38 protein-coding genes and 1 pseudogene (1 of these 39 running past the window's edge) are annotated in these 41,437 nt (G+C 65.5%); 13 read left to right on the top strand and 26 right to left on the bottom strand.

Features of this window, described 5'->3' with window-relative positions; genetic code table 11:
- A partial coding sequence (locus tag AB4Y73_RS14720; RefSeq protein ID WP_441872617.1) for a DUF222 domain-containing protein occupies positions 1–672 on the top strand: 672 nt, incomplete at its 5' end.
- Positions 673–806: 134 nt separating this feature from the next.
- On the opposite strand, the gene AB4Y73_RS14715 is transcribed toward AB4Y73_RS14720, so the two are convergent.
- The 4 genes from AB4Y73_RS14715 to AB4Y73_RS14700 form a co-directional block, all read right to left on the bottom strand.
- Positions 807–1,394 carry a hypothetical protein gene (locus AB4Y73_RS14715; RefSeq protein ID WP_441872616.1) on the bottom strand — a complete coding sequence of 196 codons (588 nt, stop codon included), beginning with the start codon at positions 1,392–1,394 and terminating at the stop codon, positions 807–809.
- Positions 1,395–1,819: 425 nt separating this feature from the next.
- Positions 1,820–3,178, bottom strand: a complete 1,359-nt coding sequence (locus AB4Y73_RS14710) for an ABC transporter substrate-binding protein (RefSeq protein WP_441872615.1) — start codon at positions 3,176–3,178, stop codon at positions 1,820–1,822.
- 99 nt (positions 3,179–3,277) lie between these two features.
- Positions 3,278–4,228 (bottom strand): carbohydrate ABC transporter permease, encoded by a 951-nt coding sequence (locus AB4Y73_RS14705; protein WP_441872614.1) that lies wholly within the window; start codon positions 4,226–4,228, stop codon positions 3,278–3,280.
- Positions 4,218–5,162, bottom strand: a complete 945-nt coding sequence (locus AB4Y73_RS14700; RefSeq protein ID WP_190990713.1) for a carbohydrate ABC transporter permease — start codon at positions 5,160–5,162, stop codon at positions 4,218–4,220. The genes AB4Y73_RS14705 and AB4Y73_RS14700 overlap by 11 nt, the downstream gene beginning before the upstream one ends.
- A gap of 610 nt (positions 5,163–5,772) precedes the next feature.
- Between AB4Y73_RS14700 and AB4Y73_RS14695 the strand changes: the two genes are divergently transcribed.
- Positions 5,773–7,827 (top strand): DUF6807 family protein, encoded by a 2,055-nt coding sequence (locus AB4Y73_RS14695; RefSeq protein WP_441872613.1) that lies wholly within the window; start codon positions 5,773–5,775, stop codon positions 7,825–7,827.
- A 22-nt stretch (positions 7,828–7,849) separates the two neighbouring features.
- Complete coding sequence (locus AB4Y73_RS14690) at positions 7,850–9,013, top strand: M24 family metallopeptidase (RefSeq protein ID WP_441872612.1); 1,164 nt, start codon at positions 7,850–7,852, stop codon at positions 9,011–9,013.
- A 233-nt stretch (positions 9,014–9,246) separates the two neighbouring features.
- On the opposite strand, the gene AB4Y73_RS14685 is transcribed toward AB4Y73_RS14690, so the two are convergent.
- The 4 genes from AB4Y73_RS14685 to AB4Y73_RS14670 are packed head-to-tail and all read right to left on the bottom strand — an operon-like array spanning position 9,247 to position 13,794.
- Positions 9,247–10,356 carry a mandelate racemase/muconate lactonizing enzyme family protein gene (locus AB4Y73_RS14685; protein WP_441872611.1) on the bottom strand — a complete coding sequence of 370 codons (1,110 nt, stop codon included), beginning with the start codon at positions 10,354–10,356 and terminating at the stop codon, positions 9,247–9,249.
- Positions 10,356–11,261 (bottom strand): 5-dehydro-4-deoxyglucarate dehydratase, encoded by a 906-nt coding sequence (locus AB4Y73_RS14680; RefSeq protein ID WP_441872610.1) that lies wholly within the window; start codon positions 11,259–11,261, stop codon positions 10,356–10,358. The genes AB4Y73_RS14685 and AB4Y73_RS14680 overlap by 1 nt, the downstream gene beginning before the upstream one ends.
- On the bottom strand, positions 11,258–12,226 hold the full coding sequence (locus AB4Y73_RS14675; RefSeq protein WP_441872609.1) for an NAD-dependent epimerase/dehydratase family protein: 969 nt from the start codon (positions 12,224–12,226) through the stop codon (positions 11,258–11,260). Before AB4Y73_RS14675 ends, AB4Y73_RS14680 begins: the two co-directional genes overlap by 4 nt.
- An 11-nt stretch (positions 12,227–12,237) precedes the next feature.
- The gene (locus AB4Y73_RS14670; RefSeq protein ID WP_441872608.1) at positions 12,238–13,794 is read right to left on the bottom strand and encodes a Gfo/Idh/MocA family protein; all 1,557 of its coding nucleotides are present in this window, start codon (positions 13,792–13,794) and stop codon (positions 12,238–12,240) included.
- A gap of 349 nt (positions 13,795–14,143) precedes the next feature.
- Between AB4Y73_RS14670 and AB4Y73_RS14665 the strand changes: the two genes are divergently transcribed.
- The gene (locus AB4Y73_RS14665; protein WP_441872607.1) at positions 14,144–15,220 is read left to right on the top strand and encodes a LacI family DNA-binding transcriptional regulator; all 1,077 of its coding nucleotides are present in this window, start codon (positions 14,144–14,146) and stop codon (positions 15,218–15,220) included.
- Between the two features lie 57 nt (positions 15,221–15,277).
- Here AB4Y73_RS14665 and AB4Y73_RS14660 read toward each other — a convergent pair.
- Positions 15,278–15,499, bottom strand: a pseudogene (locus AB4Y73_RS14660) (FCD domain-containing protein); the annotation flags it as partial.
- Between the two features lie 102 nt (positions 15,500–15,601).
- Between AB4Y73_RS14660 and AB4Y73_RS14655 the strand changes: the two are divergent.
- Positions 15,602–16,939, top strand: a complete 1,338-nt coding sequence (locus tag AB4Y73_RS14655) for an alpha-hydroxy acid oxidase (RefSeq protein WP_441872606.1) — start codon at positions 15,602–15,604, stop codon at positions 16,937–16,939.
- A 15-nt stretch (positions 16,940–16,954) separates the two neighbouring features.
- On the opposite strand, the gene AB4Y73_RS14650 is transcribed toward AB4Y73_RS14655, so the two are convergent.
- On the bottom strand, positions 16,955–17,500 hold the full coding sequence (locus AB4Y73_RS14650) for an ArsR/SmtB family transcription factor (RefSeq protein WP_441872605.1): 546 nt from the start codon (positions 17,498–17,500) through the stop codon (positions 16,955–16,957).
- Positions 17,501–17,592: 92 nt separating this feature from the next.
- Between AB4Y73_RS14650 and AB4Y73_RS14645 the strand changes: the two genes are divergently transcribed.
- The gene (locus AB4Y73_RS14645) at positions 17,593–18,834 is read left to right on the top strand and encodes an NAD(P)/FAD-dependent oxidoreductase (RefSeq protein WP_441872604.1); all 1,242 of its coding nucleotides are present in this window, start codon (positions 17,593–17,595) and stop codon (positions 18,832–18,834) included.
- Between the two features lie 56 nt (positions 18,835–18,890).
- Here AB4Y73_RS14645 and AB4Y73_RS14640 read toward each other — a convergent pair whose 3' ends face one another.
- Positions 18,891–20,102, bottom strand: a complete 1,212-nt coding sequence (locus AB4Y73_RS14640; RefSeq protein WP_441872603.1) for an acetoin utilization protein AcuC — start codon at positions 20,100–20,102, stop codon at positions 18,891–18,893.
- 104 nt (positions 20,103–20,206) lie between these two features.
- Between AB4Y73_RS14640 and AB4Y73_RS14635 the strand changes: the two genes are divergently transcribed.
- Together AB4Y73_RS14635 and AB4Y73_RS14630 are read left to right on the top strand one after the other, a co-directional pair.
- Complete coding sequence (locus tag AB4Y73_RS14635; protein ID WP_441872602.1) at positions 20,207–21,640, top strand: TrkH family potassium uptake protein; 1,434 nt, start codon at positions 20,207–20,209, stop codon at positions 21,638–21,640.
- Positions 21,633–22,319 (top strand): potassium channel family protein, encoded by a 687-nt coding sequence (locus AB4Y73_RS14630; protein ID WP_441872601.1) that lies wholly within the window; start codon positions 21,633–21,635, stop codon positions 22,317–22,319. Before AB4Y73_RS14635 ends, AB4Y73_RS14630 begins: the two co-directional genes overlap by 8 nt.
- A gap of 34 nt (positions 22,320–22,353) precedes the next feature.
- Here AB4Y73_RS14630 and proC read toward each other — a convergent pair whose 3' ends face one another.
- The 7 genes from proC to AB4Y73_RS14595 all read right to left on the bottom strand — a co-directional run bounded on the left by proC (position 22,354) and on the right by AB4Y73_RS14595 (position 31,572).
- A complete protein-coding gene (gene proC / locus AB4Y73_RS14625; protein WP_441872600.1) occupies positions 22,354–23,187 on the bottom strand; it encodes a pyrroline-5-carboxylate reductase in 834 nt (277 codons plus the stop codon).
- Between the two features lie 262 nt (positions 23,188–23,449).
- Positions 23,450–24,505, bottom strand: a complete 1,056-nt coding sequence (locus tag AB4Y73_RS14620; RefSeq protein ID WP_441872625.1) for a sodium:calcium antiporter — start codon at positions 24,503–24,505, stop codon at positions 23,450–23,452.
- A gap of 31 nt (positions 24,506–24,536) precedes the next feature.
- Complete coding sequence (locus tag AB4Y73_RS14615; RefSeq protein ID WP_441872599.1) at positions 24,537–25,541, bottom strand: Ppx/GppA phosphatase family protein; 1,005 nt, start codon at positions 25,539–25,541, stop codon at positions 24,537–24,539.
- A 51-nt stretch (positions 25,542–25,592) separates the two neighbouring features.
- Positions 25,593–26,045 (bottom strand): SseB family protein, encoded by a 453-nt coding sequence (locus AB4Y73_RS14610; protein WP_441872598.1) that lies wholly within the window; start codon positions 26,043–26,045, stop codon positions 25,593–25,595.
- A 138-nt stretch (positions 26,046–26,183) separates the two neighbouring features.
- Complete coding sequence (gene topA, locus AB4Y73_RS14605) at positions 26,184–28,913, bottom strand: type I DNA topoisomerase (RefSeq protein WP_441872597.1); 2,730 nt, start codon at positions 28,911–28,913, stop codon at positions 26,184–26,186.
- A gap of 161 nt (positions 28,914–29,074) precedes the next feature.
- Complete coding sequence (locus tag AB4Y73_RS14600) at positions 29,075–30,751, bottom strand: DUF7059 domain-containing protein (RefSeq protein WP_441872596.1); 1,677 nt, start codon at positions 30,749–30,751, stop codon at positions 29,075–29,077.
- 38 nt (positions 30,752–30,789) lie between these two features.
- A complete protein-coding gene (locus AB4Y73_RS14595; protein ID WP_441872595.1) occupies positions 30,790–31,572 on the bottom strand; it encodes a MerR family transcriptional regulator in 783 nt (260 codons plus the stop codon).
- 114 nt (positions 31,573–31,686) lie between these two features.
- Here AB4Y73_RS14595 and AB4Y73_RS14590 point away from each other — a divergent pair, with 114 nt between their 5' ends.
- Positions 31,687–32,124 (top strand): hypothetical protein, encoded by a 438-nt coding sequence (locus tag AB4Y73_RS14590; protein WP_441872594.1) that lies wholly within the window; start codon positions 31,687–31,689, stop codon positions 32,122–32,124.
- A 74-nt stretch (positions 32,125–32,198) separates the two neighbouring features.
- Entirely contained in the window at positions 32,199–32,798 is a 600-nt protein-coding gene (locus AB4Y73_RS14585; protein WP_441872593.1) for a hypothetical protein, read from the top strand.
- Between the two features lie 6 nt (positions 32,799–32,804).
- Here the strand turns inward: AB4Y73_RS14585 and trhO are convergent, their stop codons facing one another.
- Positions 32,805–33,698 (bottom strand): oxygen-dependent tRNA uridine(34) hydroxylase TrhO, encoded by an 894-nt coding sequence (gene trhO / locus AB4Y73_RS14580; RefSeq protein ID WP_441872592.1) that lies wholly within the window; start codon positions 33,696–33,698, stop codon positions 32,805–32,807.
- A gap of 194 nt (positions 33,699–33,892) precedes the next feature.
- Here trhO and AB4Y73_RS14575 point away from each other — a divergent pair, with 194 nt between their 5' ends.
- Together AB4Y73_RS14575 and AB4Y73_RS14570 are read left to right on the top strand one after the other, a co-directional pair.
- Positions 33,893–34,585 (top strand): GNAT family N-acetyltransferase, encoded by a 693-nt coding sequence (locus tag AB4Y73_RS14575; protein ID WP_441872591.1) that lies wholly within the window; start codon positions 33,893–33,895, stop codon positions 34,583–34,585.
- Positions 34,586–34,612: 27 nt separating this feature from the next.
- Complete coding sequence (locus tag AB4Y73_RS14570) at positions 34,613–37,045, top strand: DEAD/DEAH box helicase (RefSeq protein ID WP_441872590.1); 2,433 nt, start codon at positions 34,613–34,615, stop codon at positions 37,043–37,045.
- Here AB4Y73_RS14570 and AB4Y73_RS14565 read toward each other — a convergent pair.
- The 3 genes from AB4Y73_RS14565 to AB4Y73_RS14555 form a co-directional block, all read right to left on the bottom strand.
- Entirely contained in the window at positions 37,018–37,380 is a 363-nt protein-coding gene (locus AB4Y73_RS14565) for an Rv3654c family TadE-like protein (protein ID WP_441872589.1), read from the bottom strand. The genes AB4Y73_RS14570 and AB4Y73_RS14565 overlap by 28 nt on opposite strands.
- A complete protein-coding gene (locus AB4Y73_RS14560) occupies positions 37,374–37,754 on the bottom strand; it encodes a TadE family type IV pilus minor pilin (protein ID WP_441872588.1) in 381 nt (126 codons plus the stop codon). Before AB4Y73_RS14560 ends, AB4Y73_RS14565 begins: the two co-directional genes overlap by 7 nt.
- A 125-nt stretch (positions 37,755–37,879) precedes the next feature.
- The gene (locus AB4Y73_RS14555) at positions 37,880–38,242 is read right to left on the bottom strand and encodes a DUF4244 domain-containing protein (protein WP_441872587.1); all 363 of its coding nucleotides are present in this window, start codon (positions 38,240–38,242) and stop codon (positions 37,880–37,882) included.
- A gap of 148 nt (positions 38,243–38,390) precedes the next feature.
- Here AB4Y73_RS14555 and AB4Y73_RS14550 point away from each other — a divergent pair, with 148 nt between their 5' ends.
- Positions 38,391–38,519 carry a hypothetical protein gene (locus AB4Y73_RS14550; RefSeq protein ID WP_441872586.1) on the top strand — a complete coding sequence of 43 codons (129 nt, stop codon included), beginning with the start codon at positions 38,391–38,393 and terminating at the stop codon, positions 38,517–38,519.
- Between the two features lie 33 nt (positions 38,520–38,552).
- On the opposite strand, the gene AB4Y73_RS14545 is transcribed toward AB4Y73_RS14550, so the two are convergent.
- The 4 genes in view from AB4Y73_RS14545 to ssd are tightly spaced (at most 53 nt apart) and all read right to left on the bottom strand, a layout consistent with a single transcriptional unit that may run on beyond the window.
- Positions 38,553–39,188 (bottom strand): type II secretion system F family protein, encoded by a 636-nt coding sequence (locus AB4Y73_RS14545; RefSeq protein WP_441872585.1) that lies wholly within the window; start codon positions 39,186–39,188, stop codon positions 38,553–38,555.
- On the bottom strand, positions 39,185–40,072 hold the full coding sequence (locus AB4Y73_RS14540; RefSeq protein WP_441872584.1) for a type II secretion system F family protein: 888 nt from the start codon (positions 40,070–40,072) through the stop codon (positions 39,185–39,187). Before AB4Y73_RS14540 ends, AB4Y73_RS14545 begins: the two co-directional genes overlap by 4 nt.
- Positions 40,069–41,289: a TadA family conjugal transfer-associated ATPase gene (locus tag AB4Y73_RS14535; protein ID WP_441872624.1), complete on the bottom strand. Its 1,221-nt coding sequence runs from the start codon at positions 41,287–41,289 to the stop codon at positions 40,069–40,071. Before AB4Y73_RS14535 ends, AB4Y73_RS14540 begins: the two co-directional genes overlap by 4 nt.
- A 53-nt stretch (positions 41,290–41,342) precedes the next feature.
- Positions 41,343–41,437, bottom strand: partial view of a septum site-determining protein Ssd gene (ssd, locus tag AB4Y73_RS14530; RefSeq protein ID WP_441872583.1) — the 3' portion only. Its footprint extends 1,117 nt past the window's final position; the window shows 95 of its 1,212 coding nt (coding positions 1,118–1,212); the start codon falls outside the window, past its right edge; its stop codon occupies positions 41,343–41,345.

Raw genomic sequence — 41,437 nt, 5'->3', positions numbered from 1 at the left:
CAACTCGACGCGATCATCACCGCCTTCAAAGCAGCCCTCACCACCAACAAACTGCCCACCGCCGGCGGAAACCGACCCCAAATCCTCGCCACCATCAACTACCAAGACCTCCTCCCCCACCTCCCAACCGCCGGCACGGGCGCAGCCAAGGAGACAGACACCGGCACCAGCCCGGAACCATGCACACCGGTCAGGACAGGGACGGAAGCACAGACAGGAAGCAGCAGCACCGGCACCGCGAACTACACCTTCACCGGGCCCGTCCCAGCCACCACCATCCGCAAACTCGCCTGCGACGCCGACATCATCCCCGCACTCCTGGGAACCCACGGCGAAATCCTCGACCTCGGCCGTAAAACCCGGCTCTTCACCCCAGCCCAACGCCTCGCCCTCACCGCCCGCGACCAAGGCTGCACCTTCCCCAACTGCACCATCCCCGCCCCCTGGTGCGAAGCCCACCACATCACCTACTGGTCACACCACGGACCCACCAACACCAACAACGGCGCACTCCTGTGCTCCCACCACCACCACCTCATCCACAAAGAACAATGGACCATCCACACCCGCCACGGCACCCCCTGGTTCACACCCCCACGCCACATCGACCCCACCCAAAACCCCCAACAAAACCACTACTTCAAACCACCACCCCCACCACAACGCGAATAAGTCAGCGGCCACCAACGCCACATGGAGCCATCCGCGCGGTAGCGGACAGTTCGCAGCTTCCACCGCTGATGTGGGGACTGCCGTGCTGGCGCGCGGGAACCGGACGCCAGCAGCAATTTGGAGACGCAGAGCTACTACTTGACAGCGGCCAGGACCGGGCCCGCCCGATCCCCCATGGCCCCTTCGGCCGTAAAGCCCAAGACCTGAATGAAGACATCCTTTTCGCGGTGAACCTCTGTGACGTTGACGGAGCGGGCCGATCCTTCAACCACGCCTGCCGGGAATCCGTCAATGGTCACTCCCCACCGGTAGACGGCCGGATCAGCAGACTCCCAGCTAACTTTGACTTCGCTGATCCGCCCTACCGTCGAGAGAACCTCGATACGAACGTTCGAAGGCGCCGCCAACCGCGGATGCGACGGTGTGGTGCTGATGCGAACTGGAGTCTCCAACGTGTCGGTGCCACCGGCGATCCCGGTGACCCGCAGAGCCATCACTCCCTCAAACTCCGCGGTGTAAGTGTGCTTGAGTACCGGATCGCTGGTGGTCCGGTCGTAGCGTCCGTCCCCATCCACGTCCCACTCGTACTTCACAACAACGCCCAGGGACCCTGATGCATCGAAGGTAATTTCCATACCCGGCCGTGCGAAATATCCGTTGATCGGCAGTCTCGCTTCAACATCGTCAGTCTGCTTGCCCAGCGGAACAGTGATCACCTGCACCGGCGCACCCGAAGCCTGCCCCGTCGGCGAAGTACTGTCCGACGAGGCCGGTGAGCGGGTCTCGGCAGGAGCTGAAAGGACCCAAGTCTGGGGCGTCGCGCTGCCTCCCGGTACGCCCTCTGCGCATCCCGTGGCCAAGAGCGCTAACGCTAAGAATATTGTCGGCGCCGCGGCGCGCCTGCCCGGCCGGTTGAGTGCTTTCACGTTTCCCCCAATGATGTGACGTGCTCCAAGTGGACCATGTGAGCGGTTGCCGGTCTACAGCCAGCTCGGACTGGAAACCCCCGAACGAGGCACTGACCTTTAACGCCAGAGCCCCGGCCGGAACCAGAGGTTCCAACCGGGACTGTGGTGACCACGCGCCGTCGTACGCTTCCTGCGAGAGCGCCGTCAAGGGCGGCAGGACGTAGTCATCGGTGTACTGCTTAGCTGATGGCGGACTTCATCTCGGCCACGGCCTTTTTGCCCGCGTCGTCAGTTGACAAGCGGTTGAACAGGACCTCGGAGGTGTAGCGCTTGACGATTTCCTGGATGGCGCCGGCACCCTTCGGCGGCGGAGCCGGAGCCTCACCGAGCTCATCCTTGATCTGGTCGATGAACTTGACCACCTTGATGTCAGCGGGTGTCAGCTTGGACTCAATGGCTGCCCGGACGTCGGAGTTCGGGTACACGCCACGGTCGGCCAGCAGGGCTCCCCCCGCCTTTTCGCTATTGGCCAGGAAGTTGATGAACTTGGCGGTCTCCTCAGGGTGCTTTGTCCGCGACGAAGCCGACCAGAACTGGGATGCCTTGTACCAAAGCTTGGCATCCGCAGCCTTGCCTGTGGTGGACGGGAACCGGAGGATCTGCAGCTCCGAGCCGGAGGCCTTCTCTAGGGCCGGCAGCTGGTTGGACCACCAGAACGCGAGCCCGTTCTTACCCGTGGCCAGTCCACTCTGGTCAAGCGGTGCGGCCTCGGCTTCCACTACCTCGGAGGCTGTAGGCACGGCCTTCTTCTCGCTGAGGTTCTTCAGGTTGGCCCACCACTCGGCGATGTCGCCAGGCTCGAAGCCCAGCTTGCCGTCGCTTGTGTAGAGGGTTTTGCCGTTCTGCCGGAGCCACACTCCCAGCGACGCTTCGTCCGTGCCATACGCGGCGGCGCCGTACGTGCCCTTCGGCGATTTAGCGGTCACCTCAGCAGCGATGCGCCCGAAATCGTCCCAGGTCCAGGTCTTGTCATCGGGAAGGGCAACCCCTGCGGCCTTGAAGACAGCCGGGTTCGCCAGAATGGTGGCGGCGTTGATGCCGGCAGCGATACCCGTCAGGCCCTTCGCGCCCTTTCCGGCGTTGAGAGCTGCCTCGTCCAGTTTGGACGTGTCGATTTTGTACTTGGAAAGATCCAGCAGGGCACCACGCGTTGAGTACTCGGTGATGTATTTCTCGTCCATCTGGATGATGTCCGGGGCATCGTTGGCCGCGACCTGGGTGGCGAGCTTGTCCCAGTATCCGCTCCAGTCGCCGTACTCCGGCTTGATTTTGATGTTGGGGTTCTCGGCTTCGAAGGCGGCGATTGCAGCCTGCGTCACCTGCGCCCGCTTGTCGCTTCCCCACCAGGAGAAGCGCAGCTCAACGGGTCCGCCGTCGCTCTTGGCGGTGGCTCCACCGCCGCAGGCGCCGAGGGCCATTACGACGGCGGCTGCCGCGGCTATGACACCTGCCTTACGAATGCGGGGCCTTGCACGAGAGGGTGAATCAGCTGCCGAACCGTTCGTGCCAGCAGCATTCGGGCGAGGGAAAAGCGGCACTGGGTACTCCGATCTTCTTTGATCTATTGAGGGGGAATGAGGCGAGAAAGCGTTTTCTGAACTTCATACTACAAGTCACTTACTTGTATGACAAGAGGTTTATTTGATGCCCGTGGTGGCGATGCCCTTGATCAGGAACCGCTGCCCGAAGAGGAACACCAGGAACACCGGCAGCAGCGACACAATGGACATGGCAAACAGCGATCCCCAGCTGGTGGCGGACTGCGAATCCACAAAGGCGCGCAGTGCCACCGGGACAGTGAACATATCCGGGTCCGTCAGGTAAATGAGCGCGCCGAAGAAGTCGTTCCAGGTCCAGATGAAGGTGAAGATCGTGGTGGTCGCCAAAGCCGGCACCATGAGCGGCAGGATGACGCGCAGGAAGATGCGCGGGTGGCCGGCGCCGTCGATCCTTGCCGCCTCATCCAACTCCTTGGGGATGCCACGGATGAACTGGACCATCAGGAAGACGAAGAACGCGTCCGTCGCCAGGAGCTTGGGCACAATGAGCGGCCAGAACGTGTTGACCCAGCCGATCTGCGAAAACAGGATGTACTGCGGCACGATCACCACGTGGAACGGCAGCATGATAGTCAGCAGCATGATGCCGAAGAACAGCTTCTTGCCGGAGAACTGCAGCCGGGCAAACGCGTAGGCGGCCATGGAGCAGGAGATGAGGTTGCCCAGAATGGAGCCGATCACCACGATGGCGGAGTTCAGCATGTAGTGCCCGAACGGGTGCGTCAGCGCGGACCAGCCGCCGGTGTAGTTACTCATTTCCAGTGTGCTCAGCCAAAGCCCGGGATCCTTGAAAATGAGATCGTTGGGCCGCAGCGACGAAACCACCATCCACAACAAGGGGTAGATCATCAGGCCACCGGCCAGGATCAGGATGGCATGTTTGGTCAGCGCCTTGGTGCGGGCGGCGCGGCTAAATGCCAGGGTCCCGCGCGATTCCCGGATCTTTTTAGGCTTGCGGTGGTTCGTGGTCTTACCGGCGCCGGCATTCTTCTTGTCCGGGGCGGGCAGCGTCTCAAGTTTAGTCGTCATAGAAAACCCAATACTTTGCAGCGATGAAGTTGATGGCGGTGAACACACCGATGATGACCAACAGGAACCATGCCATAGCTGAGGCGTAGCCCATGTCGAACTGGCCGAAGCCCTTCTGGTACAGGTACAGCGTGAAGAACATCGTGGAGTCCGAGGGGCCGCCGTTGCCGCCGGACACGATGAACGCCTGGGTGAAGGACTGGAACGATCCGATGATCTGGAGCACCAGGTTAAAGAAAATGATGGGGCTGAGCATGGGAAGCGTGATCCGCCAGAACTGCTGGAGCGTGCTGGCCCCATCCACCTTGGCGGCCTCGTAGTACATCACCGGGATCTGCCGGAGACCTGCCAGGAAAATGATCATGGGGGCACCGAAGGTCCACACGTGCAGCAGGACGATGGAGCCCAGCGCGGTGCTCGGATCGGAAATCCAGCCCGGGCCTTCAATGCCAACAAGTGCCAGCGCCTGATTGACGAGGCCGGTGGTGCCGAAGATTTGCTTCCACAGGATGGCAACAGCCACCGAACCGCCCAGCAGGGACGGCAGGTAGAACACGGAGCGATAGAACGGCAGCCCGCGCAGGCCCTTGTCCAGCACGAGCGCGATCAGCAGCGCCACTCCGAGCTGCAGCGGCACACCGACAAAGACGTAGGTGAACGTCACACCCAGCGAGTTATGCAGACGGGCGTCGCTGAACATGCGGACAAAGTTGTCCAGCCCCGTCCATTCCGGTGGCTGCAGCAGGTTGTAGTCGGTGAAGGACAGGTACAGCGACATCAGCATCGGTCCGATGGTGATGGCTACCAGGCCTACCAGCCACGGGAGCAGGAAGATGTACGCGGCCTTATTGTCCCTGCCGTTCGCTTTCTTCTCCGCTGCGGACAGCGGACCCTTGCGCCGTTTGAGCGTGGTCAGTTCGCCGATGGCGCTCATTCCGGCACCCTGCCGTCGCCCCGGGAGTCTGCTGCGAACGTGCCCTCGGGACAAAGCCCCTCCGGACGGCGCCCTTCCGGAGGGAGTCCTTCCAGACGGAGTCCTTCGAAACAGAGCCTTTCTGGGGGCAGCGCCCTGGGGATGGGATTAGCAGCCATGTGGTCTCCTTTGGTCATCGTGGCCCTCCACGTTATGTGTGATCGCTCCGGCGAAGTACATCGGCCGGTAGGGGTGAGTACGCAGTCCAGGTGGGCTCGCACGTCGGTTGACCGCACGCTGGTCAATCACCCCATACGATCCAATGCCATACCGCTTCGATGGCAGGCTCAGCCCGGATGCGGCTAGTGCGCCGACTCCGGATCCGGCCACCGTCCCAAAGGTGCCGGGAAAGCGGTTCCCTACCAAAGTAAACGGTTTCTTGACTGCTGTACAGGCCTTTGCTAATTTTTGAGAAAGCGTTTTCCGAAAGGCTGTTTCACCTCGTGATTGGCAAAACCGGCGAGCGCGGTTTCGCCCCGCGGCATGCTTGATGCGATGGCACCAGGAAACAAGAGCACGACGCCGTCCCCTCCTCCCAGCCCCGCTCACCGCCCAGCCACCAAGGACTCTGATGACCCATCAAATTGCCAGTTCGGCCACGCCGGCCAGCCGCACGGCTACAGCTCCCCGCGTCCCGGCCGCAACGGCACTCCCCCGCGTCGCGCTGGTAGGCGTTCACGGCTTCGGTGAGCGGCACCTGGCCAACCTTGCGCGCCTCGCGGCGGACGGCGTCGTCGAACTCGTGGCGGTTGCGGATCCCAACCCACCGCAGTACGGTGCGCTTGGCAACTCCGTGGCGGTCTTTCGCACCCTGGACCAGCTGCTGGCCGCCGGACCGGCACCTGACGTGGTCATCCTGGCAACGCCTATCCAGACCCACGCGCCCCTGGCGCTGTCCGCACTGGCGGCCGGATCCGATGTTTACGTCGAAAAGCCCCCGGTGGCGTCCCTGGCGCAGTTCCGGGAGCTGCTGGCTGCGGCCGATGCCTCCGGGCGGCTGGTACAGGTGGGATTCCAGAGCCTCGGATCGCAGGCGCTGGCCGCGATCCGCGACGCCGTCGAGTCCGGTGCGATCGGCGAGGTCCTGGGCTTCAGCGCGCAAGGATTGTGGGTTCGGAGCAGGGGTTACTTCAAACGCTCGCGCTGGGCAGGGAAACGCAGCCTGGACGGCACCGACGTGGTGGACGGCGTGGCCACCAACGCGCTGGCCCACGCCGTTGCCACCGGACTGCATCTGGCCGGGGCGCACACCGTTGCGGATGTCACCTCGGTGGAAACCGACCTGTACCGCGCCCACGACACGCAGAGTGACGATACCTCGGTGATCCGCGTGCGCACCGCGGCCGGTCAAACCCTGCTTTGCGCCCTCACGTTGTGCGCCCCGGAGCAGCAGAACCCCTCCGTGACGGTCCACGGCACTCTGGGGGAGATCAGGTTCTTCTATACCGAGGACGAGGTCGTCACCACCACACGGGACGGCGAGCGCCGTGAAGTCTTCGGCCGGACTGACCTGTTGGAGAACCTGCTCGCGGCCCGGCGTTCCGGCGATCCGCTGCTGTCCTCACTGGCGGACACGGGTGCTTTCACCTCGGTGCTGGAAGCCATCCGAACCGCGCAGGATCCGCAGGAAATCAGTGCCGAGCACGTCACCTGGGACGGCGACGGCGATGATGCCCGCCCCGTCGTCCAACGCATCCCGGAACTGATCGAACGGGCTGCCAAGGCTCAGGCCACCTTTTCCGAACTGGGCGTCCCTTGGGCCCGCAGCTTGCCGCCCGCCCGGACATTCGCCTTGGAGGGCCATCCCCTGGCGGAGTACCAGGACGGCAGCCGCATTCGTGCGGCATCTTCGCCACGGCCCTACCTCCACCCGGTCCGTACGCTCGCGGGGACGGTCGTCACGGACCACCAACCCCTGGATCACGTGTGGCACCTCGGGGTTGGTGTGGCCCTGCAGGACGTGGACGGCGTCAACTTTTGGGGCGGCCGCACCTATACACGGGCAGCGGGCGACTACGTCTGGCGGGCCGATCACGGCAGCATCGTCCCCACGGGTGAACCGACCGAGCGGGCCGGTTACCTCGCTGAAGACCTCTCCTGGAACGGGCCCGACGGCGTCCCCGTCCTGACCGAGCAGCGCACCTGGACCTGGGCCGCAGCGGGCCCTTCCGCCTGGCGCCTCACGTTGGACTTTGTGCTCTCCCCCGCCGGCGACCACCCGGTCAGCCTGGGCAGCCCGGGTTCCAATGGCCGCGCTGGCGGCGGCTACGGTGGCTTCTTCTGGCGCCTGCCGGAATGGGCCGGCGCCACGGTCTGGGCACCAGCCGCCGGTGGGACCCTTCGGGGCGAGTCGGCCGCGCACGGGAAAGTGACGCCGTGGCTCGCCTGGTCGGGCAGGTTCAGTCCGAGTGAAAGTGCCGCAACGCTGGTGTTCGTCGCAGCTACGGACTCCACCGACCCGTGGTTCGTCCGCATGGACGGCTACCCCGGTGTTGGCCAGTCGCTGGCGTGGGAGACTCCGGTCATCACTGCGCCTGGCAGTCCGGTGCACCGCAACGTCACGGTGTATATCGCCGACGGTCTTTTGAACACCGACGACATCCAAACCTTGATAACCAAGCTTTAACCAGACCATTGGGGACCAGCTCATGAGCCAGACAATTACCGTAGCCACCACGCCGTCGTCGCAGTTGAACGCAGCCGCGGACCCGGCAGACAGCACGCACCGCACCGCGCCCGCCTCGGCAGATGAGCGTGCCATCAAGCGCCGCAGGGTCCTGGACATCCTTGACGCCAAGGGCCGGGACTCGTTGCTACTGACGACGCACACGGCGCTGACCTGGTACTTGGACGGCAGCCGGGTGCACATCAGCCTGGCCGGGGATCCCATCGCCGCGCTGCTGGTGGACCGGGAGGGCGACCACCTCGTGACCCTAAACAACGAAGCGGGCCGGGTGGCCGCCGAAGAGCTCCCACCCGGGGTCTCACTCCACACCGTGCCTTGGTACGGCAACCTGCACGAGGCCGCTGCCGCCGTCGGGCGTTCCTCGATTGCTGGTTCGGGAGGCCCGCTGGCCGAGGCGGCAGTGGCAACCGAACTGCGGGGCGCACGGCAACAGCTTCTCCCCGGCGAGTCCGCACGCTACACGCGCCTCAGCGCCGAGCTGGCCGGCATCATGACCGACGTCCTGGCCACCACCCGGCCGGACACCACCGAATTTGAGCTGGTGTCCGCGCTCGCGGGCCGGGTCGTCGCCGCCGGAGCGGAACCCCTTGTGCTGCTGTGCAACGGCACCTCGCGGAGCGACTTCCGCCACCCGCTGGCCACGCACTCACCGCTGGGCCGCCGCGCCATGGCGGTGGTATGCGCACGCCGCGACGGCCTGGTTGCCAACATCACCCGCTGGGTAAGGTTCGACGCCGGGACCTCCGGGGAGCGCGACGCGGAGGCCCGGATCGCTGCCGTAGAGGCGGACATCTTCGATGCGACGGTGCCGGGCGCCCGGCTGGATCACATCTTTGGCGAGATCAAGGCAGCGTACGTACGCCACGGATTCGGCGCGGAGCAGTGGGAGCAGCACCACCAGGGCGGACCGGCCGGCTATGCAGGGCGGGACCCGCGCGTCACCTCAACCACCACGGATACGGTGGTGCCGAACCAGCCGTTCACGTGGAACCCGTCAGGCCCCGGCGTCAAGATCGAGGATACGGTGCAGCTCACCGAGTCGGGTGTGAAAGTCCTGACTGTCGACGAGCGCTGGCCGGCGACCATGGTCAACGGCCTGCTGCGCCCGGCCACCCTACAGCTCTAAGCCCAACCCTCTCTCACTTAATGTGGGTTTTAAGGCAACCTTCTCTCACTGCCTGCGCGTCAGGACAAGTGGGCGGCTTCCAGCAGGACCCCAACGCAAAACGCTCCCTCCGGTCATTGACCTGAGGGAGCGTTTTCGTTGAATTACCGAACTGCGAGAGCGTTTGGCCCAAAGCGACATTAAGTGAGAGAGGGCCTGGATTTAATCCACATTAAATGAGAGAGCGTTTGGATTCAGTGGCGGAAGCGGAAGCCCAGGCCCGGCTGGTTGGTGAGGGTCAGCCGGCTGTCGGAAAACCGGACCGGCGCGGGCCCGGCAAGGATGCCCAGCTGTTCGAAGGAGGCATCCTCCACGTCCTCCACAAGGGTGGGCTCGGCCAGGGTGAGCGCCAGCTGACCCGAAAGCTCCGGCAGCAGGTGGGGCATCACCCGGATGCTGTTGGTCCGGGCCAGCTCCACGATGCGGCGGAACGGAGTAATGCCACCGACCCGGATGATGTTGGGCTGGATGATGTCCACAGCCTCAGCGTCAATGAAGTCGCGGAACCGGTAGACGGTGTGCAGGTTTTCGCCCAGCGCGATGGGCACGGGTGAATGCTTCCGCAGCCTGCGGTACGCCCAGAGGTCGTCCGCGCGGATGGGTTCTTCCAGCCACTCCAGGCCGAACCCGGCAAGCACATCCAGGGCCTTGAAAGTGGTGGGCAGGTCCCAGCGCTGGTTTGCGTCAATCATGAGCTTGCGGTCCGGGCCGAGCACGGACCGGACTGCCGCCACCCGCTCTGCGTCCTCGCGGATATCGGGCTTGCCCACCTTGATCTTGACGGCCCGGTGCCCCGCAGCGACCCAGCGTTCGGTCTGGGCCACCAGCTCCTCGAGCGTGTAGTGCAGGTTCACGCCGGAGCCGTACACCTCGGCGGACTCCTGCCGTTGGCCCAGCAGGCAGGTCACCGACGTATCGGCCCGGCGCGCCTGGAGGTCCCAGAGGGCAAGGTCGACGCCGGCCATCGCGATGGTGGTCAGTCCCCCACCGCCGGCCTCATGCAGCCACTTCCACAACTGGTCCCACACCATCTCCGGGTTGGCCGGCAGCCCCGTAACAAAAGGTGCGATGTCGTAGTCGAGGACGGCCTTAACAGCTTGCGGTCCGATGGTGGGCGTCCACGAAAATCCGTGCCCCGACCCGCCGTCGTCCGTCCTTATCTCGGTGACAATCACATGGTTTTCCGTTGCGTCCGCTCCCCAACTGCGTCGCAGCGGAACAGTCAGCAGCCGGGTGGACAGGCCGGTAATCAGCGGTGCTGTCCGGACCGGCTCGGAGACAGTGACGGCGACGGGCGCACTCATCAGTGGCCGGCCAGCTCGTAGCCCCTGGCCAGGATGGCCTTCAGCTGGACCAACTGATCCTCGGAGGGGTCCACCAGCGGCGGCCGGACCGAGCCAACAGGAAGTCCGCTGAGCCGGAGTCCGGCCTTGATCAGGGATACGCCGAAGCCCGGCGTCTGGTCGCGCAGCCGAACCAGCGGAGCGTAGAAACCTTCCAGCAAGGTGTTGCGGCGGTCCTCATCGCCGGCCATGTAGGCGTCGTAATACGCCTTGGCAATCTCCGGCGCCATCGCGAACGCGGCCGACGAGTAGAGCGGAATACCCAGTCCGCGATAGGCGCCCTGGGTCAACTCCGCGGTCAGCAGTCCGTTGAAGAAGGCGAAGTCCTCGCGGCCCGTAGCCCGCACAGCGGACACAATCTCCTGGGCCAGGCCTACATCGCCCAGGCCGTCCTTGAAGCCCACCACTTTGGGGTTCGCCGCGAGCATGGCCATGGCGGCCGCCGTGAACTTGGCGTTGCCGCGGTGGTACACAATTACCGGGAGGCTGCTGGCGTCCGCCACCGCCTCGATGTAGGCAACCAGGCCGTCGCTTGGCCCTGTGACCAGGTACGGAGGCAGGACCAGGAGGGCGTCAGCTCCGGCTTCCTCTGCCACCCGGGCGGCTGCAAGGGCGTGGCCCAGGGGTCCGCCGGCTCCGGCAACGACCGGCAGCGCGCCGGCCACAACCTCGACGGCGGCACTCACCACGGTGCGCACCTCGTCAATGCTGAGGGCATGGAACTCGCCGGTGCCGCAGGCGGGAAAGACTCCACCGGGTCCGAACGGGAGGCGCGAACGGATGTGTTCCTTGAGGAGCTCCACATCAACGGTGCCTGCCGGCGTGAACGGGGTGACGGGGAAGAACAGGACGCCGTCGAATTTCATGATGTCTCCTTGGTTCCGGCTCCGGCTGCAACCAGCCGGGCGGATGTCTCGTCGTTGAGAGTGGGGTCTGTTGTGAGCTCAGTCCGCCAGCTGTGCTTGGGTTCCCAACCCAGCAGCTCACGGGCCTTGTCAATGCAGAAGGCCGGACTGGTGCCGGTCAGGCCGGCGGCCAGATCCTCGCTTCCGGGCAGGAAATTGGGCATGAGTTCGGCCAAGGGCGCCGTGGCCAGGGCATCCGCGGCACCCACAAAGAAAGTTTCGCCGTTGGGGATGGAGTCCATCTTCTGCAGGAGCAGGTCCAGGAAGTCGGCGACATCGCGGGCGTCCACGTAGTTGAACAGTGCCGGCGCGGACAGGGCAGGGTCGGCAAGGCGTTCGGCGAGGGTGTGCCCCTGCTGGGTGGGGGCGCCGTCCCATTCCTCGGGCGAGATGACGTAGCAGGGCCGGAAGGCGGCGTACCGGATCTTCGTGCCCTGCGCCGCGGCGAACATCTGCACGGTCTGCTCGGCGATGAGCTTGGACAGCGCGTAGGCGTTCCAGGGCTTCGGCGTGGTGCGCTCATCCAGCGGGAAGCTGTCCGGCAGCCAGCCGGCCGGCGAACCGTAGCCCAGGACCGTGGGGCTGCTGGCCGTGATGATCTTCCCGATGCCCAGTTCCGTGGCCGCGCTGATCACGGCGAAGGCGAGACGCGTGTTCGTGGCGAAAATGACGTCCTCCGGCGCACTGAACGGTACCGCGATCGCGGCGAGGTGGATGACGGCGTCGGGCGTGGTTTTCCGGAGGAGGCGCAGCGCCTCACCCGGCGCCAGCAGGTCCCCCGTTTCCTGCACGACGCCGGCGGGCAGCTGGTCCGCGGGGATGGCGTCCCGGTCCACCGAAATCACTTCATGGCCCGCGTCCGCGAGGCCTGCCACAACGCTGCGGCCGAGGCGGCCGGAGCCGCCGGTGACGAAGATTTTGCTCATTCTGGCTTCCTTCAGGTTCTTGGGCGCGGGGTGTTTGCGCTCTGGGCGCGGCGGAGGTCGGCGCCAAGGTCCAGGTCCTCGATGCGGACGGGCAGGGTGGTCTCCAGCGAGAGGTTGCCGGCGATGCCCACGGACACGGAACGGAGTCCATCGAGGTAGCCGGACGGGCGGCCCAGCGGGTCGTCGCCGGGACCGTTGAAGAGGTCGGAAAGTAGCAGTGCGTCGCCGCCGCCGTGGCCGCCTTCACCGTTGACGATGGGCACCTCGTAGGCAGCTTCCCAGTGGCGCTGCACCACCAGGCGTTCGCCGTTGCGGCGGATGGCGTCGTCCTCCTCGATGGGAGTGGCGCTTGGGTCCACCACTGTTTTTTTGTCGGTGCTGCTGACCACGGCGGAGCGTTCCACCACGTCCAGTTCGGCCCGGCCTTCGGTGCCGTTGACCGCCACCCGATAGCCCTCCCAGGGGCTGTGGGCGTTCAGGGAGTAGCTCAGCCGCGGACCGCCCTGGTACTCCACCACGAGGGCCAGGTTGTCCTCGATAGTGATGCCGTCGGTGAAGACGTCCTGGTCGCGCCGGTAGCCGTCGTAGTGCTCGTTGTCCAGGAAGAGTGCCTTCAGTCGCTCATCGTCACGGAGGTCCAGCGCGAACGGGTCCTTCGGACCGGAGGGGGCGTCGACGTCGGGCGTTCCGCGCTCCGGGCGGGGACCGAGGCCGCGCTCGGCGGCGTTCTTGTCGCCATAGAACTTCAGGCCGCCGGAGGCGAAGACCCGCTCCGGGGCATCGTCGATCCACCAGTTGACCAGGTCGAAGTGGTGCGATGCTTTGTGGATCATCAGGCCGCCGGAGTTCTTCTTGTCGCGGTGCCAGCGGCGGAAATAGTCGGCGCCGTGGACGGTGTCCAGGACCCAACTGAAGTCGATGGAGGTGACCTTGCCAATCACACCGCTCTGGATGATCTCCTTGAGGGCACTGTTGCGCGGCGAGTAGCGGTAGTTGAAGGTGACCACCACGTTGCGGCCGGTCTCGGCCACGGCTTTGGTGATGCGGCGGCAGCCGTCGACGTCGATGGTCAGGGGCTTTTCGACCACGACGTCGGCGCCCGCGTTGAGTGCCTCGACGATGTAATCAGCATGGGTGTAGTCCGGTGTGGTCACCACCACGCGGTCGACGCTGTTCGCCTGGATGAACGCGGTGAGGTCCGCGGGATCGAAGGAAGCGACGGGACCCGGCGCCCCGAGCTCCTGGATGAGCTTCTGGTAGTACTCCACCCGGCCGGGATTCACGTCCGAGAAGGCCACGAGTTCCGCCGTGTCAGCGTGCTTCCCGTAAATGGCACGGATGTACATTTCGGAGCGTCCGCCGGTGCCGACGAGGGCAATGCGGGCTTTGGTGCGCGGGGCGGACCTCGGGGCTCCTGACACCCGGGCGGCTGCTTGTGTGGCGGCTGCTTGTGAGGCGGCCGGTGCGGTGTTGGCTGCAGAGCCTGCTACGGTGCTGGCTGCGTCGCCGCTCGGCGCAGCGGTATTGGAATCGGCCATGACGGTGCTCGACTCGGCGGTGTTGACCATGAGGGTCCCTTTCGAAAGCTCAATACTCGGCCGCGCAGTGGGCCGTTCGTGGCTCTAGGACTGCGGAATCTGCAGTCACAGCAATTTTTATGAGAAAGCGTTTTCTCGGAGCGTTACAAGATTTCTATCAATAGACGGACTGCCCCGTCAACCCTTATTGTTTATAGGAGAAAACGTTTTCTGATTTCAGCCCGATGGACGCGGTGCGAACATCGACCGAAAACCCGGCGCCGGACGGAAATCGGTTTCTGAGAGCGATATATGCTTTCACGATAAAGACCTAGGATCACCGGCCGCTGAGGCTCACAGGCGAGGACCCGCGGCACCCGGGACACACGAAAGGCAGGCAATGGTCAGGAGATCGGCAACTGGCAGGATCGGCATCGCGGACGTTGCCGTCAAGGCCGGCGTCTCACACGCCACGGTCTCGCGCGTGATGAACGGGAACTACACCGTGGATCCGGACATCGCTGCCCGCGTTCGGGCTGCCGCCGCGGAGCTCAAATACCAGCCCAACCCCGTGGGACGCAGCCTCGCCCTGGGCAAGACGGACACCATCGGCATTGTGGTGCCGGATCTGGCCAACCCCACGTTCCAGGCCATCCTGCGCGGCTTGAGCCGGGCCGCGGCGCAGGATGGCTACCGGGTCCTGATTGCCGATTCCTTCGAAGTCTCCAGCGAGGAAGCCATCCTCGCCGGTGAGGCTCGCCGGCGCTGCGACGGCCTCGTCCTGTGCGCGCCGCGCATGAGCGATGCCGAGCTCGAGGAGATCGCCCCGTCCCTGCACCCGCTGGTCCTGATCAACCGCACCACGACGACTCCCGGGATTCCCAGCCTGGTGGTGGACTATGGGCAGGGGGTCGAGGCCCTCGCCGAGCACCTTGCCGGGCTCGGCCATACCCGGCTGGCGTTCCTTGCCGGCCCGGCAGGCAGCGCCTCCAACGGCCTCCGGCTCGAGGGACTGGCAGCCTTCAAGGCCCACCACCCGCAGGTGGTGGTCACCATGCTCGACGGCGGTTCAGACTTTGACACGGGGCACGAGGCCGTGGACGCGGTCCTGGCCAGCGGCGCCACCGGCATCCTGGCGTTCAACGACCTCGTGGCCATGGGCCTGATGAGCGGACTGCACGAACGCGGCATCAACGTCCCCGGCGATATTTCCGTCACCGGCTTCGATGACATCCCCTTCGCCCGCTACACCACGCCCACCCTGACCACTGCGGCCGTCCCCATAGCCGAACTCGGCGCGAAAGCCTGGCAGCAACTGCGGGCCCTGATCCGCCACGAGGACCACGAAACTCCTGGCAGCCGGTATCAGCCGCGCCTCGAAATCCGGGCCAGCAGCGGACCCGCCCCTTCAAAGCCGGTCCCCGGGAAATCCGCGCCCGCGAACCCCGTCCCGGCGAACCCCGTCCCGGCGAGATGACACTTGGCGGCAGTGTTTTTCGCCGGCACTGCCGCGAACTGCCATCTCGACGCCGGATTAAACCTCAGTGGCGTGCCTGACACCGGCCTCCCGGTAGTAGCCCTCGATGTGGGCGGCGACGAGCGTGGCCGCGCGCGCGCCGTCGTCGTTCTTGATCGCGGCCAGGATGGCGCGGTGCTCAGCCTGCAGGCGAGACGCCGTGGCGTCCCAGTCCGGGAGGTCTGCCGTGAGCGTGGCGGCGTAGCCCTGGATGGATTCGCGCAGGGAGCCCATCATGGCCTCGTCCAGGAGTGCGGCCGTGGTTGGACCACATGGCTTACAGTGTGGTTAGACCACAGCGCTCTTGTGTCCGGCCCGGCCGGCCCATCGACGGAGGAAGCCATGACCCACACCATCCAGCCGAATAATCCCGAGACCACCCCGGCTCCGGATGCCACGGATGTTCCCGCCACAGAGGCAGCGGGCCGCCCCGCGGCGTCGTCGGTTGTGCCTGCGGCGCTGAAGCGCCGCGTTCCCAAGTATTCGGACCTCGCTCCGCTGATGCAGTTCAAGAAGCCGGAGTTCAGCCGCGCCGCCAAGCTCAAACGCGCCAGCACCATCTGGGAACTGCGCGACGTGGCCAAGCGACGGACCCCGCAGGCCCCGTTCGACTACACGGATGGCGCCGCCGAGGAAGAGATCACGCTGCGCCGTGCGCGCCAGGCCTTCCTGGACATCGAGTTCAGGCCCGGGATCCTGCGCAACGTGTCCAAGATTGACCTGACCACCGAGATCCTGGGCAGGCCCTCCAGGCTGCCCGTGGGCATCGCCCCCACCGGCTTCACCCGGATGATGCAGTCCGAAGGCGAATACGCCGGCTCACAGGCAGCCGAAGCCGCGGGCATCCCCTACACCCTCTCCACCATGGGCACCGCCTCCATCGAGGACGTGGCCGCCGCCGCACCCAACGGCCGCAACTGGTTCCAGCTCTACCTGTGGACGGACCGCGACCGCTCGCTGGAACTCATTGAGCGCGCCGCCAAGGCGGGGAATGACACCCTCATGGTCACCGTGGACACCGCCGTGGCGGGCGCCCGGCTCCGCGACGTCCGCAACGGCATGACCATCCCGCCGGCACTGACCATCAAGACCGTGCTGGATGCCTCCTACCGCCCGGCATGGTGGTTCAACTTCCTCACGCACGAACCGCTGACCTTCGCCTCACTCTCCCGCTACACCGGCACTGTGGCGGACCTCATCAACTCCATGTTCGACCCCACGCTGACGTTCGAGGACCTGGACTGGCTCCGCGAAACGTGGAAGGGCAAGCTCGTCGTCAAGGGCATCCAGACCGTCGAGGACGCCCGCAAAGTGGTGGACCACGGCGCCGACGGCATCGTGCTTTCCAACCACGGCGGCCGCCAGCTTGACCGTGCGCCCATCCCGTTCCACCTGCTGCCGGAAGTTTCCGCGGCGCTGAAGGCGGACAACTCCGACGCCGCCATCATCCTGGATACGGGCATCATGAGCGGCGCGGACATCGTGGCTGCGTTGGCACTGGGCGCCGACTTTACCCTGATCGGCCGCGCGTACCTTTACGGCCTGATGGCCGGCGGCCGCGCCGGCGTCGACCGGGCCATCCAGATCCTGGAAAAGGACATGGCGCGCACTATGGCCCTGCTCGGCGTCAGCAAAATCTCGGAGCTGACCCCGGACCACGTCCGCCTGCTACGCAAGTAGCGCCCGGCCCGGGGGTTACTTTTTGCGGCCGAACTTGGGGAGGTTCGGGAGGTTCGCCAGCAGGTCTGCGGCCTTCGTCGCGGCGCGGCCAACCGTGCGGCCGATCTGCTGCGGAACGGTGTCGTCACTGAGGGGGGCTGCGGTGCCGCCGGGAATGACGACGGCGGGGCTCAGCTCAGCATCTTCGCGTGCCAGTACGGCGGCCACATCCGCGTCATCAGGAACGTGAATGCCGACGGCACCGCCGCTGCCGGGTTCCTCGGAGGGCACCACAGGTGACTTGGCGGCGGAAGCTGCCGGGCCGACGTCGAACGGTTCCAGCCAGCTGACGATGCCCTCCAGCGGTTTGGGGTTCAGGGCGTAGTAACGCTTCTGGCCCTGGGCGCGCATGCTGACCAGCTGCGCCTCGCGGAGGACCTTCAGGTGCTTGGAGATGGTGGGCTGGCTGGCTGACAGCTCCTCTACGAGTTCCCCCACTGCCTTGTCCCCTGCGCGAAGGGATACCAAAATGTCGCGTCGGGTTGCTTCCGCAATGACGGCAAATACGTCGTCTGTCACCATGCCTCCCACCCTAGCGACATATACGCCGCAAGGCATCAACTATTTCCTCCGGGGCCCTGTCGCACCGACCCAAGGAGGAGTAGGTTGCACGGATGGAGGATACATATCAGGTGGTGGTGGTCGGTGCCGGGTTCGCGGGTCTAACAGCCGCCAAAGAACTGGGCCGCAAGGGCGTTCGTGTACTGCTGATTGATTCCAACAACTATCACCAGTTCCAACCCCTCTTGTACCAAGTGGCGACCTCACAGATCGGGGTCTCAGCCATCGCCCGCCCGTTGAGGTCCGTTTTCCGCCGGATCAGGGCGGTGAGGGTTCTCACTGCGAACGTGACGTCGGTCGATGCAGCCAACCGCACGGTCACCACGGCCGACGGCGACACGTACCGGGCGCAGGTGCTGGTGATCGCCGTGGGAGCCACGCCGAACTATTTCAACACGCCCGGCGCCGAGGAGCATGCCTTCCCCCTGTACTCGGTTGTCGATGCGACCCGGCTGGGGGCCCAGTTGACCAGCCTGCTGGATCAGACGGACCGGGAACCGGCGGGTTCGGTCGACGTGGTGGTGGTTGGCGGCGGCCCTACCGGAGTGGAGACGGCCGGTGCCATGGCAGAAAACGTCAAGTTCGTGGTGCCGAAGTACTTTTCGCCGGAACTCGCGGCCCGGTGCCGGGTCCATCTGGTGGATATGCTCCCGACAGTGCTGAACGCCTTTTCCGAAAAGTCCCAGAACTACACGAGGCGACGGCTGACGAAGATCGGCGTCCAGCTGCACCTGGGCGTGGGCGTCGCAGAGGTCCGCGAGGACGGCGTGACGCTGGTGGACGGAACCACCATCCCTGGCCGGGTGGTGGTCTGGGCCGGCGGCCTGAAGGCAGGCGACATTATTACCGCATCCGGACTGGCGCAGGGCCGGGGAGGACGGATCGACGTCCAGCCGGACCTCACAGCCAAGGATGCCGAGGGCGTATATGTCCTGGGTGACGCGGCCAACATCACCGATTCCACAGGCGCAAAGCTTCCCCAGTTGGGCTCAGTTGCGCAGCAGGCAGGAAAGTGGGCGGCCAAAAATATATACGCCGACCTCAATGGCGGCACGCGCCAACCCTTCAAATACGTTGACAAGGGCTACATGGCCATGATCGGCCGGGGCGCCGCGGTGGCCGAGATCGGCCGTAAACGGATCCAGCTGCAGGGATCACTGGCCTTCGTGTCCTGGCTCCTGGTGCACCTGGCCCTGCTCTCGGGATTCCAACAGAAGGTCCGCGCACTGTTCTCCTGGCTCAACGGATACATCATCCACAGCCCCGCACAGGTGGTGGTCGGCCGGCCGGAGTGACGGCGGCTGGAACAGTGGTGCATCCCCGCCGGCTGGCCGCACCGTAGAACGCAGGCCTAGTCGAACCAGGGGTCCAGGCCGTGAAACGGGAAGACAGCTTTGCGGGTAGCCATCACGGTGCGGTCGACGGCGTCGTTGGGGTCGAAGCCCACTTCCCAGGACCGCCACCAGAGATCAACGTCATCGCCCATCAGCGCCGGGGCATCCCGCCCGAATGTCGCGAGCACGTAGGCACGCCAGTCATTCGGTACTTCGGTTCGTAGCGGGACGGGACGGCCGGCGGCGATGGCGATGAGGTGGCTCCAGGAGCGCGGCACGACGTCAGTAACGCTGTAACCGCCACCGCCTGTGGCGATCCAGCGTCCGCCGCAGTACCGGGCGGCCATATTCCCGATGGCGGTGGCAGCCTCGCGCTGGCCGTCCACACTGATGTTCAGGTGGGCCAGCGGGTCGTGGCGGTGCGAATCGCAGCCGTGCTGGCTGACGATGACTTCGGGCTGGAACGCTCCCATGAGCTGCGGCACCACTGCATGGAAGGCGCGCAGCCAACCAGCGTCCCCCGTGCCGGACGGCAGGGCAACGTTGACGGCACTGCCCTCCGCCTGCGGGCCGCCGGTCTCGTTGGCAAAGCCTGTCCCCGGGAAAAGCGTCAGTCCGCTTTCGTGCAGCGAGATGGTGAGGACACGGGGGTCATCCCAGAAGATGCTCTCCGTCCCGTCACCGTGGTGGGCATCGACGTCGATATACGCCACGCGGCCGATGCCGCCGTCGAGCAGCCTCTGGATGGCAACCGCAGAATCGTTGTAGATGCAGAAGCCGCTGGCGCGTTCGCGGGCCGCGTGGTGCATGCCGCCCCCGAAGTTCACGGCGTGGAGCGCTGAGCCGTCCAGGATGGCGTTGGCTGCGAGCAGCGAGCCGCCCGCGATCCTGGCGGCGGCCTCGTGCATGCCGGCGAAGGCCGGGTCATCCTCGGTACCGAGGCCGCGGGCCTCATCGGGCGTCGCCGGGTCCTCGCTGACCCGGCGGACCGCCGCCACGAACTCGGGCGAGTGCACGGTCTCCAGTTCGGCGTCCGTGGCCACCTCCGGGGCGGCGACCGAAACGTGAGCCAGGTCCAGTAGGCCGAGGCTCCTGGCGAGCCGGGCCGTCAGGTCCATCCGTTCCGGAGCCATGGGGTGGCCGGGGCCAAAGTTGTAGGCAGTCATGGCAGAACTCCACACCACCATCGTTGGCGGAGCGGGCTGGCTGAGACCGGGCAGATAAGTCATCAATCACAGGCTACCGGAGGTCGCCACCGCTCCGGCCCGGTCATTACGCGGTCATTAGTGGTTTACTACTGAAGGAAACAGTTTCTACCGAGGAAAAGCCACCCATGACCGAACGCCAGTCGAGGCCCCGGAACCCGGCCAGCTGGCACCCAGCGGACCCGGAGCGCGAAGGCCTCTGGATTTTCACCCGCCTGCGCGACTTTATTGACGACATCGCCAATACTTCGCCGGCCCGTCTTGCGCTGAGCGCGTTCGCCGTGGTCTGCCTCGTGTTCACCTTCCTCCTCTCGCTGCCTGTCTCCTCCGCGACCGGGACGGCCACGCCGATCCACCAGGCGCTGTTTACCGCAGTTTCGGCCGTGTGCGTCACCGGCCTGACTGTCGTTTCGACGGCGGTGCACTGGTCCTTCTTTGGGCAACTGGTGATCCTGGTGGGCATCTTCGTGGGCGGCTTGGGAACGTTGACGCTCGCTTCGCTGCTGGCGCTGATGGTGAGCAAGAAACTCGGCGTCCGCGGCAAGCTCATCGCCCAGGAGGCCATGAACAACGCAGGCCGCCTCGGCGAGGTGGGTACCCTGTTGCGGATCGTCATCGCCACCTCGGTGGTGATTGAAGGTACCCTGGCACTGGCACTGATCCCCCGTTTTATGATCCTCGGGGAACCCTTCTGGCAGTCGGTGTGGCACGGGGCCTTCTACTCGATTTCGTCCTTCAACAACGCCGGGTTCACGCCCCATTCGGACGGTATCGTCCCGTACGAGACCGATCTGTGGATCCTGATCCCGCTGATGCTGGGCGTTTTCCTGGGCAGCCTGGGCTTCCCCGTGGTGATGGTGCTGCAGCAGAACGGGCTCAACTGGAAAAAGTGGAACCTGCACACCAAGCTGACCATCCAGGTGTCCTTCATCCTGCTGGCGGCCGGAGCCGTGCTGTGGGGCCTGATGGAATGGGACAACGTGCGGACCATCGGGCCTATGGACCTGGGCGACAAGATCACCCACTCCCTGTTTGCCTCCGTCATGACAAGGTCCGGGGGCTTCAACCTGGTGGAGCAAAACCACATGGAATCCACCACCATGCTGCTCTCGGATGCCCTCATGTTCGCCGGCGGCGGGTCAGCCTCCACGGCCGGCGGCATCAAGGTGACCACCATTGCGGTGATGTTCCTGGCCATCGTGGCCGAGGCCCGCGGCGACGCCGACGTCAAGGTGTACGGCCGCACCATCCCTCAAGGCGCCATGCGGGTGGCCATCTCCGTGATCGTAGCCGGGGCCACCCTGGTCTCGGTTTCCGCCTTCCTGCTCCTGCAGATCAGCGGCGCGTCATTGGACCGGGTTTTATTTGAAACCATCTCAGCCTTCGCCACCGTGGGACTGAGCACCAACCTCAGTGCCGAACTGCCGCCCTCGGGAGTTTATGTCCTGACCGTGCTGATGTTCGCGGGCCGTGTTGGCACTGTTACCCTTGCGGCCGGGCTGGCCCTGCGCCAGCGCAGCCAGCTTTACCACTACCCGGAAGAGAGGCCCATCATTGGCTAATTCCTCAGGCGTCCCCAACCGCCCCGCCCACAACGCACCGGTACTGGTGATCGGGTTGGGCCGCTTCGGCTCGTCCACGGCGGAGCAGCTCGTGAAACAGGGCCGGGAAGTGCTGGCGATCGAACGCGACCGGGTGCTGGTGCAGAAGTGGGCCCCGCTCCTGACCCATGTGGTGGAAGCGGACGCAACAAACATCGAGGCGCTGCGCCAGCTCGGCGCGCAGGAGTTCAGCTCGGCCGTGGTGGGCGTGGGAACATCCATCGAGTCCTCGGTGCTGATCACCGTCAACCTCGTGGACCTGGGCATCGAGCACCTCTGGGTCAAGGCCATCACGCCTTCGCACGGTAAGATCCTCACCCGCATCGGCGCCAACCACGTGATCTACCCCGAGGCCGACGCCGGCGTCCGGGCGGCGCACCTGGTCTCCGGCCGCATGCTGGATTTCATCGAGTTCGACGACGACTTCGCGATTGTCAAAATGTACCCGCCCCGCGAAACCGTAGGCTTCACCCTCGATGAATCCCAGGTCCGGTCCAAGTACGGTGTGACGATCGTGGGTGTGAAGTCCCCCGGCGAGGACTTCACCTACGCCCGCCCCGAAACCAAGGTTTCTGCCCGCGACATGCTGATCGTCTCCGGCCACGTGGACCTGCTGGAACGGTTCGCAGCCAGGCCGTAAGGCTCCAGCAGAAACCCCGCGGTCGTGGCCCCAGTTAGCCGAGCTGCTTGGAGATCTCCGCTGCGCGCTCGGCTGCGGCCCGGGCACCGGCAGCGATGATGGCCGGCAGCCCGCGTTCATTGAACGTCGCGATGGCGCGTTCTGTGGTGCCGTTGGGGCTGGTGACGCTGATGCGCAGGGCTGCGGGGTCCGCGCCCGGCTCGGCAAGCATGAACCCGGCCCCCGCCACGGTCTCCCTGGCCAGGAGCATCGACAAGTCGTGATCCAGGCCCAACTCGACGCCTGCGGCCGCCATGGCCTCGGCAAGGTAGAAAGCGTACGCCGGGCCCGAACCGCTGATGGCAGAGACAGCGTCCACCTGCTCCTCCGGGACCTCCACCACAGTGCCCGCTGCCTTGAAGATGTCTTTCGCCTGCTGCAGTTGCTCGGGCGAGCAGTGGGTACCCGGCGATACCGAGACGACGCCGCGTCCCAGCTTGGCGGGCGTGTTGGGCATGGTCCGGATCACCGGCTGGCCGGCCGGCAGTGCCGCCTCAAGCTGCGCCAGCGACACGGCGGCGGCCACACTAATAACGAGGGTCTTCGGCGATAGTGAGCCACTGATTTCACGCGCCAGATCCGCGATCCCGACGGGCTTCACGCCGAGAATCACGACGCCGGATCCCTTCGCTGCCTGCTTGTTGTTGTCCGGCTCCTCCTCACCGGCGATGGCCGTAATCCCGTGATGGCGCTCGGCCAGTTCCGCAGCGCGTTCGGCCCGCCTGACAGTGGCCACAACGTCGGCGGGATCGGTTCCAGCCCCGAGGAGACCGGCAAGGATGGCTTCGTTCATGGATCCACAGCCCAGGAAGGCGATTCGGTTGCTCATGGACCCATCATTGCAGTTCGGCTGGATGGGTGCAGAAATGAACTAATCAGTCCGGGCGGGAACTCGCTTTTTTGGACTCCCAGCCGACTCCCATGTTGGCTGCAGCTTGCTCACAAGTTGCCGCCCTATCGTAGTTATTACCTCATTGAGGGTGCGAGTGATGCGGCAAGCATGGGGATGTTTGCCCGAGGCGCCGGTGGTCTGCAGCAGGTTTCCCCCCATTTTCCTGCTGCGGACCCCGGCGCTTTCGCGTTAACCGCGGTTAGCCCGCGGAGGCGACGGCGAAAAGGCCCGCGACGCCGAGCAGGTACAGAATCAGGACCACCAGGGAGTCGACCCCCATGCCCAGCACTTTCCGCCGGGGCCGGAAGATCAGCCCCAGCATGTACACCAGCGTCAGCAGGATGGCCAGTGCTGTGAGATAGATGTCCGTTGACTGGGCCTGCGGAAGAACGGGTTTTCCGGAGATTAGTACGGCAACCAGGAAGAGGACGGGTAAAAACGCATTGCCGCCGAAAATGTCGCTGAACGCCAGCTTGTAATCCCCCTGCTTGACCGACGCCAGCCCGGTGGAGATCTCCGGCAAGGACGTTGCCAGCGCCAGGAACGTGGCGCCAAAAAGGACCCCCGAGAGACCCATATGGCCCGCGATCGCGTCGCCGCTGCGTTCCAGCGCCACGCCGGCAGCGAGTGTGACGACGGCGGCAATGGCAAAGATGGTGACCGAGCGCGCGGTGCTCTGGGCCTTTGCGTTCTTCGCGGACGTCGCCTTGCTGTGTCCGCGCGGCTTCGCCTGGCTATCTGGAGCATGTCCCTGCTCATGCCACGGCAGGGATTTCTGGGAGCGTTGGACCAGGAACAAGCCCAACAACCAGATCAGGACGATCAGCACTGCTGCTGGCGTGAGCCGGAATGCCACCAGCGACGCCGGCATTTGGCTGCCCGCGATCACGACACCGAGTACCCCGATGACCGTAACGGCCTCGATGACCAGCGACAAGGACGCCGCCCGGTAGCTCAACGGTTCGGGTCCCTTGGTACCGAAAAGGTCCAGGACAACAAGCACCACCGTCTGGATCGCAATGCCGCCCAGGATGTTACCCACCGCAACGCCGATATTTCCGGTGGCGGCCGCACTCACCGTAATGGCAATCTCCGGCAGGTTTGTGGCCACCGCCAGGAGGATCAGGCCACCAAGTGCCGATCCGAGGTGGAGCCTGTCATCAAGGACGTCGGTCTGCCGGGACAGCTGAACTCCGGCCAGCCAGATGGCGGCCGCGGCAGCAGCAAAAATGAGGACCAACATCGGCAGCGGCATCGACTCCACTGTGGCTCCTTGTCATGCAACCTTAGGCGGGTGTTACCTCGATGGTATTCCGGGCTGGGTCGAGGTTAGCGATGTGGGGCGCCGGGCTCAGCGGACCGGCAAAGACGAGCTGGTCGAGCCGGCGCAGGATAAGCCCCTCGCGCAGCGCCCAAGGGCAGATCCGCATTTTCTTGAACTTGAACATCTCCAGTGCAGCTTCAGCCACCAGCGCACCCGCGAGCAGTTGATGCGCCCGGGCATCGGACACCCCGGGAAGGAAAAGCCGGTCCTCGACCTTCATGGCCGAGATCCGTTGCGCCCAGACCCCCAGATCGGTGGCGTTCAACTCGCGCTTCACATAAGGACCGGCGGCGCTCGGGGCCGCCCCGGCAATCCGCGCGAGCGACCGGAAGGTCTTGGAGGTTCCCGCTACCAGATTGGCCCGGCCCAGGCCTTCGAACTTGCTCACGGCCGGGGCGAGTGTACTCCGGATGTAACGTCTTAGCTCCTTGACGCTCTTGGCCGACGGCGGGTCCTCCGCCAGCCAGTCCCTGGTCAGGCGGCTGGCACCGAGCGGCACGGACGTGGCGACCTCAGGCAACTCATCCTGGCCGAACGCCATTTCGAAGGAACCGCCGCCGATGTCCAGGTTGAGGACAGGGCCGGCTCCCCAGCCGTACCAGCGGCGGACCGCGAAGAAGGTCATGGAAGCTTCCTCGCTGCCTGTCAGCTCCTGCAGCGTCACCGTGGTCTCGTACTTGACGCGTGCAAGCACGGCAGGGCCGTTGGTGGCCTCACGGATGGCCGAAGTACAGAACGCCAGCAGGTCATCGGCTTTGTGCCGGGCGGCAAACTCCCAGGCTTCGAGGACGAATTCGGTCAGTTCGTGCTGCCCGGCGTCGGAGATGTTGCCGTCCCCGTCCAGGTACTGCACCAGGGACAGCGGCCGCTTGTGGGAGGCGAAGGGAACCGGGCGCGCGCCAAGGTGGGCATCCACCAGGAGGAGATGGACAGTATTGGACCCGATATCGAGGACGCCTAGCCGCATCCTGCCATTATTCCCCCGGCCGGGCGTTCGCTCACAACCGGTCCAAAAATGTCAGTTGGCGGACGGGTCCTCGGGTGAGCCGTCGGGAAGTTCATCGGCCCGCTTGAAATCGCGCTTGATGTTCGCGACGCCCTCGGGGTTGATCTCGAAGCCGTACGCGGCTCCGGGGTTGATCACCATGCCCAGTTCCTCGCCGATGTTGGCGATGATCGCTGCACCCTGCGTCCCCAGGACGTTGGGAGCCGCCTCCAGGTACTGCCCATCAACGCGGCTGGGGTGCGAGAACACAGCCAGGACCGGCTCGCCCTCGGCGTTGGCCAGGACCAGCGGCTCCACCTGGGAGTCTTCGCCTTCGATGCCGTCAGTGCTGATGACATAGACCTCGCTGTTGAGGAACGACAGGATGACGTCCCCCGGGCTGCCCTCAGGCTGTCCGCCCAGGGCGAGCTTCTCTTCGAGGTCGTTCAGCGGCGTGGGGTCGGCTGTGCCGGGCTGTTCAGTCATGTATCTACTCGACCACGTTGGAGACGACAGCGCAATTCCGAGGATGACGCACGGACCGGGATGGGAGGAATCCGGCAGCGTGCGTCTAAGCGAGGAACGAGCGAGCACGCCGAGGATTTCTGCCATCCCGGTCCAGAGTTACTTCTTAGCGGTGGCCTTTTTCTTGGCCGGGGCCTTGCGGGCCGTTGTGGTGCGTTTGACCGGCCCCTTGGCCCGCTTCTCGGCGAGGAGTTCCACGGCCTGTTCCCGGGTGAGTTCCTCCAGGGAGGTGGCGCGCGGAACGGTGATGTTGGTGATGCCGTCGGTGATGTACGGGCCGAAGCGGCCTTCCTTCACCACGATGTTCTTCTCCGAGACGGGGTCCGGACCGAACTCAGCCAGCGGCGGAACAGCGGCACGGGCACCGCGCTGCTTCGGCTGCGAATAGATCTCCAGCGCCTGCTCCAGCGTGATGGTGAAGATTTCCTCTTCCGTGCCGATGGAGCGCGAGTCCGTGCCCTTCTTCAGGTACGGGCCAAAGCGGCCGTTCTGCACCGTGATGAGGTTGCCTTCGGCGTCCTCCCCCAGGGCGCGGGGCAGGCTCATCAGCTGGAGTGCTTCGTCCAGGGTGACCGACTCAACCGTCATGGACTTGAACAGCGAACCGGTGCGCGGTTTGGCTTTGACGGGCTTCTTCGGCGGCTTGGGCTTGCCGTTCTTGTAATATTCAACCGGCTGGTTGGCGATCTGTTCCTCGGTCATCTCCGGGATGACTTCGGTGACGTAGGCGCCGTAGCGGCCGTTCTTCGCAACTACCGTGTGCCCGGTGTGCGGATCCGCACCCAGCACGCGTTCCTCGGGCGCAGCAGTTTCCATCAGCTCGATGGCCTTCGCAGCCGTCAGCTCATCCGGAGCGAGGTCCTCGGGCACGTTGGCGCGCGAGTTCTCCACGATTTCGCCGGTTTTCGGATCCACCACGGCGGCGGAGCTTTCCAGGTACGGGCCAAACTTGCCCACCCGCAGCGTGATCTCATCCGTGATGGGAATGGAGTTGATTTCCCGGGCGTCGATCTCGCCCAGGTTGTTCACGATGCTGAGCAGACCGGGGTCGGCGTCCTCGCCGAAGTAGAAATGGCGCAGCCACGCGGAGCCCACGGCCTGGCCGTTGGCGATCTTGTCCAGGTCACCTTCCATGTCTGCGGTGAACTCATAGTCCACGTAGTCGCTGAAGTGCTGCTCGAGCAGACGGATCACCGAGAACGCGATCCAGCTCGGCACCAGCGCGGAGCCCTGTTTCCGGACGTAGCCGCGGTCCTGAATGGTGGAGATGGTGGAGGCATAGGTTGACGGACGGCCGATGCCCTTCTTTTCCAACTCTGCCGTCAGCGACGCTTCGGTGAAGCGCGGCGGCGGTGACGTCTCGTGTCCCACAGCCACAACTTCCGACGCCGTCAGGGCGTCGTCCTTGGCGACGTTCGGCAGCCTGCGGGCCTCGTCCGAGTCGTCGTCGCCTCGGCTCTCATCCTTGCCTTCTTCGTAGGCGGCGAGGAAGCCGGGGAAAGTGATGACGGTGCCGGAGGCGGAGAATTCAGCGTCCCGGCCATCTGCAGCCACCGCGCCGAGGCGGATGGTTGCGGTGGAGCCCTTGGCATCGCCCATCTGGGAGGCGACCGTGCGCTTCCAGATCAGCTCGTACAGGCGGAACTCATCACCGGAGAGGAGCTTGGCCACCTGGGCGGGGGTGCGGAACGAGTCGCCGGCAGGGCGGACGGCTTCGTGGGCTTCCTGCGCGTTGGCGGCCTTGTTGGAGTAGACGCGCGGTGAGGCGGGGATGTATTCCGGGCCGTACAGCTCGGAAGCCTGGCGGCGGGCGGCCGTGACGGCCTCGTCGCTCAGGGCCGAGGAGTCGGTACGCATATAGGTGATGTAGCCGTTTTCATACAGACGCTGGGCGATCTGCATGGTGCTCTTGGAGGAGAAACGCAGCTTACGGCCGGCCTCCTGCTGCAGGGTTGAGGTGGTGAACGGCGCTGCCGGACGGCGGGTATACGGCTTGGTGTCCACGGACCGGACGCGGAAGTCCGCATTCTGGAGACCGGCGGCGAGGGACGTGGCGAGTTCCTCGCTCAGGTGGACGGAGTTGCGAGCGATGAGCTCGCCGGCGTCGTTGAAGTCACGGCCGCTGGCCACCTTGGCACCGTCAACGGCGGCAAGCTTGGCTTTGAAGGATGCGGTGCCGGCACCGAACTGGCCCGTCAGGTCCCAGTAGGACGCGGCTTTGAAGGCCATGCGTTCGCGTTCGCGGTCCACCACCATGCGGGTGACCACTGACTGCACCCGGCCGGCGGACAATCCGCGGGCCACCTTGCGCCACAGCACCGGGGAGATCTCGTACCCGTAGAGGCGGTCCAGGACCCGGCGGGTCTCCTGTGCGTCCACGAGGTCCTGGTCCACGTCGCGCAGGTTGCCCATGGCGCGCTGGATGGCTTCCTTGGTGATTTCGCCGAACGTCATCCGGTAAACGGGAACCTTGGGCTTGAGCACTTCCAGCAGGTGCCACGCGATGGCTTCACCCTCGCGGTCCCCATCGGTTGCGAGGTAGAGTTCGTCGGCATCCTTGAGCGCGGCCTTCAGCTCGGTTACCTTTTTGCGCTTGTCCGCGGATACCACGTAATAGGGTTTGAAGTCGTTTTCGATGTCGACGGCGAACTTGCCCACCGAGGTTTTCTTCAGTTCCGCGGGAAGCTCGGACGGCTGCGGCAGGTCGCGGATGTGACCGATGGAGGCCTCAACGATGAAGCCCTCGCCGAGGTACTTGGCGATGGTCTTGCTCTTGGCCGGAGACTCCACGATCACGAGTTTCTTGCCTGTTTTGGCCTTGCTTGGCACGGTGCTCCTACAGAAAAAGGTTGCTCGGGCAGATGAGCCCATACTCGCCTAGTTCACCATATTTTGGCCGAGGATGCGCATTCATGTGGAAAACATCAAGGTGACCAACGCGCATTTAGGGCGTTAATTTCGCGTTACCAAAGGCTACCCGGCCAACCACCTCAGGACGCCGGGAGCAGGAAACCGTCGCGGACCAGATTCCCCACCTCGGTGAGCAGCCCGGAGCGGAATGCGTCGCCGTCGAACCCGTCTTCCCCGGCCAGGCTCCCGCCCAGCAACGCGGCCAGGGCGCCGATGATCTGCCCGACGGAAAGGTCGCCGTCGCACGCCGACACGAAGCCGGCCAGCTCGGTGCTCAGCAGGTTGGTCCGCCGCAGCCCGGCACCCTGGCGGAGCAGGATCACGCCCGGGTGCTCGGCGCCGGGGCGCTGGTGGCGTTCCTCCGTGACGTCGTCCGCCACGAGCAAGTGTGCGTCCGCCAGGTCGTTCGCGGCGAGCCAGTCGGAACGCTCGACGGCGGCACCCAAGTGGGGGCCCACGGGCTGTTCGATGGGATAGGTGATTTCCTCAAACCGCCGGATGCTGGCGGTACCCGGGCCGGCGCCAGGCCGCCGCAGCCAGATCATGCCAAAGCCGATGCCCTCCACGTCCCGGGACGCGAAGTCAGCGAGGTAGGCGGCATAGGCGTCCCTGTAATGCTGCCGGTCGCGGGATTCGGACGCGTCCTGCAGCCACGTTTCGGCGTACTGTTCGGGGCTGACCTGCTCCCGCTGGATAAACCAGGCATCCACGTCCGCACTGGCCCAGCTTTGCGGCCGTTCCGCCCAACCCGCGCCCGCCGCGATCTCCCAATTGCCTAATAACTGGGCTGTTCCGGCCGGAGCCAGGATCGAGGGCAGGTCCCGGACCAGAGAGGACACAATTTCGTCCCCCGGCAGGCCGCCGTCGCGGTAGGTGAACTGCCCGGACGCCTGTTCGCCTGACGTCCGCGGCGTGATGACGAACGGCGGGTTGGACACCACCAGTTCGAATTCCTGACCGGCCACGGGCTCCAGCAGCGAGCCCAGCCGGAGGCTCACGCGGTCCTCCAGGTGCCCGGGATCCACGTGCAGCGCCTCGGCGTTGAGGAGCAGGTTGAACCGGGTGAATGCCAGCGCACGTTCGGAGATGTCGGTTGCGGTGACGTGCTCGGCGTGGTGCAGCAGGTGGAAGGACTGGATTCCACAGCCCGTCCCCAGGTCCAGCGCCTTGGCCACGTGGCGGCGGACGGTGGTCTGCACCAGCGTGGTGGACGCCTGCCCGATGCCCAGGACATGGTCGTGCCGCAGCACGCCGGCCTGCTGGTGCGCGGCGAGGTCGCTGGCCACCCACAGCTCGGCGCCGCCGCTGCCATCTTCATTGGCATCCCACCCGTAGGGCCGCAGGTCCGCCTTGGCCTGCATCAGCCCCATGCCGGCGGGATCGGCGCCGGGCACGGGCTCAAGCAGCCCCAACTCCACCAGTCCCGCTGCCCGGATTCCCGGCAGGGCGGCGTCGAGCGTTGCCTGCGTCTGCGGTTCCGCCAGGAGCCACAGACGCACGACGGCGGCGAGCGCGGCCGCGGTTGTCCCGCCGCTGCCGGGGCGACCTTGGGCGGCACTTTCGGTGGCCAGCAGGGCCGGGATGATCTGGTCCCGGTTCAGGGCGTTGTAGGCTGACTCGCCGAGCAGCCCGGCCACGCCGTCGAGCGTGTACTCCACCGCCCGCAGGTCCGCGGCGAGCGCGGTCAGTAGCTCCGGGAGGTCGCTGCGCGGGGCGTCGGGGGTGTTGCCGGCCAGGAAGAGCGTGGAATCAGTCACCGCCCAAGTCTATTGGCGGGCCACGCTCCCCCCGGCGGCTACAGGTTCTGCTCGGCGTAGATCTTCAGGGCGTCCCGGACGAAGGCGGCCCCGTCCGTGCCGCCGTAGTTCTTGGCGAACCTGGGATCTGCAACGTACATCTCGCCGAGGCCGGTGACGTACTGCCTAACGTCCACGTTGCTGCGGGCGTCCGGGTTGCTGCGGGCGTCCGACGCCGGCGTTCCCGGGATGACGGTCAGCCATTCGACGTGCCGCTTCGCAAGGGCCTGGGCTTCAGCACTGCCGGGCGCGATGCCGGCCGTGGACGCCGCCATCCAATCTTCCCCGAGCCGTTGCGAGCGCTGCTTCCACTCCGCTTTCTCGTCGGCGCTCATCCCGCGCCACCACGAATCCCCCTTCACATAGGCATCCTTGCCCCAGCGTTCCTCCACCTCGTCCTTGTACTGCGTGTGGTCGAAACCGTTGAACATGTCTTCGGCCATGATTTCGCCGCCTCCTTTCACTGCGTTGATGGTTTGTGTGACTGATGCGATCTGCCGGGCCAGCCTGTCCTGTTCCTGCTTGAGCCATTCCAGATGGCCGTCGAGGGCCTTCGCAGCGTCCGTTTCGTTCTCGAGCACCTGGCTGATGACCGGCAGGGCAAGCCCGAGTCCGCGAAGGAGCAGGATGCGCTGGAGTTCCACCAGGGCCGCTTGGTTGTAGTACCGGTAACCGTTGGTGCCGATCCTGCTCGGTTTGAGCAGGCCGATCTCGTCATAGTGCCGCAGCGTCCTGCTGGTGGTGCCGGCGATCCGGGCGATGTCCTGAATGGACCAATCCATGTGTCCTCCTGCCTGCCCTATTTCGTACTGATATTTCAACGATAAATGTTGACGTAACGTCAAGGTCAAGAGCCCGGGAACATGGAATGCCAAGGGTGCCGGTAAGTTTGAAGCATGGCTCTCTTTCCCACCTCCATGCCCCGCGCCCTGACCGCAGCGGCCGCGGCCGCCGTCGTTCTGGGCATGTCCGGGTGCTCCCAGCAGCCCTCTGTGGAGAACGCCGACGTGCCGGCATGGAAAGCCACGGCACTGCCTTCCGCCAGTGGCATTGTGGCTGAGGACTCCGGCAGAATCCTCAGCGCCCGCCCGGTGAACCATACAGAAAACCTGGCGGCCGGCACGTATACCTTGACCCTGGTCTGCGACGGCGGCGGCAAGGCCTTTCTCGCCGTGGGGTCCGCAGGCCAGAGGCTCGTGGACCTCGGCGCGGCCTGCTATGGAACCCGGGAAACCACAAAAATCACCTTGGCCAAAGCCGCAACACTGGACCTCAGCGTCTCCAGCGTGGACACACCAACGCTTTACGCCTACCAGCTCGTGCAGGCCGACTGATGCCCGTCAGCCCCACATTAAGTAGGGGGCTCTCGTCCCGGTCCCGCTGGCCCGGGCAGCCTTACAATCGGCCTATGCCCGCAATAAATGGGGCGCCACTGCGCCGTCAAGCGGCTCTCTCGCCGGGTCCTGACCCGCCCCGGAAAGTCTCCTTGCGCTCTCGGCCGTGGACCGTCGTCGTACTTTCGACCGCCGCCGCCCTACTCACCAGCGCTGTTTCGGCGGGATGCGAATACAACTACAACGACGGCTGGCGGCCACCCCTCAACGACATCGCGGCTGCGACCACGAGCCCGCAACCCGATTTTTCCGCCGACCAATGGCAGAACGATCCCGTCGGCGCGGCGGGCCTTGAAGCCTGGGTTGAGACAGTCCAACTCGGATCGGGCCTGCAGGTGGCGCACCGGGGTTACGGGCTGCTGAGGGCCGGGGAAATCCGCTCCGAGGTCACCGCCGGCCTGCCGGCCGGAAGGTACGTCCTCGCGCTGGCGTGCCGCAGCAAAAAGGCCGTAGCTTTTTCTGTCACCAACGAGGCATACGGCCTGGTGCATCTCAGCCTGCTGTGCGGCTCGACAAGGCGGAACGTGATCTACCTGTCCCAGGAAACGGTACTAACGTTCCGGGTGGAGGCGGAGTCCGCCGCCAATTACGCGTACCGGCTGATCTGGCTCTGAGCCTACCTAGGCAGCGCAGCCTTCCGGGCAGCGCAGCGTCTCCGGGCTGGCAGCACATTCGGCGCAGTACAGCGTGAGGGTACGGCAGCTGAGGTTGGAGCAGTTCTCGAACTTACTGGTGGGTGCGGCACAGCGGACGCATGCACCGATGGTCTTCGCGTCCTCGCTGAACTCCAAGTGCATGCGCTTGTCGAAAACATACAGCGAACCTTCCCACAGGCCCTGATCCTTGAAGGTTTCGCCGTAGCGGACAATGCCGCCGTCGAGCTGGTAGACCTGTTTAAAGCCGCGGTTCACCATCAGGCTGGAGAGCACCTCGCAGCGGATCCCGCCGGTACAGTACGTGACAACGGGCTTGTCCTTGAGGGCGTCGTACTTGCCGGAATCAAGTTCCTTGATGAAATCGTGCGTGGTGGCGACGTCGGGGACGATTGCGTCCTTGAACTTGCCGATCTGTGCCTCGAAGGCGTTGCGCCCGTCGAAGAACACCACGTCCTCGCCGGCCTTTTTCCTGGCTTCCACCAGCTCGTGCAGTTCCTCGGGCTTGAGGTGGGTGCCACCGCCCACTACGCCGTTCGCATCAACCTTGAGTTCGCCCGGAGCTCCGAAGGAGACGATCTCGTCCCGGACCTTCACGCTCAGCCGCGGGAAGTCTTCCGCACCGCCGTCGGACCACTTCACGTCGATGCCGTGGAAACCCTTGTATTCGCGGGTGGTCTTGACGTATTGCTTGACTGCGCCGATCTCGCCGCCCACCGTGGCGTTGATGCCGTCCTTGGAAATCAGGATGCGTCCCGTCAGCCCCAGCTTCTCGCACAGGGCACGCTGCCAGAGCCGCACCGCGTCCGGATCAGCGATGGGGGTAAAACCGTAAAAGAGCACAATTCTGTTCAAAGCCACGTATTTAAGGGTACTTGCTATGACCTTCCCGGGCCCGCCGGTCACCTGCTCCCGCCGACGCCGGGCTGCCGCGGCAGCGTCTCTGCTGTTCAGGACGGATTCGGCCGCCCGGGGCTGGTCACGATTGCATAAGCAAGGCAGTTCCGGGTACGGAACCCCTGTTACTTGTGACGGGGCTGGAATACCCTCATCACATGAGTCCGGACGCCTTGGTTGAAGACATTACAAACCTTCTTGAAGTCTGGGTAACTGGTTGGGCCGGTTGCCGCGGGTACGAGACATCAACGGAAGGCCGCTTCCCCGCTGTACTGCGGGCCGACACCACCGGGGAATGGGAATACTTCGCCCACGATCCCTCCGACGACGAGTTCGCGGCATTGGTTGCGAAGACCGCAGAAACTCCTAAGCGGATTATGACCATACTGACCAACGATGTCCTCCGCTATAACCAGCTGGCTGGGAAACACGGGCTCAACATCACGTCCGCGTCGCAGGCCATGATGATCGTGGATATGGAAACCCAAGACACTGAGGATCCATGGCTCTCGGATGACGATCTGAAACTGGTCACCTCCAAAGTGGACGGCGTCCACCACGCTGTTGTGCGCTCCGGTGATGAGATTGCGGCCAGCGGCAGGGTGTTTGTTGTGGACGGGACGGCGGTGTTCGACAAGATTGTGGTCCAGCCCGCGTTCCAGCGCCGCGGCCTGGGGAGTTTCATCATGAAGGCCCTAGCAGCACAGGCCATCGGCCCTGATGTGGAAAACGGCCTGTTGCTGGCTTCGCTCGATGGCCAGAAATTGTATTCACACCTTGGCTGGTCCGTTGTGTGCCGTGTGCTGATGCTGTCCACCTCAGACGAGGGTACTGACCTGTCCGTGGGCTGATTTTTCCGCGGGTGAAAGAATGTTGGGGTGAACCCCCATGACTCCCTGATCCCGTTACTGGGCCGCGGCCCGGACCCGGAGCAGCTCCGTCATGTCCACACCATCCCCGCCCGCCGGGCTGTCCACGAGCCGTGGCCGGATTGGGCCCACCCCGACCTGGTGGCCGCCTATGGCTCCCTGGGCATTCACGAGCCGTACCGGCACCAGATCCAGGCCGCCAACCTCGCCCACGGCGGTGAGCACGTGGTGATCGCCACCGGCACTGCCTCAGGAAAGTCACTTGCCTACCAGCTGCCGGCGCTGGACGCCATCCACCGATCCGAGCTGCGGGTGGTCTCCGAGCCGGGGAAAATCCACGACGACGGCGCCGTCACGCTTTACCTCTCCCCCACCAAGGCGCTTGCCGCCGACCAGCTCGCCGCCATCCGCGCCTTGAAGCTGCCCACCGTCCGGGCGGAAACGTACGACGGCGACACAGACCCCGCGTCCCGCAGGTGGATCCGGGACCACGCCAACTTCATCCTGGCGAATCCGGACATGCTCCACTTCGGAATCCTCCCAAATCACGCCTGGTGGGCCAGCTTCTTCCGCCGCCTGCGCTACGTCATTGTGGATGAAGCCCACAGTTACCGCGGCGTGTTCGGTTCCCACGTGGCAAACTTGATGCGCCGGCTCCGCCGCATCTGTGCCTACTACGGTGCCGGAACCTCCCACCCTGGCCCGGTGTTCATCGCCGCTTCTGCTACAGCCTCGGAACCGGGTGCGTCCTTCGGGCGGCTGATCGGCGCCCCGGTCCGGGCCGTTGCCGAGGACTGCTCGCCGCATGGTTCCACCACGGTTGCCTTCTGGGAGCCCGCCCTGACGGAACTGAAAGGCGAAAACGGGGCCAAGGAGCGCCGTACAGCGGTTGCCGAGACGGCCGACCTGCTGGCCAACCTGGTCTCTGCCAGGATCCGTACCATCGCGTTCATCAAGTCCCGGCGTGGGGCGGAGACCATCGCTTCGATCGCCAAGCGGCTCCTGGACGAAGTAGACCCCAGCCTCCCGCAACGGGTGGCCGCCTACCGCTCCGGCTACCTGCCGGAGGAACGGCGTGCCTTGGAAAAGGCCCTCCGGTCCGGGGAACTTTTGGGTGTCTCCAGCACCTCGGCCCTGGAACTGGGGATCGACATCTCCGGGCTGGACGCCGTCCTCGTTGCCGGCTGGCCCGGAACCCGGGCTTCGCTGTTCCAACAGATTGGCCGGGCCGGACGCGCGGGCCAGGACGCCATTGCTGCATTCGTTGCCAGCGACGACCCCTTGGACACCTACTTGGTGAACCATCCCGAAGCGATCTTCGACGTCTCGGTCGAAGCAGCTGTGTTTGATCCCTCCAATCCGTATGTTTTGGGGCCGCATCTTTGCGCCGCGGCCGCGGAGCTCCCGCTCGGCGTGGCCGAGTTGGAACTCTTCGGGGGCACCTCCGAAAAGCTGCTGGGGCAGCTCGTTGCCCAGGGCTACCTGCGCCGCCGGCCGGCCGGCTGGTTCTGGACCCACTCGCAGAGCGCTGCCGCCATGGTGAACCTTCGAGCCGACGGTGGCGGACCGGTGAGCATCGTGGACGCCGACACCGGCTCGCTGCTGGGGACCATGGACTCGCCCCAGACGCACTACCAGGCCCACACAGGCGCCGTCTATGTCCATCAGGGCGACAGCTACGTGGTGGAGGACCTGAACGAGGACGACCACTGCGTAGTGGTCCGCCGCGCCAATCCCGATTACTACACCACCGCCCGGGACGTCACCCAGATCGAGGTGCTGGAAACCCAGCGGACCGCGCAGTGGGGTGATGTTTCCGTGCACTTCGGCGACGTCAAGGTCACAACCCAGGTGGTCTCCTTCCAGCGGAAGGCCCTGATCTCCAACGAAATCCTGGGCGAGGAGCCACTGGAGCTAGGGGCCAGGGACCTGTTCACCAAGGCCGTCTGGTTTGTGGTGGAGAACCGTTCCCTAACGGGCGCGGGACTGATCGAAGCCCAGTTCCCGGGAGCCCTTCATGCCGCCGAACATGCGGCGATCGGGCTACTGCCGCTGGTTGCCTCCAGTGACCGCTGGGACATCGGCGGCGTATCCACGGCCATCCACGCCGACACCGGAGTGCCCACCATCTTTGTGTACGACGGGCACCCCGGCGGCGCGGGCTTCGCCGAACGCGGTTTCGACAAGGCGAAGGTCTGGCTCTCGGCAACTCGGGACGCCATCAGGGCCTGTGAGTGCGAGTCCGGCTGCCCGTCCTGTGTCCAGTCCCCCAAGTGCGGGAACAAGAACAATCCCCTGGACAAGGCTGCAGCCATCACCCTGATCGATGTTCTCCTCAAAAACTCGAGCGAAGCCCCACCCCGGGACGTGGACCTTACGGCGCATCAGGAGGGCGACCTCAAGCCGGCAGCGGCTCAGGGCGGCGGTCCGGCCCGCGCATGACCGCTGGCGGCACCCAGCATGCTCCGGGCGTTGAGCATGGTCCGGACCTCCACTGTCTGCCCGGCCCCCTCCGAGCAGCTCATGAGAACGGCATCATGCCGGGCTGCCACCTCTGCGGCCACGGTGCAGGGATCCCCCGAGGTAAGGCCGCGCAGTGCGTCGGCGCCAGCGAGGGCACCAAGGTCAGCCGCTGCCGCCGCCCGACTGGCCATCACTGCTGACTGCGCCAAGAGCAGCATCAAAGCCATAGCCATGATGATCACCAAAGCCAGTCCCGCGGCCAGGACTGTCCCCGACCCACGCTCCGGGTGGTCCCGGATCCGAAGGTTCACCACGCGGTTGCCTTTCCGGGGGTCAGGAGGACTATGCCCGTGGCTGCCGGCATTTCGCTCCGCGTGGTGGCCTTGGCCGTCAGCTCCCACGGCACCGTGGCCCCCATGGGACCGCCGACCCTGTCAGCAACGGTGACACTTAGCCACTCGCCGTCGGCCGCCACGGACGCAGTGGCCGACGTTCCCGCCAAGGTCCTGACGATTCCCTCCACCGCGGCCGGGTCCTCGCCACGAGCAAGGGCCCTGGCTCCGGCAAGCGCAGCCTCCTCGAGCCTGAGCTGGGTTACGCCGGCAGCGGCCCCGGACAACAGCAGGGCGAGCAGCAGCAGGACAGCCGGCAGCGCCACGGCGAATTCGGCTGTCACAGCACCTGTCATGGTGCTTTGGGCTTTCCCCGGCCCACCATCCGCGGCACCACGATCGCCCTGACAGGAGGGGGCGGAAGCTGGCTTCCTTACGGTGCCCTTCCCGGTGCCCGGAAGCAGCGCTGCCGGCGCCCCACTCACGGCAGGGCCAGCGCCGTGCGGATCAGCGTCAGCAGGAATCCGCGTACTTCGTCGCTGCGGAGTATGAAGACGAGGATCCCGGCGAAGCCCACTGCGGCCAGGGTGGCGATGGCGTATTCGGCAGTGGCCATGCCGGCCTCCGAGGCGGTGAGCCGAAGCGGGCGCTCCTTCGCCTCGCGAACAGCTGGGTAGAGCTGCACGACGTTGCCAGCGGGTTCCGAGGTCTCCTGCCGTTGGCAGGTGCACTCGTCCCATCCCGCATCCGCCGATGCAGCGAACTCCCATGCTGCGCTGCGGGCGACTCCCGTGCTGAGCTCAGGCGCAGGGGCGGGTGAAACGCTGTATTGGGTGATGGTCATGGTTATGGTTTCCCTTCTATGCTCCGGCCCTGTTGCCGGCTGCTTCGACTCTTCCGGGGTTCCCATGCGGCCGTAAGGGCGGACCTCTTCCAAGTGGAAAAGGTAGCCATTTTCACGCCTGTGGAGGAAAGGACCGGGCATTCGTGATGTGCAGAGCCAGTCCCTGCTCGTCGCCTCTGCGGAGATCGGGGCTGCCGGCATCGGGACATCGGACACCAGGGCTGCCGGCATCGGGACATCGGACACCAGGGCTGCCGGCATCGGGGCAGCGGAATAGGGACTCCCGGACTGCAGGACTGCAAACAGCGCCTCAGGATCCGGAGGGGACCAGGGCGAGGAGGACCGGGACTACGCCCAGGCAGATGAAGGCCGGCAGGGAGCACAGGCCCAGCGGAATGACGAGCTTCACGCCCAGGGAGGCAGCCCGCTTCTCCGCAGCGCGGAACCTCTCCCTCCGTAGCCGGGCGGCCTGGGCGTAAAGGATGGCCGACGACGGAGCGCCGGTGAGCGCGGCGAACCCGAGGGCGTCACGCAGCTCGAGGATCTCAGGAAGCCGGACTTCGGAACTGCGCCAGGCGGTCTCCCAGTCAGCACCAATGGCGAGGGCCGAGACCACGGGGCGTAAGGCCTTGCTGTAGTCCTTGGACGCGGAGGCCGCCACAAGTTCCAGGGAACGACCAATCCCTGACCCGGCGTCCAGCATCGCAGCCACAAGCTCGAGCATCATGGCGGGGTCGCGTAGCCCGGCAACAGAGCCCTCGCCGCTACCCCGGCCGGGGGCGTCGCCAGCACCTGTACCCGCACCCGCGCTTCCCGGCTGGTCTCCCGGTCCCAGGCTCAACCTCAGCAGCCGCTGCCGTACCCGGCGAGGCTGTGAGAACGCCAGATATGAGACGACGATGAGGATAACGGCGAGTGCCAACCCGGGCACCAGTGGAGCCGTCATGGCGCGGCCCCTGCGGCGGCGTACACCAGACGGGCGGACCAGATTCTCCCCGCTATGGTCAGGGCAACTCCTGCAGTGAGCGCCGCCATTCCCAGTGGCGTCCCGAACAGCATCGCAAGCGGATCCACCCCCAGAGCCATCCCCAGCCCCAGTCCCATCACTGGAAGCCAGGTCAGGAGGCTCACTGTGGCCTTTGGCCCGGCCAGTGCTGTCTGTCGGGCAGCGTCAGCGTCATCTTCCACCTCCAGTTGCGCTGCAAACCGCGACAGGACGTCAGCCAGCGGACAGCCGCTGGCTTCGGCAATGTCGAAGCACGCGGCCAGCTCCAGCCAGATCCGTGGCTCCCTGCCGGCAGCGCGCGGAAATGCGGCCGGCGCGGCCCGCCTGATCGCGTCAGATACCGGCAGCCCCCGGAAGGCGGCCGCCCTGACGGCACCGAGCATCGTCAGGGAACCGGCGCTAAGGCCCGGGCCATTCCGCCCGATTCCTGGCATCTTCGCGGGATCCGGCTGCCCGGCAGAGCCCTCCGGCCGACGTGGACCCGCTTCTGTGCGGCCACGGTGGACCAGCCATAACTCGTCCCACAGCCGCGAGGGCGTGCGGCCGCCCTTCAGTAACGCGGCCAATTGCTGCACCATCAGTGTCAGGGAAAGTTGCCCGTGGTCTTTTCCAGCGCGATGCGCCTTGCGCCATGCGAAGAAGTTTAGGCTGAATCGAAGCCCCGAACGGCGCGCCTTGGCGTCACCCTGCGCAGCGCCGCTGACGCTGTCCCGGCCCTGCCCTGCCGGTCGGGCCGCCCGACGAAAGCGGCCCACCGGGCCGCCGGGGGGCCTCAACAGCAGGATGACGGCCATTGTCAGGATGCCGGCCAGCAGCAACGTCATGCCACGTCACCCAGCACCGAGGACATCCCCAACCGCACACTCAGCGACTCCCAGGCGGGGCCGATGGCGGTCTGGCCGCCTCGGTCCTCCAGGGCCGGCACCACGGCGAGTCCGCCGGGGCCGTCCTGCACAACTCCCACGCAGGCTACCCGGCGGCCTTGGCGGGACCGCTCCACGTGGACCACCACGTCGAGGGCACTGGCTGCCTGCAGCCTAACCGCATCCTGGCCCAGGCCCGCGAGCGCGCCGAGGGCGGTCAGTCGTGCGGGGACAGCAGTGGCAGCATTCGCATGGATGGTCCCTCCCCCGCCGGTGTGGCCGGTATTCATCGCCGTCAGGAGTTCCCGAACCTCGGCACCGCGGCACTCTCCCACCACGAGCCGGTCCGGCCGCATCCGAAGTGCTTGCCGGACGAGCTCGCCCAGGTCCACTTCACCGCCGCCTTCCAGGTTTCCGTGCCGCGACTCAAGCGAAACTATGTGCGGATGGACGGGGTTCAGTTCAGAGGCGTCCTCTATCAGGACCAGCCGTTCCGCTGGCGAACATAGCCCCAGCAGGGTGGAGAGCATCGTCGTCTTTCCCGAGCCCGTCGCCCCGCTGATGAGGAAACTCAGCCGGCGCTCAACAATTCGCTCCAAAACCTCCTGGACCACGCTGCCGAACATGCCGCCGGCACGGAGTTCATCCATGGTGAAGACGTGCTCGCGCCGGATCCTGACACTCAATAGAGTGCCCGCTGTTGAAATCGGGGGCAGAATGGCGTGGACACGGTAGCCGCCGTCGAGCCTGACATCAACACATGGCGAGCCATCGTCCAGCCGCCTTCCGCCGGCCGCCACAAGCCGGGAGGCCAGGGCCCGCACCTGTGCCTCCCCGCCAAACGACACCCCCGCAGGCTCAATACCTCTCCCCCGGTCAATCCAGACCGAGTCCGGGGCATTCACAAAAATGTCAGTGACCCGGACATCCCGGGTCAGCTCTTGGAGGGGCCCGAGACCGTTCAGTTCCGCACTGATCCGCTCGACGGCGGCAAGCGAGCCGGCAGTCCCCAGCAGCCGCCCCGTGGCCTGCACTGCCGCAGCAACCCGGGAGGCCGTGACCGGACCGGAGTCTGCCATCACTGACTCGCGGACCGTTTCCAGTAGAGCCGAGTCAAGCCCTCGCGGCTCCAAAACACGCGCCTGGCGGCGACGGGTTCCGGCCAGCTTTCCCGGCAGCGGCGACGCAGTCTGCGGCGGGAAAGGCTGCGGCCCGCTAGCCGGTCCTCCACTCACGGCACGTCTCCGATGGGGATTTCGCCGTCCACCAAATCAAGCACCGACGCGGCGAAGTGCCTGACACTGCGCCGTTTTCCAAGGTCAAGAA

Origin of the sequence: Pseudarthrobacter sp. TAF60_1, assembly GCF_052113505.1 — a bacterium.
Taxonomy (GTDB): Bacteria; Actinomycetota; Actinomycetes; order Actinomycetales; family Micrococcaceae; genus Arthrobacter.
Note: the sequence above shows the minus strand (reverse complement) of the source record. Positions and strands in the feature narration are given on the sequence as shown.

Coding starts and splice junctions, on each gene's coding strand:
- AB4Y73_RS14610 (WP_441872598.1), bottom strand. CDS start 26,045: ATGACTGAACAGCCCGGCACAGCCGACCCCACGCCGCTGAACGACCTC.
- AB4Y73_RS14705 (WP_441872614.1), bottom strand. CDS start 4,228: ATGACGACTAAACTTGAGACGCTGCCCGCCCCGGACAAGAAGAATGCC.
- proC (WP_441872600.1), bottom strand. CDS start 23,187: ATGAGCAACCGAATCGCCTTCCTGGGCTGTGGATCCATGAACGAAGCC.
- AB4Y73_RS14540 (WP_441872584.1), bottom strand. CDS start 40,072: ATGACGTTGCTGCTGGCCGGCATCCTGACAATGGCCGTCATCCTGCTG.
- AB4Y73_RS14665 (WP_441872607.1), top strand. CDS start 14,144: ATGGTCAGGAGATCGGCAACTGGCAGGATCGGCATCGCGGACGTTGCC.
- AB4Y73_RS14690 (WP_441872612.1), top strand. CDS start 7,850: ATGAGCCAGACAATTACCGTAGCCACCACGCCGTCGTCGCAGTTGAAC.
- AB4Y73_RS14575 (WP_441872591.1), top strand. CDS start 33,893: ATGAGTCCGGACGCCTTGGTTGAAGACATTACAAACCTTCTTGAAGTC.
- AB4Y73_RS14645 (WP_441872604.1), top strand. CDS start 17,593: ATGGAGGATACATATCAGGTGGTGGTGGTCGGTGCCGGGTTCGCGGGT.
- AB4Y73_RS14595 (WP_441872595.1), bottom strand. CDS start 31,572: ATGGATTGGTCCATTCAGGACATCGCCCGGATCGCCGGCACCACCAGC.
- AB4Y73_RS14675 (WP_441872609.1), bottom strand. CDS start 12,226: ATGAGCAAAATCTTCGTCACCGGCGGCTCCGGCCGCCTCGGCCGCAGC.
- AB4Y73_RS14650 (WP_441872605.1), bottom strand. CDS start 17,500: ATGGTGACAGACGACGTATTTGCCGTCATTGCGGAAGCAACCCGACGC.
- AB4Y73_RS14620 (WP_441872625.1), bottom strand. CDS start 24,505: ATGCCGCTGCCGATGTTGGTCCTCATTTTTGCTGCTGCCGCGGCCGCC.
- AB4Y73_RS14555 (WP_441872587.1), bottom strand. CDS start 38,242: ATGACCATCACCCAATACAGCGTTTCACCCGCCCCTGCGCCTGAGCTC.
- AB4Y73_RS14700 (WP_190990713.1), bottom strand. CDS start 5,162: ATGAGCGCCATCGGCGAACTGACCACGCTCAAACGGCGCAAGGGTCCG.
- AB4Y73_RS14680 (WP_441872610.1), bottom strand. CDS start 11,261: ATGAAATTCGACGGCGTCCTGTTCTTCCCCGTCACCCCGTTCACGCCG.
- AB4Y73_RS14560 (WP_441872588.1), bottom strand. CDS start 37,754: ATGACAGGTGCTGTGACAGCCGAATTCGCCGTGGCGCTGCCGGCTGTC.
- AB4Y73_RS14590 (WP_441872594.1), top strand. CDS start 31,687: ATGGCTCTCTTTCCCACCTCCATGCCCCGCGCCCTGACCGCAGCGGCC.
- AB4Y73_RS14585 (WP_441872593.1), top strand. CDS start 32,199: ATGCCCGCAATAAATGGGGCGCCACTGCGCCGTCAAGCGGCTCTCTCG.
- AB4Y73_RS14545 (WP_441872585.1), bottom strand. CDS start 39,188: ATGACGGCTCCACTGGTGCCCGGGTTGGCACTCGCCGTTATCCTCATC.
- AB4Y73_RS14635 (WP_441872602.1), top strand. CDS start 20,207: ATGACCGAACGCCAGTCGAGGCCCCGGAACCCGGCCAGCTGGCACCCA.
- AB4Y73_RS14685 (WP_441872611.1), bottom strand. CDS start 10,356: ATGAGTGCGCCCGTCGCCGTCACTGTCTCCGAGCCGGTCCGGACAGCA.
- AB4Y73_RS14640 (WP_441872603.1), bottom strand. CDS start 20,102: ATGACTTATCTGCCCGGTCTCAGCCAGCCCGCTCCGCCAACGATGGTG.
- AB4Y73_RS14695 (WP_441872613.1), top strand. CDS start 5,773: ATGACCCATCAAATTGCCAGTTCGGCCACGCCGGCCAGCCGCACGGCT.
- AB4Y73_RS14670 (WP_441872608.1), bottom strand. CDS start 13,794: ATGGTCAACACCGCCGAGTCGAGCACCGTCATGGCCGATTCCAATACC.
- AB4Y73_RS14615 (WP_441872599.1), bottom strand. CDS start 25,541: ATGCGGCTAGGCGTCCTCGATATCGGGTCCAATACTGTCCATCTCCTC.
- AB4Y73_RS14655 (WP_441872606.1), top strand. CDS start 15,602: ATGACCCACACCATCCAGCCGAATAATCCCGAGACCACCCCGGCTCCG.